The following is a 41,827-nucleotide window of genomic DNA, read 5'->3' as shown; positions in this document are numbered from 1 at the left end:
GATTTGGGGGACGGGGCTGGGGTTGTCGCAGCAAAAGTTGTTCTTCCTGCCGATTCAGCATACGGATTTTATCTTTGCGGTGTTTGCCGAGGAGTTGGGTCTGGTGGGGAGTTTGTTGTTTTTGGGGTTTTTGCTGGTGTATGCGGGGGTGGGGTTGCGGGTGGCGATGAAGGCGGAAAAGCAGCCGGGGTTGCGGTTGGTGGCTTTGGGGGCGACGGTGTTGTTGGTGGGGCAGTCCCTGGTGAATGTGGGGGTGGCGACGGGGGTGTTGCCGACGACGGGCTTGCCGCTGCCGTTTTTTAGCTATGGGGGGAATGCGTTGCTGGCCAATTTCCTGCTGGCGGGGCTGTTGGTGCGGGTGGCGCGGGAGACGGAACGGGGGGCGGTGCTGTCTTGGCCGCAGGGATAGCCAGGGTGTCTGTTTATACTGAAGGTAAGGAGCAAAGCGGTTGCCATGACCGTGACGATGGGCAAACCACGCTTGCCTTGCCGGCAGTTGCGCCGCTGCACGCTGTTGTCGCTGCTGTTTGGGGCGGCGGGGTTGGTGGTGGTGGCAGGGACGGAGTTGCAACAGGCGTTGTTGGCTATGAAACCGGAGTTTGAGCGGCGCCATCCGGGGGTGCAGTTGGATTTGTACTTTCGGGGTTCCCAGGCGTTGGCGAACGATTATTTGGACAACCGTTATCAGAACCTGACGCCGACAATTTTGATCCCGGCCAATGGGGAGATTTTGGTCAAGTTGGCGCAGGATTGGCAGGCGCGGGAACGGAGTGAGCCGTTTTATGGGGCGCCCAAACCGATTGCCAAGACGTTTTTGGTGGGGATTGCCTGGCCGCAACGGGGACGGGTGTTGTTTCCCCAGGGGCGGTTTGATTGGGGACGGGTGGTGCAGGCGTTGCGGGCAGGACAGTGGGTGGCGCTGGGAGCACTGGCGCAGTGGGGTAGTTTTGATTTCCGCATGACCGACCCGTTGCGCTCTAACAAATGAAGGTTCCGGGGTGGCGGGCGGCAGTGGCGGTGACGGCGGTGACCCTGGGGGTCGGGGTTTTGGATGCCCAAGGTGCGTTGACGCGTTGGGAATTGTGGGGCTACGACCGGCTGCTTGTTTGGCAACCGACCGCAAAGTTGGAACTGCCGCTGGTGCGGGTGTGGGTGACGCCTGAAGATATGCAGGGACGCCAGCGGCTCACGGACCGGGAATTGCACCGCTTGCTGCAAAAATTGCTCGCCGAGCAGGTGGCGGTGGTGGGGGTGGACATGATCCGGGATGTACCGGTGGGGGGGGACGCGGCGGCGCAAAAGCAATTGGTGCGGTTGGTGGCGCAACAGGCACAGGCGCTCCAGGGGCGGTTCATTCTCACCTGTGTGTTGCCGGAGGGCGAGCAGGTGGGGGGTGGGCCGCCGCCGGGTTTGCCGCAACTGCTCGAGGTGGTGGGCTTTGCCGATGTGGTGCTGGACCCAGACCGGGTGGTGCGGCGCAGTTTGCTGGCACAGGCCACGGCCCAGGTAACCCCCACCCTGGGCACCCCAGCCTGTCATGCCCGGCATTCCCTAAGTTTTTTGACGGCGTTGACCTATTTGGAACAACAGGGCTACCGCCTGCGGGTCACGCCCCAGCAGCAGTTGCAGATTCACCACACCGTCATTCCCCGTTTGACGGCAGACGCCGGGCCTTATCGGGGGGTGGATGCGGCGGGGTATCAGATTTTGCTGCGCTACCAGCGACCGGCAACCGCAGCGGTGACCATGCGCCAAGTGATGGCGGGGCAATCCCCTATACCCCTGCGCAACCGGGTGGTGCTGGTGGGCTATGGGGAAGGGGCGGCGAAAACCGTTCTTACCCCCCTTGGTGCGCTTCCTTCGGTCGAATGGCACGCCCAAGCAACTGGGCACATCTTACGGTTGGTGTTGGGGGGCGAACGGCCGCTTTGGTGGTGGCCGCGCTGGGGGCAGGGGGTGTGGCTGTTGGTGTGGAGTGGCGTGGGGGCGTGGGCGGGCGGTCGGGCCAAACGGCAGTTGACCTGGGAACCGCTCTGGCTGCCGGGGCTATTGGTCCTCACCGCCATCGGTGCCGGTGTTTTGGGCGGTTGGGTGCCCTGGGTGGCTCCCGGTTTGGCCTACCTGGTCACAGGAATGTGGATGTGGGGATGGGTGCCCCGTCCCTTGGGGGTTTTCCGGCCACACCTCCACCGGACGCTGGCGCGGGGCAAATCCCTAGACACGCAGGGGCGCTATCACATCCAGGCCACCCTGGGCGAGGATGGCATTGGCTGGCTCTACGCGGCGACGGATCAGCACGTGGGGAAAACGGTGGTAGTGCGGGTGTTCAAAATATCTCCCTCACCCCAGCGGCGAGACGAACTGCGGCGTACCTTTGTGGCACAGGTGGAACGCTACGTGACCTTGCACAACCTCCACCTCATCCACATTCTGGATTTTGGGCTGACCAAACAGGGGTTTCCCTTCTATGTGCGGGAGTATCTCCCCGGCAGTAGTCTCCGCCAACGCCTGCGGCAGCAAGCCCAATTTTCGCCCATTCAGGCGGTGCATCTGGTGCGGCAAATTTGCAAGGGGCTGGAACCGGCGCACCGCCAGGGCTGGACCCACCAAGACCTGAAACCCGACAACATCTTTCTTGTTCCCACCGCAGCCATGTCGCCGCTGGGCGAACTGGTGAAAATTCTGGATTTCGGCTTCACCCGATGGATGTACGACAGTACCGCCGAGCGCACTCTCCTTAGCGATGCCAGTAGCTTGCCCTACACCGCCCCGGAACTTTTTGGGGGCATCACTGCCCAACCCAGCGCCGATGTTTACAGCTTGGGAATACTCCTCTATCGCCTTGTCAGCGGCCACTATCCCTTTCTCCTCACCGAGACAGACCCTTTCTCCCAATGGTGTCGCGCTCACCTTAACGAACGCCCACTCCCTCTGACCACTCCCCATACCCAGGGGCTAGACGCCATCCTCGAACGTTGTCTTGCCAAAGACCCCCACGCGCGTTATCCCGACGCCCAAGCCCTCGACCGAGCGCTCCACGATTGGCAAGGTTGCTCAGTTGAACAAATCACCTAGGGATATGAACCAACTCGGTCAGAACAAACCCCAATTCGTTATCACCACCAGCCCATAAATATCCTGAGCAAAAGCCACTGCGGTATGCAGCGATTGATATGGCGGTGGTTCTCTGAGGCATAAACGCTCTCGCGGCTGGAAGAATCCGCCTAACTATTGACTGACCATTTCCTTGTCTAACCGCCGTTTGCGGGCATAAAGTTGAATCGCAATGCCCATCGCCACCACCAAACCCACCACCGCCCAAGTGGTCACCCCCACAGGAAAATCATTCTTAAAAACCGCCAGCAACACAATCACAAACAACAGCACCGTCGGCGCTTCATTAAAAGCCCGCAACTGCCCACTCGTCCACCCACAGGTGCCCTGGGCCAATTGCTGCAACAACCGTCCGCAATAAAAGTGGTAAGCCAACAACAGCGCAACCAGCGTTAACTTCCAATGCAACCACCAGTCCCGCAACAGGGAACGTTCCAACACCAACAGCCCCACCGCCATCGTCACCGTTAAAATCATGCCAGGGGTAGTAATGATGTTGTACAGGCGTTTTTCCATGAGACCATACTGAGCAGTAAGGATACTCCGGGCGGGTTCCGGTTGGCTCTGGGCTTCTACGTGGTAGATAAACAGACGCACCAGATAAAATAGTCCGGCAAACCAGACCACGACGCCGATAATGTGCAGGGCTTTGAACCAGGAATAGACCATTGCCGCCATCACCTAGGTTGCACTCCATTCCTATGGTAACGCCAGGGGAAAAACGTTTTTGTTGCCCAATGTCACAATAGAATTAGATGCGTATGGGCGATGTGTTGACCCCTGACCCCCAGGAACTTTTCCCGTTTGCCCTGGATGAATTTCAACTCCGGGCGATGCGGGTTTTGGCGCAGGGGCATTCGGTGGTGGTGTGTGCGCCGACGGGTTCGGGGAAAACCCTGGTGGCGGAATATGCCATCCATCGGGCGTTGTACCGCGGGGAACGGGTGTTTTACACCACGCCGTTGAAGGCGTTGTCGAACCAAAAGTTCCGGGATTTTCGGCAACAATTTGGGGCGGAAATGGTTGGCCTGCTGACCGGCGATGTGAATATCAACCGGGATGCCCCGGTGGTTGTGATGACCACAGAAATTTTTCGCAATATGCTCTATGGCACGCCGATTGGGGAAGTGGGGACTTCCTTGGTGGGCTTAAATGCGGTGATTTTGGATGAATGTCACTATATGAATGACCCGCAGCGGGGGACGGTGTGGGAGGAAACGATTATTTATTGTCCCCAGTCGGTGCAGTTGGTGGCCCTCTCGGCAACGGTGGCCAATAGTGCCGATTTGACCCGCTGGATTGCCCAGGTACACGGGCCGACGGAGTTGGTTTATTCTGATTTTCGTCCGGTGCCGTTGCAGTATTTTTTTGCCAATGACAAGGGCATTGTTCCCCTGTTAAATGAAACCCAAACCGGCCCCCATCCCCGCTTAAAACTGCGCCGCCCGACGGGGGACCGCCAGGGGATTCCCGATGTACGCATGGTGGTGGAAACCTTGCGGGAATGGGATTTGCTCCCGGCGATTTATTTCATTTTCAGTCGCCGGGGCTGTGACCAGGCGGTGCAGACGGTGCGGGATTTGGCTGTGCTCACGCCGGAGGAGTCGGAGACCCTGCGCCAACAGGTGGATGAGTTTTTGGCCCGCAACCCGGAACTCTACCAGCCAGGGGCGATGCTGGAGGCCCTGTACCGGGGGATCGCTGCCCACCATGCGGGGGTGCTGCCGCCTTGGAAAGCCCTGATTGAGACGCTGTTTCAGCAGGGGTTGATCAAGGTGGTGTTTGCCACAGAGACGCTGGCGGCGGGGATCAATATGCCTGCCCGGACGACGGTGATCGCCAGTTTGTCGAAGCGCACAGACCGGGGGCATCGCCTACTGTTTCCTTCGGAGTTTTTGCAGATGGCAGGGCGCGCCGGGCGGCGGGGGATGGATGAGCGGGGGTATGTGATCATTTTGCAAACACCGTTTGAGGGGGCACGGGAGGCGGTGCGGTTTGCCCTGGCCGAACCCGACCCCTTGGAAAGTAAATTTACCCCTAGCTACGGCATGGTGTTGAATCTGTTGCAAATGCACACCCTGGAAGAAACAAAAGCCCTGATTCAAAGCAGTTTTGGGCAATTTTTATCCCTGCGTGCACTGCAACCTTTACAGGAAAAATTGGCGCAATTAAATGCGCAAAAAAACCAATTGGAGCAGGAATTGCAAGGGGTGGATATTGCCCAGGCGGCGGCCTACGAGAAACTGCGGCAACAGCACAGGGAAGCCCGGCGGTTGTTGAAGATTCTGGAGGAGCAGGCGAGGGAAACCCGTGCCAAACAGCTTTCCTTGGCGGTGAATTTCGCCATTACCGGTACGGTGTTGGTGATGCAGGGCAAACACGTGCCCCAACCGACGCCTGCGGTTTTGGTCAGTCGGGTGGCAGGCGGTGGCCAATTTCCTTATTTGATTTGCCTGGGGCGGGACAACCGCTGGTATGTGGTCACCACCCACGATGTGATTGATTTACACGCCGAATTGCCCCGTCTGCGTGCCGTTGATGACCTCACCCCACCGGGGGATTTGCTCCCCAAACCCGGACAGCACCGGCAGGGGGATGCCCAGACGGCGGTGGTTGCGCAACAGATTCCCGCTTTCCCCCCGGTGGAGATGGGGCCGGAGGTGCAAGCCCAACGGCAACAGGTGCTGTGGTTAGAAGACCAATTGGCCCAACACCCTGGGCGTTTGCTCCACAAGTCGGGGGCGCTCATCCAAAAGCAATACCAACTGGAGAAAATCAACCAACACATCCAGCAACTGGAACAGGAATTGCAGCAAAAATCCCAACGCCACTGGCAGGATTTTCTCAACCTGATTGATATGCTTAAAGAGTGCGATTGTCTGGCTTCCCTGACCCCGACGGCCCTGGGGCAGACGGTGGCGGCCCTGCGGGGGGACAACGAACTGTGGTTGGGGTTGGCGCTGGCCAGTGGTGTGTTGGATAGGTTGGCGGCGCCCGATTTGGCGGCGGCGGTGGCGGCTTTGGTGATGGAAACCCCCCGTTCCGATAGCTGGACGAATTACCCGCTGCCTGCCCCGGTGGAGGCGGCCTTGAGCCAACTGCGTCCGCTGCGCCGTAAGCTTTTCCAATTGCAGCGTCGCTATCACATTGGGTTTCCCCTGTGGCTGGAGCCGGATTTGGTGCCTTTGGTAGAGCGGTGGGCGGCGGGGGTGAGTTGGCCGGAACTCTGCCAGCACACCAATTTGGACGGGGGGGATATGGTGCGTTTGCTGCGGCGGACGATGGATGTTTTGTCGCAGATTCCCCATGTTCCCCATTTGTCGCTGGATTTGAAAGCCAACGCCCGCGTCGCCTGGCAGGCGATGAACCGCTTCCCGGTGGACGAAGGTTGGGAAGACTGAGCGCTATAGGAATACCTTGGGCGTCGGTGTGGGTTTTGGGCGGTTTCCGGCCAAAACTTATGCCATAATAGACACGATTGCCAACAGGAGCCTCGCAGGAGGTTTGCTTTGTGAGGAGTGTGGTGTTATGAACAAGGGTGAACTGGTGGACTTGGTGGCTCAACATGCTGACCTGCCCAAAAAGATGGTGGATGCGGTGATTACCGAAGTCTTCAATACCATCATCGAAACGGTTTCCGCAGGCGAAAAAGTGACTTTGGTGGGGTTTGGTTCCTTTGAGGTGCGCAAGCGGCAGGCGCGGGAGGGGCGCAATCCCCGCACCGGCGAACCGATGCTGATTCCGGCAACCCAAGTGCCAGCGTTTTCGGCGGGGAAACAGTTCAAAGAGCGGGTCGCGTTGTAGTTGCAGCCACCACGTCATGGAGGAAACCGCCTCTGGGCCGCCGGTTTGGCCGGGTGTGACCCGGAGGCGATTCTCGATTTTTCGGCGAATCTCAATCCCCTGGCGCCACCGGCGTGGGTGGAGGAAATGCTGCGCCACCATTTCCACCGGATAACGCCCTATCCCGACCCGGACTACCAATACCTGCGGCGTGCGATTGCGACGTTCCATCAGGTGGAACCGGAGTGGGTATGGGTGGGGAATGGGGCGGCGCATCTGCTGACCTGGTTGGGGCGGGATTTGGCGGCTACTGGCGCGGTGACCCTGGTGACTCCGGCATTTGGGGACCACTGGCGGGCCTTGCAGGCGTTTGGGGCAGAAATCCAACCCTGGCGGTTGCCCTGGACCCGGTGCGAAGTGGCGTTACCGGCATGGGGGGGCGGTTTGGTACTCAGTAATCCCCACAATCCCACCGGTTATCTCTTCTCCCAAGCGCAATTGACCGCGGTCCTCGATGCCTGGGACTTGGTGGTGATTGATGAATCGTTTATGGATTTTTTGCCCCCGGAACGGGAACAGAGCTTGATTCCGTTCCTGCCCCGGCACCGAAACCTAGTGATTCTCCGGTCGTTTACCAAGTTTTACGGGTTGGCGGGGTTGCGTTTGGGCTATGTGGTGGCGCATCCGGAGCGGATTCGGCGCTACCGGCAATGGGATGCTCCTTGGAGTGTGAATGGTTTGGCGGCGGTTTTGGGGGAACGTTTGCTGCAGGACCGGGCGTTTCAGCAACGCACCTGGGATTGGTTGAAGACCCATTATCCCCCTTTGTATCAGGGGTTATCCTTGCTCCCTGGCCTGGAACCCTACCCCAGCGCCGCCAATTTTATCCTGGTAAAAACCGCCATTCCTGCCCCGGAATTACAGCGGCGATTGCTGGTCAACCACCGCATTTTGATCCGCGATACGCTGAGTTATCCCGAATTAGGGCCGGGCTATTTTCGGGTAGCGGTGCGCTTGGCCGCAGAAAACCAACAGTTACTCGCGGCCCTAAGGGGCGAGGGCATGACCCCGGAGTAAACTGCCGATGGTTTTGGCCGTAATTTTCAACTGCACCAGGGGATGGGCCGGAACCACGGTTTTGTAGAGATAGCTATTGAAGGTCAACCGCTGCACATCCCGGTCGCTGCACATTTCCACAAAGGCTTCGCGGGTGGCGTTGGAACGGTAAAACACCCGTTGCAATAGGTCAAGTACCGCGTAGGTGAGGCCATAGGTTTGGTCCCACCGGCGCAGGTATTGGCGCAGGTCTTGCTCGGTGGGAATTTTTTGCCCCCCTTGCGAGGCTTCCACAATGGTTTCGGCGCACATCCGCCCGGATTTGGCCGCAAAATAAATGCCTTCTCCGGAGGATTTGGTCACATAGCCGGCGGCATCCCCCACCAGCGCTACCCGACCCACCACCCGCCGGGGCCGGGGATGCTCAGGAATCGGATGGGCTTCCACCTTGATCACTTCGCCCCCCTGCAACCGCGCCTGCGCCCTTGTGCGAATCCCCGCTTGCAATTGGCGAATGTCGGCCTTGTGGGCCTTCATGGTGCCGGTGCCCACCGCCACATGGTCGTATTTGGGAAACACCCAGGCGTAAAAATCCGTCGAGACATCATCCCCCACATACATTTCCGCCAAATCCTCGTAATAGCGCATTTGTTCGGCGGGCAAACGGATGCGTTCTTGGAAGGCAATCGCATAGTTGTACTCCCCGGCGTCAATCGCCTTGGCGACCTTGGAATTGGCCCCATCCGCCCCGATAATCAGGTCCACTGCCAAGGTTTTGGGCCTGCCTTTGGCCCCCCCATCGCTCAAGTCGTTGTAGTGCAATAGATAGCTTTCTTGCGTTGTTTGCGGCAGGGTAATGGCTTGCACCAGGCCGTGAATCAACTGCGCTCCCAAAGCCGCTGCCCGATTGCGCAAAAAGGCATCCAAAATCTCCCGGCGGCACATCCCAATATATTCCTGGGCGTTTTCCAACTTAATATCCACTTCCCGATTGGACGGGGAAATCATTTTCATCTGCCGTACCCGCCGGTCAATGATCTCCGGGGGCAGGTCAAACTCATCCACCATACACAGGGGAATCGCACCGCCGCAGGGCTTGCAATTGTCCAGTTTGCGCTCGAATAAATAGGTTTCAATCCCCGCTTTGGCCAGCGTTTCTGCCGCTGCAGCCCCCGCCGGGCCACCCCCTACCACTGCTACGCGAAGTGTCACCGCCGTATCCTACCCAATCACCTACCTATGGGCGGCATCGTAGCACGGTTTTCCCCCGCTTGCCCCTTTCTGTAACAGCCTTGCAATACTTGACCCGCTCATCTTCGCGTCAGCAGAACGAAGTCCCTAAGCCCCCGACTTCAGAAAACAGCAGCAATGTTCAGTGTTCAAAAACGGCCTGGTAATGCAACAAATCTAAACTGACCAGCGTCGGGACACAGGCAAAACACTGTTGCGCCAATTCCCAGCGTCCCTCTCGCCGGAGCATCGCGGTCAATAGTTCGGCCATTTTGGGTAAATAAATGACATCGTTGGCGGCATAGGCTAATTGTTCGGGACTCAGCGCATCTGGTCGTCCCCAGTCGGAAGATTGTGCCTGTTTGTCCAATTCGATCCCTAAGAGTTCCTGGACAAGGTCTTTCAGGCCATGCTTGGGGGAATAGGTGCGGGCAAGTTTACTGGCAATCTTCGTACAAAAAATCGGCTGTACATGAATGTGCAAATGATAGCGCAATGTCGCTAGGTCAAACCGAGCATAGTGAAAAATTTTCAGGATATTCGGCGCCTCTAATAATTGTTGTAAATGGGGGGCCACCCGCTGACCTTGAGCAATTTTTACTAGGGTAGCTTGCCCGGCGGCATCGCTAATTTGCACCAAACACAACCGGTCGCGGGCCGGAATTAGCCCCATCGTTTCCGTATCTACACCTAAGACTGATTGTTGCTGATAATGGGCAAAAAGTTCTGCGGATAAATCCTGCTCGCAAAAATGGACTTTCTCCATGGTATCACCTGCCGTATTCTTGGTCAAAAGCTTGCCGGTTGGGATAAACTTTGATAATGCGTTCTAGACCGGTAATTTCGAGCAGGGTTTTGACCTGTTCAGAAGGTTGACACAGGGCAAGTTCGCCACCGGCAGAACGTAAGCTCTTCAAAGCGGCCACAATCGCACCTAGCCCCGAACTATCCACAAATTCCACCTGACTCAAGTCCAGCAAAACGAGGGCGGCTTTTTGATGGGCAATCTGTTTGACCTGTTGGGTCAACGCATCTTTGGTCGTGGTATCCAGACGGCTAGGCGGCACGACCACCTCCAAGGGCAGTTGGGTCATAAGAATTGCACAGCCTTTTTAAGTTACTACAGCATGATACCACTGACAGCAGGCTTCAATGGCAATGGGACGGCATGATTGAGCAGTTCCTGACCAAAGACTTTGCGGATGCCCAGGGCAAAAGTGTGGCCATTTCGCCGGGGGTTTTGATGCTAAGGACGCCCCCACCTTTTACCCAAGTTCCCAGAATCGGTACCGGATGACCCGCACGCCAATGCCAAAACCGCATTGCCAAAGCAGTAAAGTTGCACCCATCGTCAATAGGGTTTTGCCGGTGGTAACGGTCACCTTCGCTACGCGAGGCAACGCGATCCGGATGAGAATTAGGGTTAAACCCCTGCAAAGTTGCTGGCATCGGATATTGCCGCGCTGCATCAGAGTCACAGGAAGCATGACTACAGCCTTCCTCAACGAGCATGAAATAGGGGTTGTCGCCCTGCACCTGGGCTTGCTTTAATCATGGGGATTGCGATGGCGTTACAACGAGGCTCAGGCACTTCTTTTCTCTGTAAAATTACCATAAATTTACTATAATTTACTATAAATTACTGTTTCAATTGGTGTTGCAAAAGAGAATCTATATTCTGTTTTTTTTTCAAATTGAGTTGTTGGGGTCATCCTATCTGGAGCAACAGCCTACTTCAACTGGCGATGGCCAAGGGGTGGCTGTCAGTTTCGGTTCCGGAAACATCCTTTGCCCGGCAGCTTTAATTCCGCAAGCGAAAACTTTGAAAAAACTTTTGGACAAGTGCTTCGGAACCTTCCGGCACCAAGGTATCCAAAACATACAGGCGAGAACCACTCACTGTGAAAAAGGCTTGGCCTGTGCGTTTTTTCCCATCGGTAGTTGTTTCGTAAATCAAACGCTTGCCCGCCAAACCATTCATGGTCGCCGGTTCAAAAGACAGTTCCCGAGCGTTTTGTTGGCGTAGCATCGAGGCTTTGGCTTGCCCCATCAGGCCATCAGCTCCCAGAAATTGCACCGCCAACAGCGGCAGGTCGGAACAACTCACCGAAAAACTTACCCCACCCTCTTGCACGGAAAAAATATAGGTCGTGATGGGGCCCACAGGTGAAGCCTCCTGCACCTGGGAAGCGGTGGGGGTCAGCGGCATTTCCACCTCAAACCAGCCCGCCGGTGGCGTGTAGGAAACCCATTTGGTTTGGGCCATCCCCGCAGGGATGGGTAAAACCACCGTTGCGGCGGCAATCGAAAAGATCACCCAGCCCAACTGCCACCTGCGCCGCCACCCTTGCATACCGGCATCTCGTCAGGATTGCTTGGGGCAGAGGAACGCAACCCTTACCTACCCCCCCCCTCCCCATCAAGTGTAATTTGCCAAGAACTCTGGGTCAATCGTTTGCTGGGTGCCCGCAAAATCGTGATCTGGGGTCAGAAATAACATGCAGTGGCACTCTTTGCGCTCCCGCATGGGCACACAGGGGCAGTTCCAAAAGCCTTGTTTGGCCTCGGCTTCCTTGTCTTCGTAGTGGCGGCAGGGGCAAAGGGGCGCCCCCAGTTCTTCCTTGTGCTTGGCCAAGCCTTGGATGACCGTGGCCGTTACCCCCAAATCCACACAAAAATAGGTGCCTGTCCGCTGGGCATAGGTCTCGGCAAATTTGCGCATGGTTTCGAGGGTGTTGGTGATCGCGCTGGTACTGGTCATGGATTTGCCACAGATGGATGATGTCTTCGTATTCATTGTGCCAGGAAGTTTGGGGCGGGCGGGTTAAAATCGGAATATTCGTTACAGTCTGTTACTCATGTTCTGGCCGCGCTGTAGTGGCATCTTACTGCACCCTACGTCCCTGCCGGGGCCGGAAGGGATCGGAGATTTGGGCGCTGGGAGTCGGGCCTGGGTGGATTTTTTGGCGCAGGCAAAACAGCGGCTCTGGCAGATTTTACCCCTGGGGCCGACGGGCTACGGCAATTCTCCCTACCTGTCCTATTCGGCAATGGCGGGGAATCCGCTGCTGATTAGTCTGGAACCGCTGCGCGCCCAAGGGTGGCTCCCGGCAGAAGCACTGCTGCCGGATTTGCCGAGCCAACGGGTGGATTACGACGGGGTTTCGCAGTACAAGATGGCGCAACTGCGGCAGGCCTGGGCCAAGTTCCAAAAGGATGCCGCCGGGATGGCCGCCTTGCAGGAGTTTGTCGCCCAACAGCACCATTGGTTGCCGGATTTTAGCCTGTTTATGGCGCTGAAGGCGGCGCATGGGGGACAGCCTTGGTATGCCTGGGAACGGGGGTTGGCCTGGCGCGAACCGGCGACGTTGGCCCGCTGGCAGGAACGGGTGCGCCCGGAGCAGGAATTTCACCAGTTTTTGCAGTACCTGTTTTGGCAACAATGGCAGGCACTGCACCGCTACGCCCAGGAACGCCAGGTGCGGATCATCGGGGATTTGCCAATTTATGTGGCCCATGACAGCGCGGATGTGTGGGTGCACCCGGAACTGTTTGCCATTGACCGGGACACGGGGGCGGTGACTTTGATGGCAGGGGTGCCGCCGGATTATTTCAGTGCCACAGGACAACTGTGGGGCAACCCGGTCTATGATTGGCAGGCGCTGGCGCAAACAGATTTTGCCTGGTGGGTGCAACGGCTCCGGCATCTGTTGCAGTGGGTGGATGTGATTCGTATTGACCACTTCCGGGGTTTTGAGTCGTTTTGGCAGGTACCGGCCGGCGCGGAAACGGCCATGCATGGGGAATGGGTGCCGGGGCCTGGGGAAGCCTTCTTTCGCACCCTGGAGCGGGAATTGGGGGAATTGCCCATCATCGTCGAGGATTTGGGAGTGATTACCCCGGCGGTAGAGGCGCTGCGGGACCGCTTGGGCTTCCCAGGGACCAAGGTGCTGCAATTTGCCTTCGACGACAACCCGGATAACCCCTACCGCCCCTGCAATTTTTCCCCCCATTGTGTGGTCTATACCGGCACCCACGACAACCCGACGACGGTGGCCTGGTACGCCAGTTTGGATGAGGCGGCGCAACATCGCGTGATCCGTTACTTGGGCTATTTGAGCGCCCAGGGCATCCACTGGGATTTGATCCGCTTGGGCATGGCCTCGGTGGCCCGCTGGTGCATCGTGCCGCTGCAGGATGTGCTGGGGCTGGGGCCGGAAGGACGCATGAATGCCCCTGGGGAAGCGGCGCACAACTGGGAATGGCGTTGCCCACCGGCAGCCCTCACCCCCGATTTGGCCGCCAAATTGGCCACCCTCACCGCCACCTACAGCCGGGCACACCAAACCTGGCCGTCTCCCCCTGCTGCTTCAGACGCTTGCCGGCCGGGACACGCAGCCGGTCAGCCAGTTGTTTAGAATCGTCAAGCCCACCGCGCCGGACTTTTCCGGGTGGAATTGGGTGGCCAGACAGTTTCCTTGGGCAATGGCTGCCGTGAGGGTCTGTGCCCCGTAGGTCACCGTCGCGGCAACGGTATGGGGGTCCGCAGGCACCCCGTGGTAGGAATGGACAAAGTACACCCAAGGATGGGGGGGCAAACTCTGCCACAGGGGGCAATCCGGTTGCGTGAAATGCAGTTGATTCCAACCCATGTGGGGAATGGGATGCCCTGGCTTTGCGGGAATGGCCTGCACCCGCCCTGGGATGATGCCCAACCCCGGTTCCTGGCCTTCTTCGCTGCCGCTAAAGAGCAATTGCAACCCCAGACAGATGCCCAAAAACGGTCTATCGGCGGCAATCCAGGCCTGCAGGGGCGCGACCAGTTGACGTTGGCGCAACTGCCGCATCGCCGGGTCAAAAGCGCCCACGCCCGGCAAAATCAACCCATCGTAGGCATCGGTAATTTCAGCCGTCACTTCCCCCCCCACCCCCAGATAACGCAGGGCTTTGACCACGGAATGCAAATTGCCCATGTCGTAGTCAATCACGCCGATCCGCATGGTCGGTCTGCCGACGCTTCGGGGTTGGGGGTCTGTTGTTGCCGGATTTGATTCAACAGGGCGATCACCCGACTGCCCCGCTCCAAGGACGTATCTTCCCGAAAGATGACCTCCGGGGTACGCCGCAGACGCACCCGCTGCCCCAACACCGAACGCACATAGCCGGTTGCAGAAGCCAGCCCGGCCATCGTCTGCGCCCGGACTTCCGGGGAGCCATAGATGCTCACATACACCTGGGCGTGCTGCAAATCCCCAGACACCTCCACCGCCGTCACGCTGACGAGGCCCTGCCCCACCCGCTCATCCTTGATGCCGCTGAGCAACAGTTGACTGATTTCCCGCTTGATCAGTTCGGCAACCCGTTCCACCCGGCGACTGGTAGCCATCGTCTGTCTCCTCCCATACACACACTTGCCCCCGGCTCAGGAAGCGGGCACTTCTGACGGCGCGGCGCTGGTTTTGGCTTTGCTCCCTTTGCGCATATCCGCCATCACCGCCTGCGCCTGCTTGAGCCGTTCCAAACTGCTCCGGTACAGGTCCAAATCCCGCTCGACCCGTTCGCTGTTGAGCTGGAGCGCCTGCGCCAGGGTGCGTACCGCCGTCGGCCACTGGGATTCCGCCTCAGGCCACAGGGTCTGCACCAAGGTCAACAGGCCAATGCCCACCAACCGGCTGTACTTGGGCGGGGGTGGGGTCAACCAGGTCAGCAATTCCCGCTGCAAGGGGTCCTGCGCCGTCAGGGGCGTATCCGGCTGGGCCAACCAACTGCGCAACGCCGCGCCACTTTCTCCCTGCGCCAGGGTCAGCAACCGCTGGGCATCGGCCCGCAACTGCTGGGGGTCGTGGTTTAACGCCCGACAGAGCGCCTGGAAAATCGAGTCCCGCTGCGCCGTCGGTCGGTAGTGCGCCATCAGCGTATCAAAACTGGTGACCACCCCCAGCGCGTACAGGGGATGATAGCGATAGGCCACATTCACCTGGAGCAGGTGCATTTCCACCAGCATTTCCTCCACCACCCGCTGGTACACCGCATGAATCGGACGGGGGTGGTAGGTGTAAAAAGCCCGTTTGGTATCGGCAACCGTTGGCACGGGGGGCACAGGCGTCGGTCCTTTGTCGGGGGCGCACAAACTGTGATCCATTTTACCGCGTCCCTTCCCCCACCGACAGCAGGGCAAGCTGAGCTACATAGGCAGCCAACCGCGCCATGCCTTTGTCAATCGTGGCCGGGGCGGTTGCGTAGGACAGGCCCACGTGCTGGTCATCCCCCCAAACACACCCCGGCACCAGCGGTTGCGGCCACCTACAGGTCATGGGCGCAGATGGAGAACGGGTGGGGTAGGGCCCCCTGCCGAGCCTACCCTTGCGGCATAACTCACCCACTACCTCCCCAAGATGCAGCAAAACTTGTAGGACATTGCGCAGCACGTATTTACTCCCCTTGCTGACCACAATCTGCGCCAGGGTCTAGGCAGGCCCTTATCTTGGTACCCTTTTGCCGCCATCGCCTTCCGAACGTCCCTTCCCCGGCGGCCAAATGGCATTCCTGCCGGCAGCGCGCTTGGAAGGCGACAGGCGGCGATGGGAGAGCACCAGGGCAAACCTCAGGTTTATTATGGCTTAGCGGCGCCCCGTTTGCAGAAGGGTTAAGTGGGGACAAACCGGCGGATGGTCGCCAGGGAGTCGGTTTTGAGCCACTTCAAACTGTCTTTTTGGAATTGTTGCCAGGGTTGGTAGAGGTCGCGAAACGCCCGTGACGCCCGGCTTTGGTCGGCCAACAGGTCTTGGGTCACCTGCCAGGCGGTTCGGAGAATGTCCTCCCCATAGGGCCGCAATTGGGTGCCCCCCTGGAGCAGTTGTTGCAGCGCCGTTTGGTTGCGCATTTCGTACTGGGAGAGCATGGCCAGATTGGTGGCCTGCGCCGCCAATTCCAGGGCCTGCTGATAACTCCGGGGCAGTTGTTCCCAGGCGCGGCGGTTAATGAGCAATTCCAAAGTTGGCCCTGGTTCCCACCAACCGGGGTAGTAGTAGTAGCGGGCCGCCCGGGGCAACCCCAACCGCTGGTCATCGTGGGGGCCGACCCATTCTGCCGCATCCAGAGCGCCCCGCTCCAGCGCCAAAAACAATTCACTCCCTGGCAGCACCTGCACGTTCACCCCCATCTGGGCCATGACCTTGCCCCCCAAACCTGGCAGGCGCATTTTTAAGCCCTTGAGGTCGCTAAGGCTACGCACCTCCCGCCGGAACCAGCCCCCCATCTGCGCCCCCGTATTCCCCGCCGGAAAGGTAATCACCCCAAAGTCGGCGTAGAGCTTTTGCATGGCGGCCAACCCACCCCCGGCATACCACCAGGCATTTTGCTGTTGCGCCGTCAACCCAAAGGGAACGCTCGTGCCAAACACCAAAGCCGGGTTTTGCCCCAAGTAATAGTAACTAGCGGTGTGCCCTGCTTCCACCGTGCCAGAGCGCACTGCATCCAAGACCTGCAACCCAGGGACAATCTCGCCTGCGGCAAAGGGTGTAAGCGTAAACCGCCCGTCGGTCAGGGCTTTCACCTGCGCCGCCAGGGCCTGCACCCCGCCAAAGAGGGTGTCTAGGGATGTCGGCCAACTGGTCGCCAACCGCCAACGCACCTGGGGTTGGGTGATGACCGCCGGGGCTTGCTTCCGACTACAGGCCGCCAGCCCAAGCGTTCCCAAGCCGATTAACCCTGCCCGGCGTCGCATCCCAGTCGCTCAAAAATCCCTGTACAAGGCCTGGGCCATGCCCTTACCTGGCGTTGGCTCTTGTTGGCTGGCTGCGGCAACGCCCCTTTCCAACACCCAAATCCCCACACCATCGCTCCCTTCGTTGTTTCCCCCTATCGCTCGAAGCAATCGCTGCATCGTGCCATTCGCGCCACCGTCTTGTCAATATCATCGCTGGTGTTTGGGTCAATTGTACCCAAGAAGTTCTCCAGGGATGGCGGTTGCCTGGCCGCAGCGTTGAACCCTGCAACAAAAGTTCATGAATTGGCGGTCGCCAATATCTCCATGAAAAATATTTTCAAAAACATTTCCGTATATGCCGCCGCTGATTGACACTCCCCTGCCTTCAGGCGGGGGGTTCTTACGCCGTTCCCAAACGGACTCGTAAAGGCACTGTCAAGACGCCTCTACACCGTTCCTTGGAATCAACTCCCAAGGTTCTGCTTACTTTATCTGAGACGTACCTAGTTCCAGACTGCTTGTCATTGGTCGGGTTTTGCACCGTAGTTGGCTGCTTGCCTGGAAACGCTACGCCTCGCCAACAATGATAGCCATTGAGCAACTTACGTTGCTTAAGGGCTTTTCCTCCCCGTACTACGGGGCTACCAAGCTATCCTGATGTGTGCTCTGTGGCAAGCTGCGCGTCAACAATACCCGCCGTTCATTCATACCCGTTGGTTTGCGGGGATATGACTCAGCTAACTGGCGGGTGGGTGAATGACCAAACATTTGGTGCGGGCAGATTGCCCGGATTTGATGGTCACAGCCGACTTAGGACAACCAAAGTGTTTGGCGACTAAAGCAATGAGTTCGGCGTTGGCTTTGCCGTCTACAGGCGGCGATTTTAAGCGGGCGAGCCAATGACCATCGGGCATTTGCTCAAGCAAGGAGACGCGGGAATTGGGTTTCACGTGTACGTGCAGCATCATTGCCCCAGGGAACCCCCTTAGTAAGGGTAAGATAAAGTTATCCTAACCGGTTTAAGAACCGGGGTTCCAGGGCCATCTCTCTACGCGCACGAGGGTTACGCTCAGGGTGCCTTCTGGGGGAAACATTTGGGTTTGACCTGGAAGTGGGGGTTCCTGAGGGGCAGGAAATACCCTGTACGATCCGGTGAGAAAATACTGGTGCGGCGGGTTATTCCCTACGCGATTGCGGTTGCTTTGCTGTTGCTTCATGCCAATGGAACCGTCACTGCTGGAAAAGCCTGAGGGGTAATGCACTTGTGCAGCCAACGACTTTGGTCACGCCGGGCAATTCTCACAGCGGGCGTGGGCCTGGTGGCCGGTTGTCGGGCAGCCACTGTGTTGCGCTTACACATCTTGAAAAATTCGGTGCCCTCGGTGTGGGTGCGCCGTTTTCGCCGCCGTCATGCCCTGGATGTGACCACCCAACCCCAACAGACCGATTTGCGCGCCCAACTGGACAAGACCGACCCCCCCGATGTGCTGACCTTGGGCCTGGCGTGGCTGCCGCAGGTGCAGGCAGAGCGGAAGTTAAGTCCTTGGCAGCCGAAGAACCTGACCCGTTGGCGCGAACTCCCCCCCCAATGGCAGAAGGTTGGTTCTACCCAAAACCAGCTCTGGTGGGTGCCCTACCGCTGGGGCACGACCGCCTTGGCGTACCGCCGGGACCAATTGACCTGGCAACCCGAGGATTGGGCAAGTCTCTGGCGCCCGGAATTGCGGCAGCGGGTGAGTGCCATCGCCCAGTTTCGGGAATTGCTGGCGCTGTGCTTTCTGCGCCTGGGACGCTCGATCAATACCCCTGCCCCTTGGCCGCTCTCGGAACTCAAAGCCCAATTGCAAGCCCTGCATCAACAAATTCGGCTGTACAGCGATTCGCATTACCTGCAACCCCTGGTGTTGGGGGATGTGGCGATGGCCGTGGGCTGGTCAAGCGACCTGTTGGCCCTCGCCCAGCGTTATCCCCAGATTCAGGTGGTCATGCCCCCAGGGAGCGCCATTTGGGCCGATGGCTGGGTGTTACCTGCCGGCAAGTCAATGTCTCGGGTGGCAACCGCGTGGGTGAATTTTTGCTGGGAACCCGAACAACTTGCCAGCTTGGAGACCCAAGGGCTGGCCTGGTCCCCCTTTGCCCCCCAGCTCCAGCAATACGAATTCTACCGGCCTTTGAACCCCGCAACCCAAGCGGCCTATGCAGCCTTGCGCCGGTGGTGGTTGGCCTTGTCGCCGGTTACTCCTTGACCTCCTTGAGCAACTTGGGATCGATTTTGTCCGGTTCCGGCACAATCCACAGGTAAATGGTGCGCCCGTCCACCTGCTGCACCTCATCCGGGAGCCATTCCCCCATGTCAAAAGCATGGGAAACAATCCGGGTGCCAGGACGCAGACGCAACAGTTTGGGCCGCAGACGTAAATTCACGCTGGGCAATAAATACATCGTAATAACAGTATATTTACTAAGGTCGGTGTCGAACAGGTTTTGTTGGATAATTTCTGCTCGGTCGGCCACGCCAGCGCGTTGGATATTGCGGCGGCTTTCGGCCACCAAGGCCGGGTCAATTTCCACCCCTACCGCCTTTTTCACCTGGTAGTCGCGGGCGGCGGTAATTACAATCCGGCCATCGCCGCTGCCCAAATCCAGCAGAATATCCTGGCTGTTGACCCGTCCCAACTTGAGCATGGCGTCCACCACTTCCTGGGGGGTGGGCACATAGGGAACATCCTTGGCAATGGTTTCCCCGAGCGTGGGCCAAACGGGCAGAGCCGCGGCTTTGGGGGGGAGCACCCAGGGGCACAGCGCCGCCACACTCAGGCTGACCCCGGTATAGACCAAAACCGCATGCCGGCGCATCAACATCATCACTCCCATACAACGCATGAACCAGCAGGGGGCATTCCCTTACAGCTTAGCAAGTGGCGCCGATTTAGGCCGACCACTCAAGGGCAACCCCACCGCCAACACGGCCACGCCGACCAAGGCCCCCACTTGGGTATAGGCCAAGCTGGCATAAAGCAGATAACCGCAGGTGGCGCAAAACAGCAGGGGCGGCCAAGGGTACAGGGGCACCCGAAAAGGTCGGGGCCGCTCCGGTTCCCGCCAGCGCAACACCATGAGCGCGACCCCCGTCAACAACATAAACAGCCAAAACACCGGCGCGGTGTAATCCACCATCGTGGCAAACCCCTTGCGGGTAAGGGTTCCCAGCAGGACCAAACCCAGGCAAATGCCCGCCTGCACGGTCAAGGCGCCCACCGGCGTAGCGAAACGGGGATGCCAGGCCACCAACGCCCGCAAAAAGCCAAAGTCCTGTCCTAGGGCATAGTGGCTGCGCGCCCCGGTGAGAATCGTCCCCTGGATTGCCCCCAAGGCCGAAATGGCAATCAGGGCACTGGTGACCATCGCCGCCTCAGACCCCAGGGTATGCCGCAACAGGTCCGTCGCCACCGCCTGGGATTGGGCCACCCCTGCCAATCCCAACCCCCGCAGATAGGCCCAATTCACCAGCAGATACAGCACGGTAATCAGGCCAATCCCCCCCAGCAACGTGCGGGGTAGGGTGCGTTGCACCTGACGCAATTCCGCCGAAATGTAGGCCGCCTCATTCCAGCCGCCGTAGGTAAACAGCACAAACACCAGCGCCAAACCCAGGTTCAGGGGCCGGGTCGGTTCCGGCATCGCCAGATGCGGTTGGTTGGTCCCCCACAACCCCGCCAGCACCACCACCAACAGTCCCAGCACCTTTGCCCCGCTCAGCCCGGTCTGCACCCAGACGCTAGGGGTCAACCCCAGGACATTGCAACCGGTCAACAGCAGCACCGCCGCCGCTGCATACACCGAAGGGCCATAGGTCCCCAACGGCAGCAATTGCTGACAATAATCCCCAAACACAAACGCCAGCAGCACAATCGATCCGGATTGAATGACCGTCAGCCGCGCCCAGCCAAACAAAAACGCCACCCGCGCGCCAAAGGTGCGATCCAAATAGTGATACACCCCGCCCGCATGGGGATAGGCCGCCCCCAACTCGGCAAAACACAGCCCCCCCACCAGCGACAGCACCCCGCCCAACAACCAAACCAACACCACCTGGGCCACCGTCTGCAGATGCATCGCCACCAACACCGGCGTCTCAAAAATCCCCACCCCCACCACAATCCCCACAATCAAGGCAATGCCATCCCGTACCGTCAAACGGGGCTGCAGGGGGCTGGCAACCGCCGCCACCGCTGCCGGTTGGGTGGGACTATCCGGTCGTGACATGGGCATTTTGTAACGAAAACGATACAAAATATACCGGTAGGATAAACGACGCTTCCCCCGCTTGGCAAGCACAGACTGCCGCCAGGGCGATTAATTGCGATCCGGGGGCAACCCCTGCTCAAAATGCTCCTGCTTAAGGTAGATCGGAATAAAGCGATGAATGGCCACCGCTTCCAGGAGAACCAAAATCTGTGGTTGGGGCGCAACCAAAAACGGTTGGCCACCTAACGCTTGAATCTTTTTGCTGCAACTGACCAGGGCGCCCAAGCCCTTGCTGTCCATAAAATCCACAGTACTCAAATTAATCCCCACGATCCACGCCTGACCCGCCACCAGGTCTAAGCACTGTTGCGTAAACAGCTCCGCCGTCGCCGTATCCAACCGGGTCAAGGGAATCTCGACCGTCTGTGGTGGGGAACCAAATTGCTCCCGCACCTTTGGGGTAAACATAAGGCGTTCCATGCTTTGAGCATACTGCAAAACCAAGGCAGCGGCCGCCCCTTTTAGAAAAAGGTTGCCTCCGTGTCACAAAACTTAATGTTCCAGGGAAACAAGACCCAATTTCGGCCTTGGAGGTCAAGCCATCCCGTCACCACCAGATTGGCTATCATTGACGAAGGCATTAGCCAAGTGACGATGCCAGAGATGCCATCGGTGATCAACACGAATTCGTATGCAATGCCGCTCTGACTGTTGGTGCTAGGCTTCCAGGACAAAATTGAGCAGTTTACCGGGGACATAGATAACTTTTTTGATGGTTTTGCCCTGCAAATACCGTTGCCCCAGTTCCGAAGTTTTGGCCAGATGTTCTAACGTCGCTTGATCCGCTTGGCTGGGCACAGAAATGGTTCCCCGCGTCTTACCCATCACTTGCACCACTAAAGGAATTTCTGTCACCACCAAAGCCTGTTCATCAACCGGCGGCCAGGGTTGCTGATGAATGGAATCCTCATGCCCCAATTGATGCCACAATTCCTCGGTGATATGGGGTGCAAAGGGCGCTAACAGCACCAGCAACACCCGAATACCTTCTGCCACCACTGCGGCATGGTTGCCCGTGTAGTCGCTCAACTCATTGGTGAGCTTCATCAGACTGGCAATGGCCGTGTTGAATTGATAAGTCTCAGTGGTATCGGTGGTCACAGCCTGGACGGTCTGGTGAATCACCCGCCGTAGATGCCGGTCAGCAGGCGTCAGTTCGCCTTGACCCTGGGGCGGCGATTCCCGGTACTGCTGCACCAACCGCCACACCCGCTGCAAAAACCGAAATTGCCCTTCCACATCCGCATCATCCCACTCCAAATCCTTCTCTGGCGGCGCTTTGAAGAGGATAAACATCCGGGCCGTATCCGCACCGTATTTGGCTAAAACCTGTTCGGGATCAACGCCATTGTATTTAGACTTAGACATTTTTTCGTAGAATACGGCCACCGGTTCTTCTGTTTCCTTATCCCGGTAGGCGCCCTGCACCACAATCACTTGGTCCGGCGGGAGATACTTGCCCGTGTGGATGGTTTTGTAGGTCAGCCCCTGCACCATGCCCTGGGTCAACAACCGCGTAAAGGGTTCCCCAAACGGAATCAACCCCCGGTCCCGCAACACTTTGGTAATAAAACGGGCATAAAGTAGGTGCAAAATGGCATGTTCGATCCCACCAACGTACTGATCGACCGGTAGCCAGTCCTGGATGCGGGCCGGGTCGAAAATCGCCTGGTCATTGCGGGGGTCGGCAAACCGCAAAAAGTACCAGGACGAATCCATAAACGTATCCATCGTATCCGTTTCCCGCCGCGCCGGACGACCACATTGGGGACAGGGTACCCGCACCCAGGCCTCCAGTTGCGCCAAAGGCGACGGCCCTCTCCCCGTCAAGGTCACCTGGGCAGGCAACAGGACGGGTAAATCCTGCTCCGGCACCGGCACCACCCCACACCGGTCGCAGTGGATGATGGGAATGGGCACCCCCCAATAGCGCTGGCGGGAAATCAGCCAATCCCGCAACCGGTACTGCACCCGCGGTTCGCCCCAACCGCGCTCCTGCGCCGCTTGCGTGATTTTTTCTTTGGCCGCGTCGCTGTCTAAACCGGTAAATTCCCCCGAATGGATCAAAATACCCGGCCCGGTGTAGGCGGCGGTTGGGGACGTAGAAACCCCGTTGGCTCCTGGGGGCGCAATCACCGGTGTAATGGGCAAACCGTACTGCTGGGCAAAGGCAAAATCCCGTTCATCGTGGGCCGGCACCCCCATCACCGCCCCCGTACCGTATTCGTACAGCACATAGTCGGCAACCCAAATCGGCACCCGCTGTTGATTAAAAGGATTCACGGCCCACGCGCCCAAAGGCATCCCCCGTTTGGGCTGATCCGCCGCCGTGCGCTCTGCCGCCGACCGGGCGGTCAGTTCCTGGCAAAAGGCCTGCACCGCCGCTTTTTGGGCAGGGTCAACCAACCGCAGCACCTGGGGATGTTCCGGCGCCAGCACCAGGTAGGACACCCCAAACACCGTATCCGGGCGGGTGGTGAATACGGAAATGGTCTCTGCCTGCCCTGCCACCGGAAAGTGCAACAGCGCCCCCACCGAACGCCCAATCCAATTGGCCTGCATGGTTTTGACCCGCTCCGGCCAGCCCGTCAACGTATCCAAATCCCGCAGCAGTTCGTCCGCGTAGTGGGTAATCCGCAAAAACCACTGTTTGAGCAATTTCTGTTCCACCTGCGCCCCCGAGCGCCAGGAACGCCCTTGACTGTCCACCTGCTCGTTGGCCAACACCGTCTGGTCCACCGGGTCCCAATTCACCAGCGCCTCCTGCTGGTAGGCCAGACCCATGTGCCACATCTGGAGAAAAATCCACTGCGTCCAGCGGTAGTACTCGGGCTGATAGGTCGCCACTTCCCGCTCCCAGTCGTAGCTCAACCCCAAAGCCTGCAACTGCCGCCGCATATTGGCGATATTGTTCGCCGTCCAGATAGCTGGGTGCACCCCCCGGTCAATCGCCGCATTTTCCGCCGGTAACCCAAACGCATCCCAGCCCATTGGGTGCAACACCCGGTACCCCTGCATCCGCCGCACCCGCGCGATCACATCCGTAATCGTGTAGTTGCGGACATGGCCCATGTGCAAATTCCCCGACGGGTAGGGAAACATGGACAGGGCGTAATACTTGGGCGCTTGGGGGTCCTGGCGGGTTTGATACAACCCCTGCGCCTGCCAAACCTGCTGCCAACGGGGTTCCAGTTCTGCCGGTTGATAGCGGGCTGCGCTCATGTCACCTGTCCAATCGGGCCACTTGCTTGCCGGGCCTGCGGGTCGAGGCGTTCGGTGATGTAGGCTGCCAACTCCCGAAACCGAGGCACACAGCGCAATTCCAACCGTTTGCCGTCTTTGAGGGTGATCACCATATCCCCCCACAACCCCACCCCCCGCGGAATCGTCACCACCCGCGCCATCTCGCTGTAGATCACATCCGAGCGGCTCCGGCCCAACCAGCCCCCGGTGACGGTGACCCGCCGGTTGGTAATCCGGTAGCGCACCCACAGCGCCCGCGTGACCGCCCCAATCGTCAAGGGTAACCACACCACCGTCACCCCCAAAATCAAATTCAAAAGCAAATCCCCCCGGTGGGGCCCGCCCTCAAAAATCACCTCTTCCCGAATGCCCATCGATTATCCCCGCCTGCTGCCAAAGCTGTTTTAATTCTGACAAAAAATCCCAGTACTGTCCCGTCAAGGCCTCCGGCTGCGCTGCGATGACCATCTGCCAACCTGGGCGACACAGGGGCAACAACTGCCGCACCGCCGCCCGTATTTGCCGTTTGAGCCGGTTGCGTTGTACCGCTTTTTTACTCACCTTACTGCTTACCACCACCGCCACCTGTACCCCCGTTCCCTCCGGATGCGGACGGTAACGCAGGCGAAAATAGCGCCCCCGTACCTGCTGGTGGTTCTGGTAAAAGTCGGCAAAGACCCGATGACCCTGTAACCGATAACACCGGGGCAACCCCACCCTAGGCCACCGCCAACCGCTTGCGCCCTTTAGCGCGCCGGGCTCGCAAAACTCGTCTGCCGCCGGGCGTGGCCATGCGTGCCCGAAACCCCGAACGGCGAATGCGCTTGCGACAAGTGCCTTCCAAGGTGTGCCTGGTCATCGCCGATCCCCCAGGGAAAACTTCACAAGGTCTTAAAACTTAACACACAAACCTTAACCAAGTCAAGGCCCTAGGGGGCTACTCACCCAGGGAAAAATGGGGTAGCCTGATCCCTATCACCCTCACGCAACGTTGATTTCTGCCGTGACCGAATCGCTGGAAACACGGTGGCATCGGGTATTGGAGCAATTGCAGCTCCGTCTGAGCCGCCCTACATTTGAGACCTGGATCAAGACCATTCGCCCGGACTCGCTGACGGAGAACCGTTTGCGGTTGCTGGCACCCAACCTGTTTGCCCGCAACTGGCTGGTCAAGTCCTACCTGAACACCATCAGCGCGGTGGCGGCGGAGGTGTGGGGGGAACCGCTGGTGGTGGAGATTGAGAGCGCCGAAAGCGAGGTTATTCCGGTCACGACGGCGACCCCAGCGCCTGTGTCCCCCCGTCGGGAACCGACCCCGGAACCCCCTTGCCAGACGCTGAATGCCAAGTACACCTTTAGCCGCTTTGTGGTGGGGGCGACCAACCGGATGGCCCATGCGGCTGCCCTGGCGGTGGCCGAATCCCCTGGGCGGGAATTTAATCCCCTGTTTTTGTGCGGCGGGGTGGGTTTGGGCAAAACCCATTTGATGCAGGCCATTGGGCATTACCGCTTGGAAATTGACCGGGAAGCGCGGGTGTTTTATGTTTCCACCGAGCAATTTACCAATGACTTAATTGAGGCCATCCGCCGGGATAATATGCAGCAATTTCGCGAGAAATATCGGGCTGCAGATTTGCTGTTGGTGGATGATATTCAGTTCATTGAAGGCAAAGAATATACGCAGGAAGAATTCTTCCATACGTTTAATGCCCTGCACGAGGCAGGCAAACAGGTGGTGATTGCTTCCGACCGCCCGCCCAGTTGCATTCCCCGCCTGCAAGAACGGCTGTGTTCCCGGTTTTCGATGGGGTTGATTGCCGACATTCAAGCCCCGGATTTGGAAACCCGCATGGCGATTTTGCAAAAAAAAGCCGAGCAGGAGAATGTGTCTTTACCCGTGGAGGTGATCACCTACATTGCCACCCGCTATACCTCCAACATTCGGGAACTCGAAGGCGCCCTGATTCGCACCCTGGCCTACACGTCTATTTCCGGGGCGGCGATCACGGTGGAAAATGTGGCGGATTTGCTCAATTCCCCGGTGCAAATGACCAAAACCACCCCGGAATTGGTGGTGGATATGGTGGCTGCCGCCTTTGAGGTCTCGGTGCAGGATTTGATGTTTAGCAGCCGCCGCCGCCAGGTGAGTTTTCCCCGCCAGGTCGCCATGTATCTGGTGCGGCAATACACCAACTTGAGCCTGCCCCAGATCGGTCAGTTTTTCGGCGGCAAGGACCACACCACAGTGCTGTATGCCTGCGAAAAAATCGCCCAAAAACGGGACAGCGACCCCAAATTTGCCCAGTTATTGGCGCAAATCAAAGACCGGATTCACCGCTCCGCCCAGGAATTGGGCCACTAAAGCAGGGGTAACTGTTGCTCCGGCGGTTGTTTACCCAAATGCAGCCAAGCGGGCGCCAACGCCACCCGTCCCCGCGGCGTGCGCTGGAGATACCCGATTTGCATCAGGTAGGGTTCATACACATCCTCAATTGTCTGCGGGTCCTCGCCGGTCATAGCCGCCAAGGTCTCCAACCCCGCCGGGCCGCCCTGAAAATGCTCAATCAACACCGTCAGCAGGGCACGGTCCACCCCGTCTAAACCCTGGGGATCGACCGCCAATAGCTCCAAGGCCGTGGCCGCCACCTCCGCGGTAATTGCCGGCATCCCCTGCACCTGGGCGTAATCCCGCACCCGCTTGAGCAGCCGATTGGCAATCCGGGGCGTCCCGCGCGACCGCTGGGCAATGGTGAGCGCCCCTTCCCAGGTGACCTCCACCGCCAACAACTGCGCCGTGCGGGTAATAATCTGCGCCAACTCCGCCACCGTATAAAACCGCAACCGCTGCACCAGGCCAAACCGGTCGCGCAAAGGGGCACTCAAAGCGCCCACGCGGGTCGTCGCCCCCACCAAGGTAAATTTGGGCAAAGTCAAGGAACGGGTGCGCGCCGTAGTGCCCTTGCCCACCGTCACCTCCACCCGGAAATCCTCCATCGCCGTATAGAGGGTTTCCTCCGCCACCCGCGGCAAACGGTGAATCTCATCAATAAACAAAACATCCCCAGCCGCCAAATTCACCAGCAGACCCAACACATCCCGCGGGCGTTCCAGCGCCGGACCACTGGTCATATGGCATTGCCGCCCCATCTCCTGCGCCAACAGCAACGCCAAGGTAGTTTTCCCCAACCCCGGCGGGCCGTAAAGCAATAGGTGATCTAAAGGTTCTCCCCGCCCCTTGGCCGCCGCCACCGCAATCGTGAGCATCTGCTTGAGTTCCGTCTGCCCTAGATACTCCGCCAGCGACCTGGGCCGCAGGGATTCCTCCGGCGCCCCTTGGTGCTCCTGCGCCGTGACCTGGGGTTGCAACAGCGGCTGGCGCCCCCCCGCCCCCTGGGAGGAGACAATCGCCATACCTAGCTGGGCAACTTCACTTCGATGTCCACCCCCGCCGGTAAATCCAGCTTCATCAGCGCATCAATCGTCTTCGACTGCGGCTGATAAATATCAATAATCCGCCGGTGCGTACGCCGCTCAAAATGCTCCCGCGAGTCCTTGTCAATGTGGGGCGACCGCAACACACAGTAAATCCGCCGCTTGGTGGGCAAAGGAATCGGCCCCACCGCATGGGCTTGCGTGCGGTTCACCGTGTCCATAATCCGCTCGCAGGAAGTATCCAACAACCGGTGGTCGTAGGCCTGCAACCGAATCCGAATTTTCTGCTTAGTCAAAGGTGCCATTGCCATCCCTCCCCGAAAACAGGGAACCGCCTGAGCGCGGCCCCCAAAAACCACCCCTAGTTGAGGATTTTGGTCACGACACCCGCCCCGATCGTGCGGCCACCCTCCCGGATGGCAAACCGCATCCCCTGCTCAATGGCAATCGGATGGATCAACTCCACCGTCATCTTCACCCGGTCGCCCGGCATGACCATCTCCACATTCTTGCCATCGTCCGAGGTATAGGCCTTAATTGTGCCTGTCACATCCGTCGTCCGCACGTAAAACTGGGGCTTGTACCCCGCAAAAAAGGGCGTGTGCCGTCCTCCCTCCTCCTTGGTTAGCACGTACACCTCCGATTCAAACTCCGTGTGGGGCTTAATGGTGCCGGGTTTGGCAATCACCATCCCCCGCTCCACATCGCTCTTTTGTAACCCCCGCAACAACATCCCCACGTTGTCGCCGGCAATCCCCTCGTCCAGGGTCTTCTGGAACATCTCCAGACCCGTGACCGTCACCGTGCGGGTTTCGCGTAGGCCGACAATCTCCACCGTCTCGCCCACCTTGATCCGACCCCGCTCGATCCGACCCGTGGCCACCGTACCCCGGCCCGTGATCGAAAACACATCCTCCACCGCCATCAAAAACGGCTTGTCGATCTCCCGCTCCGGCGTCTTGATGTACTCGTCCACCGCATCCATCAACTCGTAAATCTTGTCCACCCACGGGTCCTCACCCCGCAACGTATTGGGTTTGGCCTGCATGACCTCCAGCGCCTTCAACCCCGACCCGCGGATAATGGGAATCTCATCCCCCGGAAAATCGTACTTGCTCAGCAGCTCCCGCAACTCCAGTTCCACCAACTCCAGCAGTTCCTCGTCATCGGCCATGTCCACCTTGTTCAGGAACACCACAATATTGGGCACCCCCACCTGCTTGGCCAGCAGAATATGTTCCCGCGTCTGGGGCATCGGGCCGTCTGTTGCCGCCACCACCAAAATCGCCCCGTCCATCTGCGCCGCCCCGGTGATCATGTTTTTCACATAGTCCGCATGGCCAGGGCAGTCCACGTGGGCATAGTGGCGCTTTTCCGTCTCGTACTCCACGTGCGCCGTGTTAATCGTGATCCCCCGCGCTTTCTCCTCCGGCGCCGCATCGATCTCATCGTACCGGCGAGCCTTGGCCTTCCCCTGCGCCGCCAGGGTCATGGTGATCGCAGCCGTCAAGGTGGTTTTGCCGTGATCCACGTGGCCAATGGTGCCAATGTTCACGTGGGGCTTGGTCCGTTCAAATTTTGCGCGTGCCATGGATGTCCTGTCCCTCTGTAATTAAGCGTTCCCTTTTGCTTTGATGATGGTTTCGGCCACGTTGCGCGGCACTTCATCATAGTGACTGAACTCCATTGTAAAGACCCCCCGGCCCTGGGTCATAGACCGAATGTCCGTAGCGTAGCCAAACATTTCCGCGAGGGGCACCTTGGCCGTAACCTTTGCCACCCCGCCTTCCGAGGACATACCCTCGATTTGACCACGCCGGGAGTTCAGATTACCCATAATATCACCTAAATAATTTTCTGGCACCTCCACCTCCACTTTCATCATCGGTTCGAGCAGCACCGGCGCACACTTCATGACCCCCTCCTTAACCGCGATGGAACCGGCAAACTTAAAGGCCATTTCCGACGAGTCCACCTCGTGATACGAACCATCCACCAACGTCACCTTCAGGTCAATCACCGGATAACCGGCCAGAATCCCCCCCTCGCAGGCTTCCCGAACCCCCTGCTCCACCGCCGGAATGTACTCCTTGGGGATCACCCCCCCCACAATCTTGGACACAAACTCCAGCCCCGACCCCGGCGGCCCCGGCTCAATCTCAATCACCACATGGCCGTACTGACCTTTCCCACCGCTTTGCCGAATATACTTGCCCTCTTGCACCGTGGATTTGCGAATCGTCTCCCGGTAGGCCACCTGGGGATTGCCCACGTTCGCTTCCACGTTGAATTCCCGCAACATCCGGTCCACCAGGATTTCCAGATGCAGTTCCCCCATACCGGAAATAATCGTCTGGTTGGTCTCCGGGTCCACCGCCACCCGAAACGTGGGGTCCTCCTTCGCCAAAGCCTGCAACGCCTTGGAAAGCTTGTCAATATCCGCCTTGGTTTTCGGCTCAATCGCCACCGAGATCACCGGCTCCGGAATAAACAGGGTCTCCAGAATCACCGGGTGGTTCTCATCGCACAGAGTATCGCCGGTAATGGTGTCTTTCAACCCCAACACCGCCCCCAAATCCCCCGCGCGCAGCTCTTCCACCTCCAGCCGTTCATCCGCCTTGAGCACCACCAAGCGCGACAGCCGCTCCTTTTTCCCCTTGGTGGAATTGAGCGCATAGGTGCCCCGCTGCATCACCCCGGAATACACCCGCACAAAGGTCAAATCCCCAAACTTGTCCGACATGATCTTAAACGCCAGCGCCGCCAGGGGTTCGTTGTCGTCCGCCCGCCGCTCCGTCTCTTCACCGCTCGGCAACCTCCCCTTAATGGCAGGAATGTCCACCGGTGAGGGCAAATAATCCACCACCGCATCCAACAGCAACTGCACCCCCTTGTTTTTGAAGGCCGAACCACACAGCATGGGCACCATTTTCCCCGCAATGGTCGCCTTGCGGATGGCAGTGCGGATTTCCTCTTCCGTCAGCTCTTCCCCTTCCAAATACTTTTCCGTCAACACATCATCGGTTTCGGCCACTGCTTCCACCAACTTTGCCCGAAACTCCTGCACCTTCTCGCGCAATTCCGCCGGAATGGCTACCTTGCGGATGTCCTTGCCGATCTCATCAAAATACTCAAACCCACACATCCGCACCAGATCGACCACACCCCGGAAGTGGTCTTCCGCCCCAATCGGCAGTTGAATCGGCACGGCATTGGCCCGCAGCCGGTCGCGCACCTGGTCGTACACCTTGTAAAAATTCGCCCCGGAGCGGTCCATCTTGTTCACAAAAATAATCCGCGGCACCCGGTAACGGTCGGCCTGCCGCCACACGGTTTCCGTCTGGGGCTGTACCCCCCCCACCGAGCACAGCACCGTGATCACCCCGTCGAGCACCCGCATCGAGCGCTCCACCTCAATCGTGAAATCCACGTGCCCCGGCGTGTCAATAATATTAATCGCATATTCGGGCGCGCCGGGCAGGGGTTGCGCCGGGTTGTCCGGGTCCCGTTTGGCCCAACGGGTGCTAATGGCCGCCGCCGTAATCGTAATCCCCCGCTCCCGCTCCTGCGCCATCCAGTCGGTGACCGAGGTGCCCTCGTGGACCTCCCCCATCTTGTGCACCAGCCCGGAATAAAACAAAATGCGTTCGGTGGTCGTGGTCTTACCGGCATCAATGTGGGCGGCAATGCCCATGTTCCGCACGCGTTCAATCGGGGTCGTTCGAGCCACGGGTTCCTCCTGGATGACCTAGGAATGCAAAGATGTCCGTTACAAATTTTATCGTTATTTTGCCCGGTTGGGGAAGTCGCCCTAATAGCGGTAGTGGGCAAAGGCTTTGTTGGCTTCGGCCATGCGGTGGGTTTCTTCCCGCTTTTTGATGGCGCCGCCGGTTTCGTTGGCCGCATCCATGAGTTCACTGGCCAGTTTCATCGCCATCGTTTTGCCGTTGCGTTGGCGGGCATAGGTGGTCAACCAGCGCAACGCCAGGGTTGTCCCCCGTTCGCTCCGCACTTCCACAGGCACTTGGTAGGTGGCACCCCCCACCCGCCGGGCCTTGACCTCCACCAGGGGCGTGGCGTTGCGTACCGCTTGCTCTAGGGTTTCCACGGGGTCCTTGCCCGTGCGTTCCTGCACGGTGGCCAGAGCCTCATAGACCAGCCGGTAAGCCAGGTGTTTTTTGCCCCGTTTGAGGACATGGGAAACCAACATGTTCACCAGCCGACTGTTGTACACGGGGTCGGCGGCCACAGGGCGGCGTTTGACACGGCGACGACGGGACATAGGCGTAATGGGGAAAGAAGTTCATTTCTTCTTGGCACCACCTTTGGCGGCGGGAGCGGCAGCTTGCCCAGGTTTGGGGCGTTTGACCCCGTATTTGGAACGGCCCTGGTTGCGGGGCGGAAGTTGGCCGGGATGTTTCACCCCGGCGGCATCCAAGGCCCCCCGGATGATGTGATAGCGCACGCCCGGCAAATCCTTGACCCGACCGCCCCGAATCAGCACCACCGAATGCTCCTGCAAGTTGTGCCCGATGCCCGGAATGTAGGAAGTCACCTCAAAACCGGAGGTCAAACGCACCCGCGCGACCTTGCGGAGGGCGGAGTTGGGTTTTTTGGGGGTGGTGGTGTACACACGGGTACAAACCCCCCGCCGTTGGGGACAGCCCTTCAAGGCCGGCGATTTGGTTTTGCGCTTGAGGCTTTCCCGCTCCGAACGCACCAGTTGCTGGATGGTGGGCATAACCAAAAATTTTTAAGCAGCAATTGCCCATTATGCCAAGATGGGCGTTTCTCTGTCAAATGGGCGCCCACGGTCTAAAGTGGGGATCAGCGGTGTTGGGTCAGGTTGGATGCGGTTTGCCGAGTGGTTGCAACATCTCCGCCGCTGTCGGGTGATGGGTGTGGTGCGGGCGGGGGATGCGTCCTTGGCCTACCAGATGGGCACGGTGCTGGCGCAGGCAGGGATACGATTCATCGAAGTTACCTGGGACTGTCCGGAGGCGCACCAGATTATTCCCCGGCTGCAGTTGGCCTACCCGGACTGCTGGGTGGGCACAGGCACCATTTTGACCTCGGCGGATTTGGCCCAGGCTTTGGCGGCGGGGGTGGATTTTGTGTTTACGCCGCACACGGAACGGGGGCTGATCGCCACCAGTACGTCAGCGGGGGTGCCCTTGGTACCGGGGGCGTTAACCCCTACGGAAATTGTGCAGGCGTACCAGTGGGGTGCCCCGGCGGTGAAGGTCTTTCCCATCAGCAGTGTCGGAGGGGCGGCCTATCTGCGGCAGTTGCGCGCACCCCTGGGCCATATCCCCCTTATCCCCACCGGGGGCGTGACTCGGGCGAATGCGGGCGAGTTGCTGGCTGCCGGCGCCTTGGCCGTGGGGCTCAGCCGCGACCTCTTCCCAGAACCCTGGTTCTCCCAACGGGACTGGGCGGGGCTGGTGCGGGAATTGGCCGCTTGGCTGGACCACTTGGGGCTTACAGGGGTTGCAGGAAAGGATTCGCTGTGACCAGTTCTTCCCGCGTCAAGGTGTCCCCCTCCGCTTGCGGGAACCAGAGAATTTCCAAGGCCAAGAGGCTGTCGGCACCCAGGCTCCCCAGGGTGGTTAGGGCGTTTTTAAGGTCTGTCAAGGTGTGGATCACCGGTAATTTCACGGGCGTGGTGGTTGCCACTATCAGGGTTACCAGCAGGTATTCGCCGGGCCTGTCCTGGTGCAACGGTACGGTGGGCGACTGGACGGTGGCGTTGACCAGGGTTTCCTGTTGCACCTGCGCCCGCACCCGCAACGCTAGCCGGTTAAATTCGCTTTCTGCCTGGGTCAGGGGCACGTTTTCCGCACTGGTGTAGGCATAGCTCCAGTATTCCGGGTGACGCAGTAATGCCAGGGTCAGCGCTTGGACCAATTGCGCGCGCCCCTCAGCCGTATCGGGTCGGCTGGTTTGTGCCAGTTGCGTCAGTTCCGCTTGCAAACTGCGCGCCTGCGCCAAGAGGGCCACCTGGAGTTGCGCCACTGTGACCTTGGGGTTTGACAGGGCTTCTTCCTGCCGTTGCTCCTGGAACCGCTGGACGGCCTGCAGAATCAAGCCAGCGGCGCTCACCAGCAACACCACCGACAGCAGGCCACCACCCCCAATAAAAAAGGGTGTAAACAGGGGAAAGCCAATCCCGCCCCCGCCGTAGTAGTAGCCGCGGCTGTAGCCATAGCTGGGATTGACGCTGCGGCTGGGCAGGCGGTAACTGCTGGTGGGCATCCGAAACGAACCGCCGCTGATGCGCCCCCCTGTGCGCGCCGCCCAGGCCGGGGAAACGCTACTCAACGTCAAAATTGCCACCAACGCCACCAAACCCAAAATTCGTACCCAAGAACGCTTTACCATAACCACCCTCATCCGGGGAATGAACGTTTTAGCGAGCCAATCATTACCTATTCTACCCACTGCCCTACGGCCTTGGGTTGCGGGGGCGCGGGTGGGAGGTCCTGGGCGAGCGGTTCTAACTGTAAGCGCAGTTCTTCTGCTAGGGAAATCAATTTGCCCAAGCCCCGGATCAGGCGTTTGAGGTCTTCCCGCACCTGCGGGTCGCCGGTGACTTGATCCACATCGGTCGCCACCTTGCGAAAGGCCGCGAAGGTGGCTTGGGCCGTCTCCAGCGTGCGCTCCAGGCGCACCAAACTGCTGCGGATCGTCCGTTCATTGGCCCGGAGCAAACCGGTCATGGTATCTGCCGTCGTACCCACCTTCACCCCCGCCTGTTCCACCTGTTGCGCTGCTGCTTGCAATTCTCGAAACGCCCGCCGGGCATCCTGAGTCACCTGTTTTAGGTCTTTGGTCAGGCTGCCCAACCCCTGGGTCAGTGCCGCCAGATTCTCGACCAAGGCCGCATCGTCCAACTGTTGCACCAAGGTCGCCGTCGCTTGAATCAGGTCATCAAAGCCAGGGCTGTTTTGACCCGTGACTTGCGTGCCCTGGCAGACAATCTGCTGCGCGTCACAATCCCGGCTCTGGGGACCGGCACCTATGGCTGCCACATCCACATCCTGCCGGGGCAGAATGTCCACAAATGTCTGCCCTACCAACCCACCGCTGAGGACGCGAAACTGGCTGTTTTTGGGAATCAGGGTACGGTTACGGCTAATCTCCACCGTCACCAGCACCTGATTCACCTGCGGCTCAATGGCGACCACCCGCCCGACTTCCACACCCCGCAGGCGCACCGACGCACCCACGCTTAGCCCCCCCGCATGGCGAAAAGCCACCTGGAAACGGTAGCGGTTGGTGTTAAAGGTCACATTTTCCACCCAAAGAACCATCCCCACCAGGGCGGCCACGGTTGCCAAGATGAACAAACCCAAAAATCCTTCTCGTTGCCGGCGAGACGGTTTGGCGGCGGTTGTCATGGTCAACGCACCCACAGCTTCTTCCAGTATAGCGGTGGCCTGGCGTGGTACACACAACGGGCCTTGGCATGGTCCCGCGCCGAAAAGGAACCGGCACAGACGGGGAACTCACGATGTAAGACTCATCACTAAACGCCATGTATTGACGCCAAAATACCGGGGTGCCAGATGTGAGTGTCGCAAACGTTCCGTACTCGTGGTCTGCGGCTTCATCTAATTCATCTCATCTAATTCATCTAATTAGTAAAAGTGGCTAGGAACCACAACCTTGAAAACAGCTTGGGGGGTTCGGCGAAGCTATGAACGTTGCTAGGGAACCACATTTTTTTAATGTTGGAGTTTGGGGCCTGGTTGCTCTCAAGGTATCCTGTCCACTAGCGGTAGAAATCGCAAAAGATAGTAAAAGCCACCCCCTGGCGAGGATGGCCGTTCAGCAAACATAAGCAATAGTGCAAGGTTAGACTTCGTAGGGTTCTTGCCCAGTAAATTTCAGCTTGGCAGGTTCGGGGTTTTGCCCAATCCGCCGGTCCTTTTTGCCCACATAAGGCCGCCCCGCATTGACCTTTTCCGGGTAAACCCCGTCCGCCGGATGCAGATATTGGATTTCCCCGTTGGGATAAATGCGGTAGATTTTGTAGTCAATCTTGAATTTGGTCCGCAGTTGTGTCCCCAGCGCCAAGCATTGTTCTTTGCGCGCCAGGTAGAGCAAATTATCCCCCTCACGCATGATAGCAGCGCCACCGGTGGGCATTTCAAACACCTGTTCTTTTTTGCTCGTCCAGGTGATGGCGTACTTTTCCTCCACTTCAGCTTTGCGGAGCAGACCACCGGTACTGCCACCAAAAATCGGGGCGGGCGTTTCCAGATTGAGCGTCATAGAGGTATTCCACACAAGTTACTGGTTGGCATCCTAGCATCCCCCTGGCCTAGGCGGACCAACCTGTGAAAAAGCTTTACACTCGCTGGCAGGTCAACCGCTCCGCCACCACGTCCACCCGAATCGTGTCTCCCTCTTGGAAGGTGCCCTTGAGCAACTCGCGGGCGATGAGGGTTTCCAGGTGGCGTTGAATCGCCCGTTTCAAGGGCCGCGCCCCGTACACCGGGTCGTAACCCACCTCGGCGAGAAAATCCACCGCCGCTTCCGTCAGTTCGAGGCCGATTTTTTGCTCTGCCAAACGCTTTTGCAACCGCTGGATTTGCAGGTTGACAATCTGCCGCAATTGGGGTTTGGTCAAACTTTGGAAGATGATGATTTCATCGATCCGGTTGAGAAATTCCGGGCGGAAATTTTCCCGTAAAATTTCCAATACCCGCTGGCGCAATTCTTCATCTTTTTCCGGTTGTCCCGCCAGGTCAAGAATGTATTGGGAACCCAGATTGCTGGTCATAATGATCACCGTATTTTTGAAGTCCACCGTGCGTCCCTGGGAATCGGTTAACCGCCCATCGTCCAGGATTTGCAACATGATATTAAACACATCCTCGTGAGCTTTTTCAATTTCATCAAAGAGAATCACCGCATAGGGACGACGGCGAATCGCTTCTGTCAATTGCCCCCCTTCCTCATAGCCCACATACCCCGGTGGCGCCCCAATCAACCGGGCCACAGTATGCCGCTCCATATATTCCGACATATCAATCCGCACTAGGGCATGTTCCGTGTCAAACAAGTACTCGGCAAGGGCTTTGGCTAATTCCGTTTTCCCTACCCCCGTCGGCCCCAAGAAAATAAAACTGGCAATTGGCCGATTGGGGTCAGATAGCCCCGCCCGCGAACGCTGAATTGCTTCTGCCACCGCCGTCACCGCCGCCTCTTGCCCGATGATCCGCCGGTGCAATTCTTCTTCTAAATGCAACAGCCGTTCTTTTTCCGAGGCGACTAATTTGGTCACCGGAATCCCCGTCCATTTGGCAATAATTTCGGCAATGTCGGCTTCGGTTACTTCCTCGCGCAAAAGATTTGTACCAGAAATTTGCAATTCCCGCAATTTTTGCTCGGTGGCCTGCAATTTTTTCTCTAGCTCTGCCCGTTTGCCGTATTTCAACGTAGCCGCCCGGTTCAGGTCGTATTCCCGCTCCGCCTGCTGAATTTCCACATCAATTTGGGCGAGGGCTTCTTTGATGGCTTTGCGCTGGTCGAGAATTTCTTTTTCCGCTTGCCATTGGGCATTTAATTGCTGTTGTTTGGCTTTCAATTCTGCCAATTCCCGCTCCAGTTTTTGCAGGCGCTCTTTTGCCGTTTCATCTTTTTGCAGGGATAACCGCTCCATCTCTAACTGGAGAATTTTCCGGTCAATTTCATCCAGTTCCTCCGGCTTCGAGGTAGTTTCCATCTTTAATTTGGCAGCCGCTTCATCCACCAAGTCAATGGCCTTGTCTGGCAAAAAGCGGTCGCTGATGTAGCGATTGGACAAAGTGGCAGCGGCAATCAGGGCCGAATCGGAAATTTTCACGTTGTGGTGGGTTTCGTAGCGGTCTTTTAACCCCCGCAAAATGGAAATCGTATCTTCTACACTGGGTTCTTGCACATAAATTTGCTGGAACCGGCGTTCTAAAGCGGCATCTTTTTCAATATATTTGCGGTACTCGTCGAGGGTGGTTGCCCCAATACAGCGCAGTTCTCCCCGCGCAAGCATGGGTTTGAGTAAATTCCCCGCATCCATCGCTCCTTCGGTGGCACCTGCACCCACCACCGTATGAATTTCATCAATAAACAAAATAATTTGCCCCTCGGAACTGGTCACTTCTTTGAGTACGGCTTTGAGACGGTCTTCAAATTCACCCCGATATTTCGCACCGGCAATTAACGCCCCCATGTCCAAACTAATCACCCGCCGATTCTGTAGGGATTCGGGTACATCACCGCTAATAATTCGGCGCGCCAAACCCTCCACAATTGCCGTTTTCCCCACCCCAGGCTCTCCGATCAAAACGGGGTTGTTTTTGGTGCGCCGGGAGAGGATTTGGATCATGCGGCGAATTTCATCATCCCGCCCGATTACCGGGTCCAGTTTCCCTTCGGCAGCTTGGCGGGTCAGGTCACGGCCATACTTTTCTAGGGCTTCATAATTGGCTTCAGCATTGCGACTTTTCACCGTTTGGCTCCCCCGAATCTGTTGAATAACCTCCTTGAATTTGCGATCCCCGCTGACCCCAAATTCCTGGAACAATTTTTTGCCGCACCGGTCGTCCTGGGTGTAGGCCAATACCAAATGCTCAACAGCAATAAAATCATCCTTAAATTCTTGCCGATATTGTTCCGCCCGGTCGAGCAGTTTATCTAAACTATTGCCGATGTAAACCTGCCCATCCCCACCGGTAATTTTGGGGTTGCGGCGCACGAGGGCTTCCACTTTGTCCCGCAACTGTTGGGGATTGATGTTGAGCCGTTGCAGGATGCTATTGGCCAGACCTTCTGCGTTTAAGAGCGCCAATAATAAATGTTCCGATTCGATTTGTTGTTGCTGGTATTGTTTGGTCAGTTCTACCGCTTGGACGATGGCACTCCAGGCGCTTTCGGTAAATTTATTTGGGTCATTGGGTTGCATAGGAAATCACCAAAGGTCATCAGTTTTTCGGGAATCTTTTACCAGTATAGAGCCGGGATTGGCAGGGTTAGGTGTGGTCATCCGTATGTCCCAGGGCAATCTTCCGAACCGGGGTAAGGCATCGCCGCGCTTGCCCATTTCTGGTGTTAGTTGCGCCCCAGTTGCTGCTCTAATTCGGTGAGTTTTGCTTGGTATTGATCCTGCGTGAGGAGGCCTTGTTTGAATTGTTCATTCAAGGCGGTAATGTGCTGGGCGTAATCCCGTTGTTTTTGTTCAATGTAGGCTCGGTTTTCCCGGTATTTTTGTTCCCCTTCACGGCGGGCTTGTCGGAAGGCAGCTTGCAGGGCTTGGGCATCCAATTTACCTCCGGAGGCGTAGTACTGGTTGGCGACTTTGCCAAACGCCCAGGTGGAGGCATAGGAGAGGGAAGCTCCCACCACACTGCCCCAGCCGGGAATGAGTTTGGCGGCATTGCTGACTGCGATCCGAAATAGAGATAGCCCCATGCCCCCCACCATGCCGTCGCGCAGGAGTTCGGCGTCCCTACGGTTGGTGGTGTAGCCCCAGTAGCGGCCAATTTCTTCAATCATCTTCAGTTGAAACGTGAGAATGGCAATATCCACCACCAAGGCCACGCCGGGGATGGGAAAAGCCCCCAGCACGGCGGTAAAAATGGCGTAGTTTTGGATCACCTGGTCAATGGTTTTCTCCCGCTCGACCGGGTCGTCAATGGGGGCAATGTCCGCCGGTAACAGAGTGTTGCGAGCGTCATCTAAAAACCGCTGCACCAGGTCGGTTTTGGCGGGGGTGGCGCCAAAAGCGTTGCGGATGCGCACCAGCACTTCCCGCTCTTCCGGCGAACGGTTGCGGTCGGCACAGGCCAGGGCCAAAGCGGCGGCATACACCTGCTCGCGGGCAGCAGGGGTAGTAATCTGCGCCAGTTCGGCTTCCAGGTCAATATCTTCCCGCACCAAATCCAGCAGGGAGACTTCTGGAGGCAAGCCTAGGGTTTCACAGGTTTCCAGGAGAATTTGCTCCTCCTCCGCCCGAAAAATGCCGTCGGCACGGGCCATGAAGATCAGCACCTTGATCCCAGCAATCGCTTCTTGGGGAGTAAGAGACATCGTCTATTCCGACCGCACGGCCACAAAGGGTTGCTTTTATTGTAGAGGGCAGGCGGGGCAACGCCGGTTTCGGCTACACTTTCTTTACAATTGAAAAAAAGACAATTAAAAAAGGCACAGGCCCCCTCGACCCATGCAGACCGCCTCCTATTCCCTGAACGTGCCGTTGACCCTGGACCCGGACTATCGGGTAGCGGTGGGTTTGGTGGCAATAGGTGCAACCGTAGCCCTGTGGTCTTGGCCGATGGGTTTGGGGTTGGGTGCGCTGGCTGTCTTTTTGGGTTGGCAGACGACGGTATTGCGCTGGACGTTTACGGAAACGGCGGTGGTCTTGACCCGCCAGGGCCAACCGCTCCGGGAATTTCCCTACTCAGACTGGCAGGATTGGTATCTGTTTTGGCCGGGTCTGCCGGTGATTCTATTTTTCCGCGAGAACAACCGCATCCATTTTGTCCCGGTTTTGTTTGACCCGGTGGCCCTGCGCCGCTATCTTACCCACTACTGTCCCCCTAGAGAAACCCATTGATGGAACCTTTGGATGTAGCTGCTCTGGAAGCGCAAATTCAACAATTGCAGGCGGAGATTGCCCGGTTGCAGGCGGAAAAAGCGGACTGGCAAAACCAACTTCAACAGGTGCAAACCCAATGGCAACAATTCCTGCCCCAGGCATTGCGGGAGTTAGAAGAACGCAGGCAGAAACTGCATCTTAGCATCGAACAGTTGGAACGGCGGCAGGAACGCATCCAAAAGGAAATGCGCTCAACTTTTGCCGGGGCTTCTCAGGATATTGCGGTGCGGGTGCAGGGGTTCAAGGATTACCTGCGGGGGGCCTTGCAGGAGTTGGTTGCCAGTGTGGAGGAATTGCCCCTGTTGCCCACGCCCCCTGCGGCGCCAGCGGCGGAACCGGAACCCCCCCCGGCCCGTTCTGGCAAACCCGCTCCTTTGAAACTGGCCGCGGCCACCTACGCCGACCAGGTGGAGGTCATCGAGGAATGCCTAGAGCAGTACCGCACCCAACCGGATTACTACGGCCCGGCCTGGCAGTTGCGCCGTACCTTCGAGCCGGTGCACGAAGAACGGGTGCGCCGCTGGTTTTTGGAACAGGGGGGCCGCGGCGCCCTGCGGAGTCTGGGCAGTCGGCTGCAAAACATCCTGGTTGCGGCGGCAATTATTTCCATCCTGCGGCAACTGTATGACGTTGACCTGCGGGTGTTGGTACTGGCCAATGGCCCGGAACGGCTGGGGGAATGGCGGCGGGGTTTACAGGACTGCCTGGGCATCAGTCGGTCTGACTTTGGGGCAGAAGGTGGCATTTTGCTCTTTGAGTCGCCGGAGGCGCTGGCCCAAAAGGCGGATCGGTTGGAACGGGAGGATTTGGTGCCTTTTATCGTGATGGATGAGGGCGATGGTACGGTGCCGGTGGCCTTGTTGCAGTTTCCCTTGTGGTTGACCTTTGCCCCTGACCCCAAAAAGATGCGGCAGCGGCAGATGGAAGACGATGAATTCGATTTCAAATTGTTTTAGTGTTTAGATTGTGTTAGTTCCGGAGTATTGAACCCTGCAACCAATGTTTTGGTTATGGCCATCCTTTAGATCACGGGGCTATCCCAATTCTTTTGGAGATTGAAAAAGAATCCCACAGGCCGTGGGTGAGAGGCTGGTTTTTCTAAGAACCGGTTGCGTAATGCGTCATTGTTGGGGATGGCTATGGGTGCAGGTTTTGGCGTAACCCCCAAGTTTTATAGCTAAGCAGGCAAAGGTTGACATATAGAGCAGATGACTGAATCGATGATGTCATGAAGGTTTTGGGTTGTGGATGTCATAGTTTTTCTAACTCTTTGCTTGATTCTATGCCATTGATGCTCAATCGGGTTTAAATCG

Annotated in this window: 43 protein-coding genes; 13 read left to right on the top strand and 30 right to left on the bottom strand. The window is 58.2% G+C overall.

Going from position 1 to position 41,827, the window contains the following annotated elements; genetic code table 11:
- From ACWISF_RS07860 to ACWISF_RS07850, 3 genes are all read left to right on the top strand, one after another.
- Positions 1-409, top strand: a 409-nt coding sequence (locus ACWISF_RS07860; protein ID WP_448381032.1) for an FtsW/RodA/SpoVE family cell cycle protein, incomplete at its 5' end; no start/stop codon positions are given.
- A 45-nt stretch (positions 410-454) separates the two neighbouring features.
- On the top strand, positions 455-988 hold the full coding sequence (locus ACWISF_RS07855; protein ID WP_448381031.1) for a substrate-binding domain-containing protein: 534 nt from the start codon (positions 455-457) through the stop codon (positions 986-988).
- A complete protein-coding gene (locus ACWISF_RS07850) occupies positions 985-3,075 on the top strand; it encodes a CHASE2 domain-containing serine/threonine-protein kinase (protein ID WP_448381030.1) in 2,091 nt (696 codons plus the stop codon). Before ACWISF_RS07855 ends, ACWISF_RS07850 begins: the two co-directional genes overlap by 4 nt.
- A gap of 153 nt (positions 3,076-3,228) precedes the next feature.
- On the opposite strand, the gene hemJ is transcribed toward ACWISF_RS07850, so the two are convergent.
- Positions 3,229-3,783, bottom strand: coding sequence for a protoporphyrinogen oxidase HemJ (hemJ, locus tag ACWISF_RS07845; protein ID WP_448381033.1), 555 nt, complete (start codon positions 3,781-3,783; stop codon positions 3,229-3,231).
- A gap of 86 nt (positions 3,784-3,869) precedes the next feature.
- Here hemJ and ACWISF_RS07840 point away from each other — a divergent pair, with 86 nt between their 5' ends.
- The 3 genes from ACWISF_RS07840 (at position 3,870) to cobD (ending at position 7,974) form a co-directional block, all read left to right on the top strand.
- Entirely contained in the window at positions 3,870-6,515 is a 2,646-nt protein-coding gene (locus ACWISF_RS07840) for a DEAD/DEAH box helicase (protein ID WP_448381029.1), read from the top strand.
- 127 nt (positions 6,516-6,642) lie between these two features.
- Positions 6,643-6,918, top strand: coding sequence for an HU family DNA-binding protein (locus ACWISF_RS07835; RefSeq protein ID WP_448381028.1), 276 nt, complete (start codon positions 6,643-6,645; stop codon positions 6,916-6,918).
- A complete protein-coding gene (cobD, locus tag ACWISF_RS07830) occupies positions 6,919-7,974 on the top strand; it encodes a threonine-phosphate decarboxylase CobD (protein ID WP_448381027.1) in 1,056 nt (351 codons plus the stop codon). It begins immediately after the preceding gene.
- Here the strand turns inward: cobD and chlP are convergent.
- The 5 genes from chlP to ACWISF_RS07805 all read right to left on the bottom strand — a co-directional run bounded on the left by chlP (position 7,945) and on the right by ACWISF_RS07805 (position 11,944).
- Positions 7,945-9,165, bottom strand: a complete 1,221-nt coding sequence (gene chlP / locus ACWISF_RS07825) for a geranylgeranyl reductase (RefSeq protein ID WP_448381026.1) — start codon at positions 9,163-9,165, stop codon at positions 7,945-7,947. The two genes, cobD and chlP, sit on opposite strands and share 30 nt — an antisense overlap.
- 160 nt (positions 9,166-9,325) lie before the next feature.
- Positions 9,326-9,949, bottom strand: coding sequence for a ribonuclease H-like domain-containing protein (locus tag ACWISF_RS07820; protein ID WP_448381025.1), 624 nt, complete (start codon positions 9,947-9,949; stop codon positions 9,326-9,328).
- A gap of 4 nt (positions 9,950-9,953) precedes the next feature.
- The gene (locus ACWISF_RS07815) at positions 9,954-10,277 is read right to left on the bottom strand and encodes an STAS domain-containing protein (RefSeq protein WP_448381024.1); all 324 of its coding nucleotides are present in this window, start codon (positions 10,275-10,277) and stop codon (positions 9,954-9,956) included.
- A 707-nt stretch (positions 10,278-10,984) separates the two neighbouring features.
- On the bottom strand, positions 10,985-11,536 hold the full coding sequence (locus ACWISF_RS07810) for a hypothetical protein (RefSeq protein ID WP_448381023.1): 552 nt from the start codon (positions 11,534-11,536) through the stop codon (positions 10,985-10,987).
- Between the two features lie 66 nt (positions 11,537-11,602).
- Positions 11,603-11,944 carry a ferredoxin-thioredoxin reductase catalytic domain-containing protein gene (locus tag ACWISF_RS07805; RefSeq protein WP_448381022.1) on the bottom strand — a complete coding sequence of 114 codons (342 nt, stop codon included), beginning with the start codon at positions 11,942-11,944 and terminating at the stop codon, positions 11,603-11,605.
- A 97-nt stretch (positions 11,945-12,041) separates the two neighbouring features.
- Between ACWISF_RS07805 and malQ the strand changes: the two genes are divergently transcribed.
- Positions 12,042-13,601: a 4-alpha-glucanotransferase gene (gene malQ, locus ACWISF_RS07800; protein ID WP_448381021.1), complete on the top strand. Its 1,560-nt coding sequence runs from the start codon at positions 12,042-12,044 to the stop codon at positions 13,599-13,601.
- On the opposite strand, the gene hisH is transcribed toward malQ, so the two are convergent.
- The 5 genes from hisH to ACWISF_RS07775 all read right to left on the bottom strand — a co-directional run bounded on the left by hisH (position 13,554) and on the right by ACWISF_RS07775 (position 16,909).
- Positions 13,554-14,183: an imidazole glycerol phosphate synthase subunit HisH gene (hisH, locus tag ACWISF_RS07795; RefSeq protein WP_448381020.1), complete on the bottom strand. Its 630-nt coding sequence runs from the start codon at positions 14,181-14,183 to the stop codon at positions 13,554-13,556. The genes malQ and hisH overlap by 48 nt on opposite strands.
- Positions 14,168-14,569: a 30S ribosome-binding factor RbfA gene (gene rbfA / locus ACWISF_RS07790; protein ID WP_448381019.1), complete on the bottom strand. Its 402-nt coding sequence runs from the start codon at positions 14,567-14,569 to the stop codon at positions 14,168-14,170. Before rbfA ends, hisH begins: the two co-directional genes overlap by 16 nt.
- A gap of 36 nt (positions 14,570-14,605) precedes the next feature.
- Complete coding sequence (psb29, locus tag ACWISF_RS07785) at positions 14,606-15,283, bottom strand: photosystem II biogenesis protein Psp29 (RefSeq protein WP_448381018.1); 678 nt, start codon at positions 15,281-15,283, stop codon at positions 14,606-14,608.
- A 43-nt stretch (positions 15,284-15,326) separates the two neighbouring features.
- Positions 15,327-15,497: a hypothetical protein gene (locus ACWISF_RS07780; RefSeq protein ID WP_448381017.1), complete on the bottom strand. Its 171-nt coding sequence runs from the start codon at positions 15,495-15,497 to the stop codon at positions 15,327-15,329.
- A 332-nt stretch (positions 15,498-15,829) separates the two neighbouring features.
- Entirely contained in the window at positions 15,830-16,909 is a 1,080-nt protein-coding gene (locus tag ACWISF_RS07775) for a TRAP transporter substrate-binding protein (RefSeq protein WP_448381016.1), read from the bottom strand.
- 63 nt (positions 16,910-16,972) lie between these two features.
- Here ACWISF_RS07775 and ACWISF_RS07770 point away from each other — a divergent pair, with 63 nt between their 5' ends.
- Positions 16,973-17,263 carry a hypothetical protein gene (locus ACWISF_RS07770; RefSeq protein WP_448381015.1) on the top strand — a complete coding sequence of 97 codons (291 nt, stop codon included), beginning with the start codon at positions 16,973-16,975 and terminating at the stop codon, positions 17,261-17,263.
- 365 nt (positions 17,264-17,628) lie between these two features.
- Here the strand turns inward: ACWISF_RS07770 and ACWISF_RS07765 are convergent, their stop codons facing one another.
- Complete coding sequence (locus ACWISF_RS07765; protein WP_448381014.1) at positions 17,629-17,859, bottom strand: DUF167 domain-containing protein; 231 nt, start codon at positions 17,857-17,859, stop codon at positions 17,629-17,631.
- 294 nt (positions 17,860-18,153) lie between these two features.
- Between ACWISF_RS07765 and ACWISF_RS07760 the strand changes: the two genes are divergently transcribed.
- Positions 18,154-19,137, top strand: coding sequence for an extracellular solute-binding protein (locus ACWISF_RS07760; RefSeq protein ID WP_448381013.1), 984 nt, complete (start codon positions 18,154-18,156; stop codon positions 19,135-19,137).
- Here ACWISF_RS07760 and ACWISF_RS07755 read toward each other — a convergent pair.
- The 7 genes from ACWISF_RS07755 to rpmH all read right to left on the bottom strand — a co-directional run bounded on the left by ACWISF_RS07755 (position 19,127) and on the right by rpmH (position 25,301).
- Positions 19,127-19,753, bottom strand: a complete 627-nt coding sequence (locus tag ACWISF_RS07755; RefSeq protein WP_448381012.1) for an SAM-dependent methyltransferase — start codon at positions 19,751-19,753, stop codon at positions 19,127-19,129. The two genes, ACWISF_RS07760 and ACWISF_RS07755, sit on opposite strands and share 11 nt — an antisense overlap.
- 42 nt (positions 19,754-19,795) lie before the next feature.
- Positions 19,796-21,157, bottom strand: a complete 1,362-nt coding sequence (locus ACWISF_RS07750) for an APC family permease (protein ID WP_448381011.1) — start codon at positions 21,155-21,157, stop codon at positions 19,796-19,798.
- Between the two features lie 90 nt (positions 21,158-21,247).
- Positions 21,248-21,607, bottom strand: a complete 360-nt coding sequence (locus tag ACWISF_RS07745; RefSeq protein ID WP_448381010.1) for an STAS domain-containing protein — start codon at positions 21,605-21,607, stop codon at positions 21,248-21,250.
- 249 nt (positions 21,608-21,856) lie between these two features.
- Entirely contained in the window at positions 21,857-24,421 is a 2,565-nt protein-coding gene (gene leuS / locus ACWISF_RS07740; protein ID WP_448381009.1) for a leucine--tRNA ligase, read from the bottom strand.
- A complete protein-coding gene (locus ACWISF_RS07735; protein WP_448381008.1) occupies positions 24,418-24,816 on the bottom strand; it encodes a PH domain-containing protein in 399 nt (132 codons plus the stop codon). Before ACWISF_RS07735 ends, leuS begins: the two co-directional genes overlap by 4 nt.
- Complete coding sequence (gene rnpA, locus ACWISF_RS07730) at positions 24,788-25,159, bottom strand: ribonuclease P protein component (RefSeq protein WP_448381007.1); 372 nt, start codon at positions 25,157-25,159, stop codon at positions 24,788-24,790. The genes ACWISF_RS07735 and rnpA overlap by 29 nt, the downstream gene beginning before the upstream one ends.
- 1 nt (position 25,160) lies before the next feature.
- Positions 25,161-25,301, bottom strand: a complete 141-nt coding sequence (gene rpmH / locus ACWISF_RS07725) for a 50S ribosomal protein L34 (protein WP_448381006.1) — start codon at positions 25,299-25,301, stop codon at positions 25,161-25,163.
- Positions 25,302-25,445: 144 nt separating this feature from the next.
- Here rpmH and dnaA point away from each other — a divergent pair, with 144 nt between their 5' ends.
- Positions 25,446-26,804, top strand: a complete 1,359-nt coding sequence (gene dnaA / locus ACWISF_RS07720; RefSeq protein ID WP_448381005.1) for a chromosomal replication initiator protein DnaA — start codon at positions 25,446-25,448, stop codon at positions 26,802-26,804.
- Here dnaA and ruvB read toward each other — a convergent pair.
- The 6 genes from ruvB to rpsL form a co-directional block, all read right to left on the bottom strand.
- Entirely contained in the window at positions 26,801-27,853 is a 1,053-nt protein-coding gene (ruvB, locus tag ACWISF_RS07715; protein ID WP_448381004.1) for a Holliday junction branch migration DNA helicase RuvB, read from the bottom strand. The genes dnaA and ruvB overlap by 4 nt on opposite strands.
- Before the next feature lie 2 nt (positions 27,854-27,855).
- Positions 27,856-28,179 carry a 30S ribosomal protein S10 gene (gene rpsJ, locus ACWISF_RS07710; RefSeq protein ID WP_448381003.1) on the bottom strand — a complete coding sequence of 108 codons (324 nt, stop codon included), beginning with the start codon at positions 28,177-28,179 and terminating at the stop codon, positions 27,856-27,858.
- 56 nt (positions 28,180-28,235) lie between these two features.
- The gene (gene tuf, locus ACWISF_RS07705) at positions 28,236-29,465 is read right to left on the bottom strand and encodes an elongation factor Tu (protein ID WP_448381002.1); all 1,230 of its coding nucleotides are present in this window, start codon (positions 29,463-29,465) and stop codon (positions 28,236-28,238) included.
- Positions 29,466-29,486: 21 nt separating this feature from the next.
- Positions 29,487-31,604: an elongation factor G gene (gene fusA, locus ACWISF_RS07700; protein ID WP_448381001.1), complete on the bottom strand. Its 2,118-nt coding sequence runs from the start codon at positions 31,602-31,604 to the stop codon at positions 29,487-29,489.
- Positions 31,605-31,685: 81 nt separating this feature from the next.
- Positions 31,686-32,156, bottom strand: coding sequence for a 30S ribosomal protein S7 (rpsG, locus tag ACWISF_RS07695; RefSeq protein WP_448381000.1), 471 nt, complete (start codon positions 32,154-32,156; stop codon positions 31,686-31,688).
- A gap of 21 nt (positions 32,157-32,177) precedes the next feature.
- On the bottom strand, positions 32,178-32,615 hold the full coding sequence (gene rpsL, locus ACWISF_RS07690) for a 30S ribosomal protein S12 (protein ID WP_448380999.1): 438 nt from the start codon (positions 32,613-32,615) through the stop codon (positions 32,178-32,180).
- A gap of 109 nt (positions 32,616-32,724) precedes the next feature.
- Between rpsL and ACWISF_RS07685 the strand changes: the two genes are divergently transcribed.
- The gene (locus ACWISF_RS07685; protein ID WP_448380998.1) at positions 32,725-33,387 is read left to right on the top strand and encodes a bifunctional 4-hydroxy-2-oxoglutarate aldolase/2-dehydro-3-deoxy-phosphogluconate aldolase; all 663 of its coding nucleotides are present in this window, start codon (positions 32,725-32,727) and stop codon (positions 33,385-33,387) included.
- Here the strand turns inward: ACWISF_RS07685 and ACWISF_RS07680 are convergent.
- From ACWISF_RS07680 to ACWISF_RS07660, 5 genes are all read right to left on the bottom strand, one after another.
- A complete protein-coding gene (locus ACWISF_RS07680) occupies positions 33,356-34,255 on the bottom strand; it encodes a DUF1517 domain-containing protein (protein ID WP_448380997.1) in 900 nt (299 codons plus the stop codon). The two genes, ACWISF_RS07685 and ACWISF_RS07680, sit on opposite strands and share 32 nt — an antisense overlap.
- A gap of 47 nt (positions 34,256-34,302) precedes the next feature.
- A complete protein-coding gene (locus ACWISF_RS07675) occupies positions 34,303-35,274 on the bottom strand; it encodes an MlaD family protein (RefSeq protein WP_448380996.1) in 972 nt (323 codons plus the stop codon).
- A gap of 457 nt (positions 35,275-35,731) precedes the next feature.
- Positions 35,732-36,151: a photosystem I reaction center subunit II PsaD gene (locus tag ACWISF_RS07670; protein WP_448380995.1), complete on the bottom strand. Its 420-nt coding sequence runs from the start codon at positions 36,149-36,151 to the stop codon at positions 35,732-35,734.
- A 76-nt stretch (positions 36,152-36,227) separates the two neighbouring features.
- A complete protein-coding gene (clpB, locus tag ACWISF_RS07665) occupies positions 36,228-38,822 on the bottom strand; it encodes an ATP-dependent chaperone ClpB (RefSeq protein WP_448380994.1) in 2,595 nt (864 codons plus the stop codon).
- Positions 38,823-38,968: 146 nt separating this feature from the next.
- Complete coding sequence (locus ACWISF_RS07660; RefSeq protein WP_448380993.1) at positions 38,969-39,946, bottom strand: hypothetical protein; 978 nt, start codon at positions 39,944-39,946, stop codon at positions 38,969-38,971.
- 133 nt (positions 39,947-40,079) lie between these two features.
- Here ACWISF_RS07660 and ACWISF_RS07655 point away from each other — a divergent pair, with 133 nt between their 5' ends.
- Positions 40,080-40,472 carry a DUF3119 family protein gene (locus ACWISF_RS07655; protein ID WP_448380992.1) on the top strand — a complete coding sequence of 131 codons (393 nt, stop codon included), beginning with the start codon at positions 40,080-40,082 and terminating at the stop codon, positions 40,470-40,472.
- Entirely contained in the window at positions 40,472-41,470 is a 999-nt protein-coding gene (locus tag ACWISF_RS07650; protein WP_448380991.1) for a DUF3086 domain-containing protein, read from the top strand. The genes ACWISF_RS07655 and ACWISF_RS07650 overlap by 1 nt, the downstream gene beginning before the upstream one ends.
- Positions 41,471-41,827: the final 357 nt, after the last annotated feature.

The organism is Gloeomargarita sp. (assembly GCF_053491055.1).
Note: the sequence above shows the minus strand (reverse complement) of the source record. Positions and strands in the feature narration are given on the sequence as shown.

What these genes read in the sequence shown, in the direction of transcription:
- ACWISF_RS07855 (WP_448381031.1), top strand. Translation starts at nt 455, where the DNA reads ATGACCGTGACGATGGGCAAACCACGCTTGCCTTGCCGGCAGTTGCGC.
- ACWISF_RS07850 (WP_448381030.1), top strand. Translation starts at nt 985, where the DNA reads ATGAAGGTTCCGGGGTGGCGGGCGGCAGTGGCGGTGACGGCGGTGACC.
- hemJ (WP_448381033.1), bottom strand. Translation starts at nt 3,783, where the DNA reads ATGGTCTATTCCTGGTTCAAAGCCCTGCACATTATCGGCGTCGTGGTC.
- ACWISF_RS07840 (WP_448381029.1), top strand. Translation starts at nt 3,870, where the DNA reads ATGCGTATGGGCGATGTGTTGACCCCTGACCCCCAGGAACTTTTCCCG.
- ACWISF_RS07835 (WP_448381028.1), top strand. Translation starts at nt 6,643, where the DNA reads ATGAACAAGGGTGAACTGGTGGACTTGGTGGCTCAACATGCTGACCTG.
- ACWISF_RS07820 (WP_448381025.1), bottom strand. Translation starts at nt 9,949, where the DNA reads ATGGAGAAAGTCCATTTTTGCGAGCAGGATTTATCCGCAGAACTTTTT.
- ACWISF_RS07815 (WP_448381024.1), bottom strand. Translation starts at nt 10,277, where the DNA reads ATGACCCAACTGCCCTTGGAGGTGGTCGTGCCGCCTAGCCGTCTGGAT.
- ACWISF_RS07810 (WP_448381023.1), bottom strand. Translation starts at nt 11,536, where the DNA reads ATGCAAGGGTGGCGGCGCAGGTGGCAGTTGGGCTGGGTGATCTTTTCG.
- ACWISF_RS07805 (WP_448381022.1), bottom strand. Translation starts at nt 11,944, where the DNA reads ATGACCAGTACCAGCGCGATCACCAACACCCTCGAAACCATGCGCAAA.
- malQ (WP_448381021.1), top strand. Translation starts at nt 12,042, where the DNA reads ATGTTCTGGCCGCGCTGTAGTGGCATCTTACTGCACCCTACGTCCCTG.
- hisH (WP_448381020.1), bottom strand. Translation starts at nt 14,183, where the DNA reads ATGCGGATCGGCGTGATTGACTACGACATGGGCAATTTGCATTCCGTG.
- rbfA (WP_448381019.1), bottom strand. Translation starts at nt 14,569, where the DNA reads ATGGCTACCAGTCGCCGGGTGGAACGGGTTGCCGAACTGATCAAGCGG.
- ACWISF_RS07780 (WP_448381017.1), bottom strand. Translation starts at nt 15,497, where the DNA reads ATGACCTGTAGGTGGCCGCAACCGCTGGTGCCGGGGTGTGTTTGGGGG.
- ACWISF_RS07775 (WP_448381016.1), bottom strand. Translation starts at nt 16,909, where the DNA reads ATGCGACGCCGGGCAGGGTTAATCGGCTTGGGAACGCTTGGGCTGGCG.
- ACWISF_RS07765 (WP_448381014.1), bottom strand. Translation starts at nt 17,859, where the DNA reads ATGATGCTGCACGTACACGTGAAACCCAATTCCCGCGTCTCCTTGCTT.
- ACWISF_RS07755 (WP_448381012.1), bottom strand. Translation starts at nt 19,753, where the DNA reads ATGTTGATGCGCCGGCATGCGGTTTTGGTCTATACCGGGGTCAGCCTG.
- ACWISF_RS07750 (WP_448381011.1), bottom strand. Translation starts at nt 21,157, where the DNA reads ATGTCACGACCGGATAGTCCCACCCAACCGGCAGCGGTGGCGGCGGTT.
- ACWISF_RS07745 (WP_448381010.1), bottom strand. Translation starts at nt 21,607, where the DNA reads ATGTTTACCCCAAAGGTGCGGGAGCAATTTGGTTCCCCACCACAGACG.
- leuS (WP_448381009.1), bottom strand. Translation starts at nt 24,421, where the DNA reads ATGAGCGCAGCCCGCTATCAACCGGCAGAACTGGAACCCCGTTGGCAG.
- ACWISF_RS07735 (WP_448381008.1), bottom strand. Translation starts at nt 24,816, where the DNA reads ATGGGCATTCGGGAAGAGGTGATTTTTGAGGGCGGGCCCCACCGGGGG.
- rpmH (WP_448381006.1), bottom strand. Translation starts at nt 25,301, where the DNA reads ATGACCAGGCACACCTTGGAAGGCACTTGTCGCAAGCGCATTCGCCGT.
- ruvB (WP_448381004.1), bottom strand. Translation starts at nt 27,853, where the DNA reads ATGGCGATTGTCTCCTCCCAGGGGGCGGGGGGGCGCCAGCCGCTGTTG.
- rpsJ (WP_448381003.1), bottom strand. Translation starts at nt 28,179, where the DNA reads ATGGCACCTTTGACTAAGCAGAAAATTCGGATTCGGTTGCAGGCCTAC.
- tuf (WP_448381002.1), bottom strand. Translation starts at nt 29,465, where the DNA reads ATGGCACGCGCAAAATTTGAACGGACCAAGCCCCACGTGAACATTGGC.
- rpsG (WP_448381000.1), bottom strand. Translation starts at nt 32,156, where the DNA reads ATGTCCCGTCGTCGCCGTGTCAAACGCCGCCCTGTGGCCGCCGACCCC.
- rpsL (WP_448380999.1), bottom strand. Translation starts at nt 32,615, where the DNA reads ATGCCCACCATCCAGCAACTGGTGCGTTCGGAGCGGGAAAGCCTCAAG.
- ACWISF_RS07685 (WP_448380998.1), top strand. Translation starts at nt 32,725, where the DNA reads ATGCGGTTTGCCGAGTGGTTGCAACATCTCCGCCGCTGTCGGGTGATG.
- ACWISF_RS07680 (WP_448380997.1), bottom strand. Translation starts at nt 34,255, where the DNA reads ATGGTAAAGCGTTCTTGGGTACGAATTTTGGGTTTGGTGGCGTTGGTG.
- ACWISF_RS07675 (WP_448380996.1), bottom strand. Translation starts at nt 35,274, where the DNA reads ATGACAACCGCCGCCAAACCGTCTCGCCGGCAACGAGAAGGATTTTTG.
- ACWISF_RS07670 (WP_448380995.1), bottom strand. Translation starts at nt 36,151, where the DNA reads ATGACGCTCAATCTGGAAACGCCCGCCCCGATTTTTGGTGGCAGTACC.
- clpB (WP_448380994.1), bottom strand. Translation starts at nt 38,822, where the DNA reads ATGCAACCCAATGACCCAAATAAATTTACCGAAAGCGCCTGGAGTGCC.
- ACWISF_RS07660 (WP_448380993.1), bottom strand. Translation starts at nt 39,946, where the DNA reads ATGTCTCTTACTCCCCAAGAAGCGATTGCTGGGATCAAGGTGCTGATC.
- ACWISF_RS07655 (WP_448380992.1), top strand. Translation starts at nt 40,080, where the DNA reads ATGCAGACCGCCTCCTATTCCCTGAACGTGCCGTTGACCCTGGACCCG.
- ACWISF_RS07650 (WP_448380991.1), top strand. Translation starts at nt 40,472, where the DNA reads ATGGAACCTTTGGATGTAGCTGCTCTGGAAGCGCAAATTCAACAATTG.